Origin of the sequence: Legionella sp. PATHC032 (assembly GCF_026191185.1) — a bacterium.
Lineage (GTDB): Bacteria > Pseudomonadota > Gammaproteobacteria > Legionellales > Legionellaceae > Legionella.
Genome location: NZ_JAPHOV010000002.1, coordinates 1 through 57,671, shown reverse-complemented (window position 1 = coordinate 57,671; position 57,671 = coordinate 1). Strand labels below are relative to the sequence as shown.

Here is a 57,671-nt window from a genome sequence, read left to right as displayed (position 1 = left end):
GCCGTTTAACGATTTGTGGACGAGTAAAAGATTTAATTATTATTAATGGGCGCAATATTTATCCTCAGGATATAGAGGCCGTGTGTTATCAAAGTGATCGCGACGTGATTCCTCATTGTGCTGCTGCTTTTTCAATAACGCACGATTCAGGTGAAGTTTGCATCTTGGTCGCTGAAGTTAAAGCGGCCCTTGACGATACACGATATCGAGAAATTATTGCAAAAATCAAGAAATCAGTTCTTGAGGCGACAGATATTGGTTTATTCGATATTGTATTAATCCCTCCGCAAAAAATATTAAAAACCAGCAGCGGAAAGATTCAACGCAGTGCGTGCAAGCAGGCGTACCTGAATGATGAGTTTCAGCGACTCGCATGGATGGGGCAACTTACAGAAAAAGTTGAAAATACCTCGGTAATGCATACAGATGAGATGGAGAACAAGCTCATACTCTGGTTGAAGGAGTGGATTGCTACACATACGGGTACTCCTTTTGATGCAATTGAAGTGAATGGTGCTTTTTCTGAATATGGGCTTACGTCAATTCAATTAGTAACGATGATGAGTGATTTTGAAAAGGTCGTTGAGCGGCCTCTTGACCCTTGGTTAGCCTGGGAATTTCCGAATATTCATAGTTTATGCGCGCACTTAACCCAACATCAAGCTGCTGATATTCAATATGCAGAATCCCAAGAGTACGAACCTATCGCCATTATTGGGATGGATTGTCGCCTACCAGGAAAAAACTATCAAGATATTAATGGAATTGATGAGTTTTGGCAGAGTTTGTTAAAAGAAGAGGACAGTATTGAACCCATTCCTTCCTCTCGCTGGGATAACCGATTGTATTTTGATCCTAATCCCGATGCTAAAGGTAAAATGTATTCTGCTAAAGGAGGATTTTTAAATGATGTAAAACGCTTTGACTCAAAATTTTTTAACATTTCTCCTCGTGAAGCAGAATACCTTGATCCCCAACAGCGTTTGGCATTAAGCACCACTTGGCATGCACTGGAGGATGCTGGGTTAGTCGAAAGTGAATTAAAAGGTTCGCACACAGGGATTTATCTCGGTATTAGTACCCACGATTACGATCAATTAATACAAAAACAAGTACCACTGACTGAATTGGGTACGTATCAGGCTACAGGAACCAGTTTTGCTACGTCTGCCGGGAGAATTGCTTATTTCTTAGGAACAAATGGTCCTTGTATGGCCATTGATACGGCTTGTTCTTCTTCGTTAGTTTGTATCCATCAGGCAAGCCGCGCGTTACAGGCAGGCGATTGTGAATTAGCGATTGCTGGTGGGGTTAATTTAATTCTGTCACCTGAAAGCAGTATTATTTTTTGTAAAAGCGGCATGCTTTCACCTCATAATCGTTGCAGTACTTTTGATGTGAGTGCCGATGGTTATGTACGTGGTGAGGGATGCGGTATGGTTGTTCTGAAAAAACTAAGTGACGCATTGCGCGATGGGAACCGCATTCATGCGGTGATTTACGGTAGTGCAGTGAATCAGGATGGAGCTAGTAACGGTTTGACCGCTCCAAATTTGACTGCTCAAGTGGATGTGATTAATACCGCATTAAATTTGTCTCACTTAAGGCCTGAGCAAATCACCCATATTGAAGCGCATGGCACTGGAACTGAATTAGGGGATCCTATTGAATGGGAGGGAATTCGCCGCTGTTATGCTCAAGAACGTACTAATCCTTTATATATTAGCTCGGTAAAAACACGTATTGGCCATCTTGAGGCTGCTGCTGGTGTAGCCGGATTCATTAAAACGGTATTGGCAATTAAATATGGACAAATTCCTGCCCATTTAAATCTCCAGCAGTTGAATCCTAAATTGCATCTACACGACGCCATGTCTATTCCAATGCATTGTATACCGTGGGAAGATGAGTGTCGTTACGCGGGGATTAGTGCTTTTGGTTTTAGCGGCACTAATGCTCACATTATTTTAGGCAATACGCCAATGGCAGGGCTCAAACAGGAGCATATTAATCGACCTCAGCATTTATGGGTTGTTAGTGCTAAAGACCCGAAAATTTTAAAGCAATATCTACAAAACTATCGTACTTATGGAGAGCAGCATTCTGCAATTCATTTTCCTTCACTCAGCCATCAATCGTTGACTCAAAGAACACATTTTCCTTATCGGGCTTTTATTAGCGCTAAAGATCAGTCTAGTTGGTTGTCTGCTTTGCAGCAACAACAATGGAATGAAAGGAAAATTGCGAAAAGTAATCAGTTGGCTTGGTTATTTACTGGGCAAGGTTGTCTGCTACCGAATGTAGCGGCGGCTTTATATAAGACAATCCCTGAATTTGCTGCAGTTTTGGAACAATGTTGTGCTCTTGCCCAAAATTGGCTTCCTTTTGATTTGCGGGCAATGTTATTAAATACACCATCGGATGTGGATATTAATAATACGTTATACGCTCAACCAACCTTGTTTGTTTATGAATATAGTTTAGCGCAATGGTTCTTGCATTTAGGGCTAAAACCCAATTTGTTGTTAGGGCATAGCTTGGGAGAATATGTTGCAGCCTGTATCGCGGGGATATTATCTCTTCATGACGCATTATATTTGGTGTGTAAGCGTGCATTATTAATCTCTTCGTTACCTGTTTCGGGGGGAATGTTGGCTATTAATACTTCAGCGCCTGAAGTAGAGCAGTTTATTTCCCGTTTTGATGATTTGGTTGTTTCTTTAAAAAATGGCCCGGAACAAACAGTAGTTTCAGGGACAGATGAGGCAATTTTAGCCTGTCAAAATTACTGTGACCAGCATGGAATTCGATGTAAAAAAGTGGCTGTATCCCATGCATTTCATTCACCATTAATGAAACCTATTGTTGATGAGTTTGCCAAAATTGCTGCCGATGTTACGTACCACCCTGCAAAAATAGCGGTTGTTTCCAATGTGACAGGAGAACTATTAGAAGACGGGCAAATCACTACGGAATATTGGTCTGCGCACATGTTGCAACCAGTTGAGTTTTTAAAGGGAATTCATACTTTAGTGGATTATGGAGTGGAGTTGTGTCAAGAAATAGGGCCTAAACCTATTTTAGTGGCTCAAGCACAAATGGTTCATGACTTTGTCATTTTACCTTCGGTAAGTGAACCTGAAAATCCATGGCCTGGCATTATGGAAACATTAGGAACCTTCTATTTAAGAGGGGTAGATATCAAATGGCACAATCTTAATAAGCATGCATCTTTTGTCCATGAGGAATTACTTAAATATCCCTTTGGCGGGAAAGAATATTGGCTTCCAAAAAATGGAGATAATAATTCTCAAACCAATGAGATGTGGAGAACTTATTTATATCATCAGCAATGGGTGAAAGCAGATCCTCATTTACCATTAATTAGCTTAAAAAACGAGCATGTTCTTTTGAGCGGCACAACATTAGTCGAGCCCAACTCTCTATTTTTATCTAAAGCGATGGACTTTCTCCCTGCGAATAAAGTAGCGGATCACTCTCATGAGAATATCTTACAAAAATCAAATTGGATTGTTTATTTTTGCGAGGCTAAGCCTGAGCAGCTTATCGCAGAGATCACTTCATTTACTCATTTTATTCAATATTTAGTGCAGCACCACCCGAAAAAACCAGTTTTATTGCTTACTGAATATGATTCTTTGGTGGCTCCTTCTTTATTGGCTTTACTGAAATCAGTAAAACAAGAATACCCACTATGGCCTGTTCATTATTTGGAGTTCAACTTAAATGATGTAGATAATAATCCAATGCAATTTATTGGCAGTAAGGACGAAAATTATTGGGCTTTGCGTAGGGATCAAGAAGTGTTTTATCGTCAGGATATTAGTCCTGTTGTAGCGGAAAATATTGGCGGTGAGCGAAAGATTAGTGCTGATTTTACATGTTTGGTTACCGGAGCAGGTGGTGATGTGGGGCAGGCTCTCATTGAATCATTATCCACGTTGGGAGCGCGTTATATTATTGCGGTTGGGCGCAAAAAGGACGAGCCGGTTTGGAGTAAGGAAATAGTACAACAAAAGAATCAAGGAACTAAAATTAAGTACTATTCCTGTGATATCTCAGATTATGGCGCTCTTTCGCAATTGATCGGGAAACTTCACCATGATTTTCCACCCTTAGGCATGATTGTTCATGCCGCAGGGGTTGCTCATGACAAGCCTTGGCATGAAACTACAAAAGAGGATATTCAAGAGATACTCGGTGCCAAAGCCATTGGGGCTTGGAATTTGCATCAAGCAGCTCGGAATCATCGACTTAAGGCATTTATTACCATATCTTCTCTCAGTGCGGTATTAGGCAATCAAGGGCAAGCAGCATATGCTTCAGCTAATGCATTTTTGCATGCATTGAGTATCCATCGCCACAAAAAAAATCTACCTGCTCAATCATTAATTTTAGGTCCTGTTAAAAACACAGGCTTATTTAAGCGTAATGAACAGCAATTAACTTCTTATTTAGCTGAAAAGGGTATTATCCCTTTGTTAAGATCAGAGTTACAAATGATTTTTCAACAGCAAGTTAATGAATGTAATTTAATTGTGAATCATTTCTCAAGTGACCCTTCGTTGATGGTTGCTCCTATATCTTCCTTACCTGATGCTTCTTCGAATGGTCTGGATAATCAGTTATGTACGGCAGAAAAAATCCTGTTTATTGCCGAAGAGGTTCTAAAGCTGTCTTCAGGAGAACTCTCGATCACGGATAATTGGTTTGAGTTTGGCATGGATTCCATTATGGCGACTCAACTTATATATAAAATTAATCATAGGTATCCCAATACTTGTATTTCAGTATCGGATGTATTTAAGCATGCTTCTGCACAAGAGCTCGCGCTAAAAGTGAATAAACAATCTAGAAATGCTGAGCAGGATAAAAGCGTAGTGCTAGCTCCTGTTTATAAAAACAGACGAACCTTTCCTTTGTCGTTACAACAGCAAGAAATTTGGAATTTTATTCAAAATACCCCCCGAAGTCTGGCCTACCAGATTCCTATGGAGCTTGCAATAACAGGCAAATTATCAATAGATAAATTCCAGCAAGCCTTATCTTTTGTGCTGAGGCGTCATGATATTTTACGCTGCAGTTTTCATGAAATTGCACATCAAGTCAATCAGCATGTGCATGATGACTGCTCCCTCATCTTAGAACTATTTGATAAATATGATGAGCAACAGGTGACTGATTTTTTTAATATGCCTTTTAATCTGAGTAAAGCACCTTTGCTCCGGACGTGTTTAATCCCGGATGGTGAGGAGCAGTATCGCTGGCTGCTTGTTTTCCATCATTTAATTTGTGATGGTCATACGGTAACATCCTTTATAAAAGAAGTCATTGCCTATTATGAAGATGAACATCTTGAGGATGAAGTAATAAACTACAGTGATTATGTCAGTTGGCAATGGGATCAGGTTTTAAATCGTTTTGATGGCGAAATTGAAACATTTTGGTTGCAGAAATTACAAGGAGTTTCTGTAGGCGTTCCTTTAGCGTTCGAGACCCAACTTCCGCAAGAAGCTGGTGTGATTCATACAAATATTGCACTTAAAGAGATGAATTCATCCTTGGCATTAATTAAACAGAATAAACTTTCATTGAGTAACTACATTTTAGCAAATCTGTTTACTATGTTGTTCGATCAGTTGAAGCAAGAAAGGCAAGGAATCATCGTATTTTTCTCGGGAAGAGAAAACGGGGACTTTGCTACTGTTTTTGGAGATACTTCGAATGATGTTCTGTTAGTTGGTGCTCGTGATGCGAATATCTTTAGTCTTGCTGAACAATTACAGCAACAAATATTTTTGTTACATGAAAAACAATACTTCCATATCCCTGTCTTCAAAGAGCTAGGTTTAGCTGCGCCCATGATTTCATTTGATTTTCAAAGAAGCATTGACCTAAAGATTAATACCCACTTACAAATAAGAGCTTTAAAAAATGGCAATATACAAAGCAACTTATGGGGTGATGAACCACGTTTATTGTCATTTAAAGTGTTGTTAAAAGCAGACAGCTTAGAGTTAAGTTTGAAATATCGACGCGATAGGATAGATGACTCATTAGCTAATAGCTTATTAGATGCTTGGATGAATACTTTAATGATTCATGAAAAAAATAATGCTCATTTTGTTAAAGAGAAACCCTTCGCTTTATATGACGCGTCAGTAATGCAAAGTAATTTATGGCCATTATTTAAAGGACATCCTGATAAGACTGCTTATTATGTTCCTGTATTCAAAGAAGTTGATAGGTTTTTGGAGATAGGGCGTCTTAATCAATCGATCAATAAAGTGATTCATGATACTCCCGCATTACAGGTCTATTTTATTGAGGATAATGGAACACTTAAATGGAGTTTTAATACAAAAGCAAACACACAAGTCCACGTTATCAATGATAAAAGTCTTTGTGAAACCATAGGACGGTTATTAGTCGATCCAATTGACATAACCCAAGCCCCTTTATTTCGTTGTTATTTGGTTCATTGTGATGATCATGAACAATCGATTTTATTAATCCGGTTTCATCATTTAATTGCGGATGGCTTGAGTGCAGAATTATTTTCTAAGAAGTTGGAAGAGGCATATCTTGCGAAAAAAAATACCTCGGATTTCTCTCTACAGAAGAATAATTATTTGCATGATCATCATCAAGAAGCGATGCTCTATGAGATTAATAAAGCAGAATATCATCGTTACTATAGTGAAATTAATCAACAGTTGGAACCATGGCATCTCATTAAAGCACCCCAAACAATAAATTATGTGGGTGGGGTAGTTTATCAACTGTTACCCCATGAAGATTCGGAAAGGGTACATGCTTTTTGCCGACAACATAGTATTTCCCTTTATACTTTTTATTTCCATCTTTTTTGTCTTACTTTGGCTGAGGTAAATAAGCAAAATAAGATTTATATTAGTATGGTGAAATCAAATCGAGGTCGATTAAATGATCCGGAAATGATTGGATACTATGCAGATAGTATTCCTTTTCTTTTTGAATTCAAAACAAACAGTGAATCAACTCAAGCGCTTAAAAATACTCAGATGCAGGTGCTTCAGTTAATTGAGCGTTTTCAATATCCTTTACGTAGCGAAGATGCTGCACATTTGGAGTATGTACAGCCACGATTCATTTTTAATCAATACAATCAGGAGTCCTCAGGCGGTTTACTTTCTTGTGCCAACTATTTAATTGAGAACTTAATTAGTCTCAGCGGAAATAAGGTGGGACTCTGGAATTATACTTGTCCTGAACAGTTTAATTTATTGATTCTCAGCAGTCATCTAAATCACATGATGGGGTTGGTGTATGACCAGTCCTTATCAACGGAAGCTGAGGCTGAATTATTACTACAATATTTTAGAGAAAAAATATTAAGTTTTCTTGTAACCATTCACCCCAATTAAGGAAAAGTCATATTTGGGGTTCTGTCGCAAAAATATTTTTAGATGACGAACGGAGTGGTTCTGTCGCAAAAAGTTATGCGCCAAGGTAAAATCCTGGAATTTTGCACAGGAATGGTTAACGATGGTTAGTTTTAAGTGGCGTCATTTTAAGCAGGATATAATATTAATGCTGGTCAGATGGTACTTGTCCTATTCATTGAGTTATCGTGACGTTGAGGATCTGGCACTGGAACGGGGCCTGAAAGTAGATCATTCGACGATTAATAGGTGGGTTATCCGCTATGCCCCGCAGCTGGAAGAGGTTTTTCGCAAACGCTACAAACGCCCTGTAGGGATTTCCTGGAGGATGGACGAGACCTATATTAAGGTAAAAGGCCAGTGGGTCTATCTGTACAGGGCCGTTGACAAAGAAGGTCAAACCGTTGATTTCATGCTATCAGAAAAACGAGATGAGCCTGCTGCACGAGCATTTTTTGAGAAAGCGATTGGGTCAAGCGGCATTCCAGATAAAGTAACCATGGATAAAAGTGGCGCCAATAAAGCAGGTATCAATACCATCAACCTGCTTCTGGCGCTTTTATTTATGTTGGGCGGCGTGTTCACACAAATCAGCGTTCGCCAAATCAAATATCTGAATAATATTGTAGAGCAAGACCATCGATTTGTTAAAAAAATCACTAATCCTATGCGGGGATTTAAAGCGTTTCACTCTGCAGAGGCGACATTAGCTGGAATTGAACTGCACCATATGCTCCGGAAAGAGCAACATAAAAAATCTGCTAATCAAACTATTTTTGAGCAGTTCTATGGGCTTGCGGCGTAAACTCGCCCAAAATTCCTGCGCTTTTCATACACAATAATTTTTGCGATAGAACCATTGCACAAACGTTCGTTTTTGAGCAAGAAAAATCAATCGTACTAAATTGCCTTGTTTACTGGAGTCTCATATTCTCAATAACCATTCTTGATATTGATTTCTCATTACAGTATACTTCATATGAGTTTTGAGAATACAGGATAATAAGTTGATGCCCACGATTAGTGCATTTTACGGTATTTTGATTCAAATGTTTTGGAATGATCATGCGCCGCCCCATTTTCATGCTGTTTATGGAGAATATCAGGGAATTATTGATATTAAGTCACTAACGATGTTGGAAGGTAACTTGCCAAGGCGGGCTTTAAACCTGATTTTAGATTGGGCTGAATTACACCAGGCAGAATTAATAACAGATTGGGAACTATGTACCCAAAAGAAAATGCCTAATAAAATTGAACCGCTACGCTAGGAGAAACCGATGTACTGGAATGTAACCAAAGTAGAACCACAGCAACACCTTTTGCTGAAGGTGAAATTTGAAGATGGCCTGGAGGGAACCGTTCGATTCAAGCCATCCCATTTAACTGGCGTGTTTGAAGTATTAAAAGATGAGGTTTATTTCAAGCAAGCTTTTATCAACTATGGTGCTGTTAGCTGGCCTGGCGAGCTCGATCTTGCGCCTGATGCGATGCATAAAGAAATTAAAGATCATGGTGAATGGATTTTGGAGTAGACTATGCTTGTAGGCTATGCACGTGTTTCAACAGTTGATCAAAATTTGGATCTCCAACTTTCAGCGTTGAAAGATGTTGGTTGTGAAAAGCTTTATCAAGATCAAATATCAGGAACTAAAGCAAATCGCCCAGGACTTGCTATGGCTCTTGAGGTATTGAGAAAAAATGACACCCTGGTTGTTTGGAAGCTAGACCGATTAGGCCGCACAGTTAAGGGATTAATTGATTTGGTTAATCAATTAGAAAAGAAAGGAATCCATTTTAAAAGCATTACCGATAATGTTGATACATCTACCCCTGCAGGTCGTTTCTTTTTCCACGTTATGGCAAGCCTTGCACAAATGGAACGAGAGTTAATGGCTGAGAGAACGAAAGCGGGCTTAGCAGCAGCAAAAGCAAAAGGACGAGTTGGTGGTCGCAAACGAAAAATGACCCAAAGTAAGATTGAATCGGCTAAACAGTTACTAGCTTCTGGTACGCTCCCTAAAGATGTTGCACAAAATCTTGGTATCTCGGTGCCGACTTTATATCGTTGGGTTCCTGCATCAAATAATTAAGTTTGCCTGCTTGATAGATAACAAATCACATGACAACAACTTTCTACTGACATTCACTTTGACAATCTACTGACATCGACTTAGAAAAGTCACAAGAGGGGTTCAAGATGGGGTAAAAATTATCACAAGGGTGTACCATAATGATAGTACACGATTTGGTTCTGTCGCAAAAATTATTGTGTATGAAAAGCGCAGGAATTTTGGGCGAGTTTACGCCGCAAGCCCATAGAACTGCTCAAAAATAGTTTGATTAGCAGATTTTTTATGTTGCTCTTTCCGGAGCATATGGTGCAGTTCAATTCCAGCTAATGTCGCCTCTGCAGAGTGAAACGCTTTAAATCCCCGCATAGGATTAGTGATTTTTTTAACAAATCGATGGTCTTGCTCTACAATATTATTCAGATATTTGATTTGGCGAACGCTGATTTGTGTGAACACGCCGCCCAACATAAATAAAAGCGCCAGAAGCAGGTTGATGGTATTGATACCTGCTTTATTGGCGCCACTTTTATCCATGGTTACTTTATCTGGAATGCCGCTTGACCCAATCGCTTTCTCAAAAAATGCTCGTGCAGCAGGCTCATCTCGTTTTTCTGATAGCATGAAATCAACGGTTTGACCTTCTTTGTCAACGGCCCTGTACAGATAGACCCACTGGCCTTTTACCTTAATATAGGTCTCGTCCATCCTCCAGGAAATCCCTACAGGGCGTTTGTAGCGTTTGCGAAAAACCTCTTCCAGCTGCGGGGCATAGCGGATAACCCACCTATTAATCGTCGAATGATCTACTTTCAGGCCCCGTTCCAGTGCCAGATCCTCAACGTCACGATAACTCAATGAATAGGACAAGTACCATCTGACCAGCATTAATATTATATCCTGCTTAAAATGACGCCACTTAAAACTAACCATCGTTAACCATTCCTGTGCAAAATTCCAGGATTTTACCTTGGCGCATAACTTTTTGCGACAGAACCAAAAATCTGCTAATCAAACTATTTTTGAGTAGTTCTATGGGCTTGCGGCGTAAACTCGCCCAAAATTCCTGCGCTTTTCATACACAATAATTTTTGCGACAGAACCACATTTTTTATGAGGCAATTCGGGTGTCTAAATCTATTAGACCACCTCACATAATGATCTATAATTAGACATTATAATTTAATTTCAACTAAAACTTATGATACATGTTGAACTTCTGGCTATGGGCGATCATCACTTTAATGGTCTAACAGTTTGTTTAAAGCCACTTACGCCTTATGTTATTACACATTCTTTGGTTAAGGAAATCCGTAAATTACAAAATAAAGTAGCAGAAAACTATTACAAACAACCATGGGATGATATTTACTATATTTTTTGGTACCTGCATGAAGGAAAAATCCCCTGGAAGGGCCTTGATTTTAACTTTATTCATGATTGTTTTAAAAGTAATAAGGAATCTAAATTTGAGGAATATATAGAACATATATTTTCATTATTATTTCTAAACTATGTGGGACTTGATTTACCACTCGTAAATTGTTCAATAGTGAATAGAAATACGGTCGGAATATCCAGTGAGATATTCTTTTTAAATAGAATCAATTTTATAAAGTGTTTACATAATCAACAAGTAGTTGAGTTAAAAAACTCTGTTAATGAGCAAATTACACAAATTAACCCGATGAAAAAAGTAAAAATGACTTTTCCAGAAGAGGTATACGCGCGTAACAAATTTTATAAAATCAATTGTTTTAAATTAAGTTGTATGAGAGACATTCTACTTGAAAATGGGTTTACTGCTTTTTCTCCGATCGAAAAGAATCATATCAAATGTCTTTTTGAGCAAAAGAAAGAGGAAACACTGAATCGCTTTTATGCATTGGCTAGCAAATACCACAATGTGTTTGAACGACTGGCTCAAGTACAAGCTAATGAACATAATTTATACTTAAAAAAAGGTTCTGTCGCAAAAATATTTTTAGATGACGAACGGAGTTATTTTGGGCGAGTTTATACCGCGAGACCATAGAACTGTTCAAAAATAGTCAATTCATTTGACTGGAGTGGTCGACTTTTAAACCTCGCTCTGCTGCCAGCTCCTCAATGTCAAGATAGCTCAATGCATAAGCCACATACCAACGAACCAACATTAAAATGACATTATCTTTGAAATGCCGCCGCTTAAAACTGACCATGAAATAACCATTGATAATTGCAATAGCGTTAGTCTATGTCAATGCCGATTGAAAATTGATCCTTTTGCCAGATGAAAATTGATCCCCCCTGGTAAAAAAATTAATCAGTTATATTATTTTGCTCCTCCTTCTGATTTTGAATTAAACCGGCCTTAAATTTGTCTTTTAATCTATAACTGTCGCCTCTGCATTGAATGACATGAGCATGATGGAGCAACCTGTCGAGCATAGCTGCTGTTAATACTTTATCGCCGGCGAAAGTATTGTCCCATTGACCAAAAGCGAGATTGGAGGTGGCAATAATAGAACCTTTTTCATAGCGATTTGCAATAACTTGGAAGAAATGATTTGCCTGATCTCGGTTCATTGGTAAATATCCAATTTCATCAATAATGAGCAGTCGAGCATTATTAATAACCCGTCGCATAATATCTTTATATCGCCCTTGGCGATGAGCTGTTTCAAGCAATAACATCAAATCTGCTGCGCTAATAAATTTTGTTTTAATGTTTGCTTGAACTGCTAAATAACCCAGAGCAATCGCTAAATGAGTCTTGCCTAATCCACTAGGACCAAGTAATAAAATATTTTCCTGTCGTTCAATGAAAGCCAAAGAAGTCAGTTCTCGGATTTTATTTTTTGGTACACCAGAAGCAAATTTAAAATCAAAATCATCTATTGTTTTAATCATTGGAAAACCAGCCATTTTAGTGAGCAGGGTTCGACTTCGATATTGTTTTTCCTGTAACTCCACAGTCAATACACTTTCTAAAAAATCACTAAATCCTTGATTATGAGTTGCTGCCTCTTGAGCTAAATAAGAGTAATTTGTCGCTATCCCTGATAAATTCAAGCGTTCACATAGTGATAAAATACGCTCATGTTGAATATTCATGCAGCCTCCTCTGTGCGCTCGAGTAGTTTCTGATAAATTGACAATTCATGTTGCATTGCAGTGTTGTCTAATAATTGAAAGGCAAAATAGTGAACCTCCTTATTTTCCAAATGAGAAAATAATTTACCAGAATAGGTAGATGACAATGGTTGTAGTTTTGCTTGTTCATCAAGAAGTCGTTCGAATGGAATTGCTCCTGTTGTAGCATGTACTCGTTGATTAGCAATTTCATTTAGCCATTTTAAAACATGCATATTGGCTGTCTCTTTATCTAAACTTAAGCCAAGTGCCTTCAATTGCCCAACTAAAGGAAAATAAAAACTGTATTTTAAATAATGAATAAAGCGTTCAACTTTACCTTTTGTTTGTGCCCTATAAGGTTGACACACTTTAGGACGAAATCCAGTATGTTTTGCAAAATCCCAAAAACCAGCTTGAAATCGATGTTGGCTTGGGCCATATCCATTTCGTTCAATAATGACTGTTTTCATATTGTCATATAGGATCGTATAAGGAACTCCACCAAAATATTCGAATGCATTTTTATGGCATGCAATAAGCGTTTCCAAGGTTTCATCGCTGACAAACTCTACATAAGATGCTCTGGAATATCCCATGGTTGCAATAAAAGCACTTAATCTATCCTTTCCTCTTCGGAATTGAGCCCAATCCACCTGCATCTGCTGTCCAGGCTCTGTTTCAAACCGAACAATAACCTCTTCTTTTTTTGACCTTAAAGTATGCATATATGCTCTTAATTGGGAGCTGCATCCATCATAACCAAACAATTTAATCTCTCGATAAATCACAGTAGCTGGTACCCAATGAGGTGTTGCATCTTTTAATCTTTTTTGAATATATGCTTTATAGGGGTCAAGCTTTAATGGCTTTTTATCACGTCTTTTGTAATAAGGCTCTGAACCACTTTTAAGATATTTTCGAACAGTATTTATCGACATACCCAATTTTCTAGCAATCGCTTTTTTACTGTATCCCTGCTTATACAAAATATGAATCATTTTTGACTCCTCTAATTGAATCATTCCCTCCTCCAGAATTCATTCTCCTGAAGAAAACTATAGTAGGGGGATCAATTTTCAGTCGGCAAAGGGGATCAGTTTATATTCAGCAACGACAAAAAGAGCTATATATATATAGTTCACTGCCGTACAGGCAGCTTAGAAGTTATTATGTTAAAGGTGTTAGCACGCTACGCAGCAAGGTCAGGCCTTGGTCCGACCTTGTTTTGATTAGGAAAGTCTAATCATGACTATAATCTCCATTTCTCTTTATGGAGTACAGCAACCGTTAGTCAAATCTATAAATAACCTAAACAAATAAAAATAAACTCTCTAATTCCATGGAAATGAGTGTAATTGGATCGAAGTCAAAATAAATTGTGAAGTCTGATTACTGAGAAAATTAAATTTAGTTGATGAGTATCTATTGAATCATGAGAATAATCTAATGGTGTACGTTAATTATACACGTATGCTAAAAATTACTACCTGATGAGCTAGGATATTCTCTACCGCGTTGTTTGAATCACACTGAGTCAATAGTAAATTTATTTAGCATTACTGAGAATTATTTAATCCTCAAAAACTCAATAATAAATTTAGATATTTCACAAAATCATACGGTGAATGCTCTCCTGGTTTCGTCAGTTACTGAAATAGTGGTTAGTTCTGATTAGTTACTTATTGATTGTTTTTTAAGTATTGATAGAGCGTTTCTCTGCTGATTCCAAATTCTTTGGCTAAGCTAGTCTTTTGTTCGCCAGCCTTTGCTCGCTCTTGAAGAATTGCAGCCTGATCCTTATTTAAAGAGGGCTTCCTACCTCTGTATTTCCCTTTTTGTTTAGCAATGGCAATACCTTCAAGCTGTCTCTCTCTAATTAATGCACGTTCAAACTCAGCAAAGGCACCCATAATAGATAAAAGCAAGTTGGACATGGGTGAGTCATCACCTTTAAATACCAAATTTTCTTTAATAAAACGCAGAGTCACATCTCGTTGTGTTAAGCTTTTTACGAGTTGCCTCAAATCATCCAGGTTTCTGGCTAATCGGTCCATGCTGTGAACGACCACTTCATCGCCATCACGGACATAGTCGAGAAGTTTTTCCAGTTGCGGTCGTTTAATACTTTTCCCGGAAATGTGATCGATAAATTTTTTATCTAGAATAATTCCCTCCAGCTGGCGATCTGGGTTTTGGTCAAAAGAGCTTACTCGAACATATCCGATGGTTTTACCTGATGAAGACATAAAAACTCCATTTCTATAAAATCGTCAGGATAAAGTTTAAGATTTTAAATTGATTATGTCAATTTATTAAAAATCAAGCTCTATTCTGACATAATTTTTCACTTTGCCCAGTGTCAATTTAGCGTATACCACAAGATGACACCAATAAAATCCCAATAATCTAGCAATTCGAATAATACAGGCAATGAAAAACATTTTTTGTGATGAAATGATTCTTATAGCTGACCATCATTTTTGATCATATTTAAAAGCTGGCTGTAGACCTAACACAGATCCAAAACGTTGTGATGCGGTAATAAAAGAACAATAAGATATTAATTCACTGATTTCGTTAGTCAAGAAACATTGCTTTAACTCATCAATATCTTGTTCATTGATTATTTTATGATCGATAGCAAATTTATTTGCAAATTTTAATGCGGCCGTAAGCAGAATATCTTCTGGTAGTTGGTCAGGAGGTTCTGCCTTAGCTATATAATAGTAGCAAAGATTATCAAATACTAAAGCGCGTCTTATCTGCTCTAAAAAATTAGGTTCAAAAGTTTTGCTCTGCAAAAAGGCATTTTCTAAATTAGACCAATTATTTAAGATCTCCGGAACATAGCCAAGCAGTTTTTCAAAAGGAGAGGTACCATAGTTTGATAGTGGGATATGGGACATTTCAATAGATGGTTAAAATTATCCTTTGGTCTTTTTATCACTATAACTATATACGGTGCAAGACAACTATTTTAAAAATGACAAATATACTTTAATTGCCGTCCGCTTTACTAATTAGTTATTCGCAAAAGTGGGCGGCTTGTAATGACGAAAACGAGTATTGATAGAAACTAATTTTTAAGTTTTTCACATTCAAACGAATCAATACACTTACCAAAAATTTCTCATTTAGTTAGCATCAGTCATTGGCATAATGTCTTTATTGAAAAAATAAAAATGGAGAACTGGTGTAGAAGTATTAAAAGCATTTTCAACTATATAATATTGTGAAACATCAGCGCCTTCTCCAGATTCTGATAATTCAACATCAATACAAAGATACTCATTATTATCGAATACTATCTTTGACCAATCTGATAATTGTGTTATACGGTTTCCAGGAGTTATCGAAGGATTGACTGAATGATTTTGAGCTGTATTTAAATTGATGCGATCTGACTTAAGAATCAGATAATTTTCATGATTACATGTTATTGCACCGTAATTAAAAGATCCTTCTGTGGATTCTATGTGATTGGTACATCCGGGGGAATCATCAACTCCTGCTGGCGGAATTATTTTGGTATAAGTAACTGAAGCGTTAACTGCTCTAGAATTTTTACAAGATCCAATCACTTCAACAGGTACATCTGCCAATACGAATTGAGAAATTAGCATTCCAAATAAAATAATATGTAATTGATTTAGTGACATTGTTTACCCCTTTGCGCCGTTAAGAATTCTTGTGTTAACTTCCAAAATACAGTCTGACCATATCCTGCAGTTGATTCAAAAGTGTAATTATAGGTACCAAATTTACCAGTTAAATTTGCTGGGGCGCTATCTCCAACTGACAATACATCATGTGTAGGATCTGTAAATTTATACCCTTTGCGATAATGTCTATGTTTTGCCCCTTTAGTTACTAAATCATTACCATCCCAAAAGCATCCACCATTTGCATAGTCGACACCCTCAGGATCAAGAGCATTCATTGCAGCATTATATAGATCTGGATATTCGATAGCTACATCAGAACACATCACTTGACGATATCTTACTACTTTATTAGAGGCTGCAGCTGAATAAGCTGGGTTATCCAGAATTAATTGATTCACAGTAGGATAGCCATTAGAATTTTTATATCTAACTACAGCATTTGCAATTGCAGCTTTTTCCTCATAGGTGCTATTAGTAGCAGATGCTTCCCCATAAACTATAGCTGCGAGTAATTTTACTTCAGAAACCGTAGCTGGAGTTTCAGTACAAGTTGAATTTGGTCTTGAGCAGCTTAATCCATCGTTAGAACGAGTCCAGGTAGGATTAGGGCAAGTGGTAAAAGATTCACTGCAGAGCCACCAAGGTGTATTGTAGTATGCTAATGTTGAATCGGCGCAGTACCAAGTATTAGCTCCCATAAGTACGTTATCTGTTGGGGAGTAACATGCAGGGTCGGCGCTTTTGTGTGGAACAATTTTCCATGTATATCCGTATGATGCTAATTTACTACAGGCCTCTTCATAATTAGAACCGTGCACAACCTCAGGACCTGCCGTAATAATATAAGCCAAGTCATTTTTATAATTTATAACCTGTATTGACGGGATAGTTTCAGCAGGTTTTGCAAATGCTATTGAGCTGATAATAAATAAACCTAAGCATAATATTTTTGATATCCTCATAAACATCCTTGTTAATGAATTTTTCCCATTAGCATAAAGGATCTAGTATTGGTATTACAATTCTTAGCTTAAGAAATAGGGAAGGGAATTAATTTATTTGGTTATCCTAACAACTCATGTAATTATAATATCAAATGAAATGATATCATTAATTAAACAGATAAAATTTCCAAAAATATTAAACAGGAATCTGAATTATTTGGATTTGTTGAATTTAATTTTATCGCCAGATACAAATGTAAACATCCCATAATTTGTGGCAACCTAAATTAGAGTTCATTCACAATACCTTCTAATTCCCCCATTCACTGATGCAATTTACTTTGCAATATTGTTGTTCCATCTCATCTTTCATTTGGTTATAAAGTACAGATTAATTTCTCCGTCCAAAATATAAGTTGACATAAATTCATAATTAGTAGCAAAATTCAATTCGGTTTGAAACTGACCTATCCGCCTACACCCTTTAAAGGGACGGTAAATAGTTTCTACGCTATCCTAAATCATAATTAGATCTTTAATGGTTAGCTTCCAAAATGTAGGCATTGGCAACAGCAAATAACTATTGAGGAATTAAATATGACTTCTCTTATTGAATTTAAAAAACAAGCAAAAATCTTACGCGATTTTCTTGGCCAAAAAAATCATGATATTACACATTCTTCTTGTTTAGAGGCTATTGCAATAATGAATGGCTTTAAGAATTGGAATACTATGTCAGGGATTTTTGCAAAAAATGGTAATGCATTAGAAAAAAGATCGAAAACTTGGATTTGTGACACGTGTGGTGGATTGATTCAGAAACCAGAAGAGGGATGGGTAGAATGGATTGTATCTGTACCTAAAAACGAGGCATACGGTCTTCGCTTGGCGCATCGTGCTGGCTATGGCTCAAATGGAAGTTCTTGTCAATATAATGAGGAATTAGTGTATAAACAATATGGTGGTATAATAAATGATGGAGAGCTGTCTTGGTATCTCGGAGATGGCGGGCTAATGTTATTACTCACCTTGCTTGAAGAACAACAGATACCACAAGACCAAGTACTGGAAATGATCAAACGACTTCATATTCCTGAGTATGAACATGCTCGTCGTCACTTTAATGAGTAGGATCCTTAAAGTATAAATTTTTAAATTTTTAAGAAAAATCGAGTTTTTGCTTAATAAATTTGAGCCTTACAATAAAGTTGGTCGAGGGGGAATTGAACGCCACAATCCATGTGGCTTCCATCTTGCCTGATGCTCCAATTCCGCCTCCTCGTTTTTTTATCATAACAAATTCCAGAATGGAGTCACGGATATAAATTCTGAATGGTGTGTAAGATATTTCTCATTCTTAAAAATATTAATAATAACATTGATACCAAATCATAAATTTGTATAATCTTGCTTAACAAGCGAGGTTGGACTTGCTTTGTGTCAATCCAATGGGTGTGGTCGCGACACACGACCAGCCCTTTCTACTTTGAATAATCTACTTGTAAAAAGACACTCTAACACCATTTTAAATGGTAATCTTCGTCATCTATCCTCCTATTCGCTATGAATATTGACTACATAAAAAAACAATACAAGGTCTACTCTTCATTTTACTACTGTGTTCCACCTTGTATTGTCTTTTTATTCCATTAAAACAATAAATTGCGAATGGGGGATGGATGACGAAGCAACAACAGTACTAAATGTTTGTTTTGCATTTTAACAAGGAATTCGCTTCGCTCATTGATTTGGTTTTGAAAGCGATGGGTTTAGGAATCAGAAGCATCAACAAAATAATAGAAAACGCAAGAAATGCAAAGAAAAAAAATGAGAAAAAACAACGTGCAAAAAGAAAAATTTATTGAAAAATCATAATCTTAGCGTTAAAATAAAGGGGTATTTAAGTCGTGATATCAAGCTGTTGGAGCAGCTCAATATCACTCATCATCAACACTATTGGAGTAGTGAAAATGACTAATGTGAATCTATCAAAACCTTTCCATTGTATCAAATCTTTTTTTATCGCTCTAAAAATAAACAAGTCTATTTCAAATCATTTAAAACTGCTTATATCCAGAAATCAGCTGGATTCCATCGTCTACAGTAACCTTTAACGCATTGCTCAATTTAGCCAAGGACACGTTAAAGAACAAATAGATAAAGGATGAGATATCATGAAATCATATCAGGAATTTTGTGCACTCAATGCTCGCCGTTTGTTTGCAATTATTGAGAAACATGGGGGTTTATTGCAATGGAAAAAAGAGTGGAGTGGTGAGGGATTAAATGCGTTACCTCAAGGCATCAATGGTATTTATCGGGGTGGCAACTTGTTTTCTTTATTTTTTGCGCAAATGGAAAAGGGGTTTAAATCCAACCAATGGCTGACGTTCAACCAAATTAAAAAGGGAGGTGGACAAGTTCTTAATGGATCAAAAGCAGAAGAAATTTATTTTTGGTCTTTAAAGGATCAGATAGAACTTAATCAAAAAACTAATGAGTCTGAAAAAAAATCATCCTTTATTTTTAAAACCTATTATGTTTTTAATCTGGAACAAACTACCTTGTTTAAAAAGGAGGGGGGTCAAAACGAGCAGTTCCAATGCAATCAGTTGCTGAATTATATTAAGCCATCTATTAGCCACTTTGGGAATCATGCTTTTTATACACCAGTAAATGATACTATTGTGTTGCCTCACAGAGAGCAATTCACTGATAAGGCTGCCTATGAGGCGACTCTATTACATGAATTAACGCACTGGACTGGTGTGGAATATCGCTTAAATAGAGAAAGTTTGAAAGCCTATGGAACTGAAAAGGGTAGGGCGGAAGAAGAGTTAGTTGCTGAATTTGGCGCATTTTTCCTTTGTGCATTTTTTAAAATTAAAAGTGATATTGAAAATCATGCCTCCTATGTTAACTCATGGAAAACTCTATTAAATGAAAAGGAAATTATGCGAGCTACTAATATGGCAGCAAAAGCATTTCATTATCTTGTTGAGCCTTTGCAAAAAGAGCAGGCTCAAATTGCAGCGTAGTCTAGTGCCCCGAAGAGGGGCTTCAAAATTGAGACCTGGTTGAGCAAAAGATCTTGATTTTGTGTTGGTTAAAGCTTGGCTTCTGTTGTTATTGAATAATATATTTTTAAGTTCGAAAGGGGATTAAGGATAAAAAAATAACTCTCTTTTAATACTTAAGTGGGATCTATTTTAACTCTAATTCTCATGCTTTTTTATTGCGCTTTGCTAAAAGAACAAGCATCTCTCTAAGTACTGGATTTTAGAGTATAAGCCCAGTGTATTCACAGACTTATCCACAGAAAATGGGGATAAGTAATCAATGCAAAATATTTTGATAAGTCCTTACAGGACAAGGGGTTTAATAAAAAAATTATGCTATCAATTTGTAATAAGGCTGAAAAATGGGTGTGGTTATCCACAGAGGAAAATATGCTGGTCACTGTTTGTGAGCACCTCATTATGATAACAAAAAAAATTAAAAAAAACAGTCTTGACTGATACAATTTTTATTCGAAAAGGAATTAGGTAGTTTTAATTAAGAGTTAATTTGTATTATTTAAAGTTTGCTTGTAGGAAATTTTTGATTTGTTCAGTGAATATTGGTCACCTAAAATAGTTGGTGAGGCGAATGATTTGCAAATTAAACAAGTAAAATTTAAAGGCGAGCTTAAATGGCATAAGCACGATAATCAAGATGAGTTATTTCAAGTTGTAAATGGTAATCTATTAATAAGATCGAGGGATAAGGGTATTAACCTCATAGTAGATGAAATTCTATCAAGTTATTTCCCAGTATTCTTTTGATGCTTAATTAGATATCACAAGGTCTCATTTAGTGATATGAAAGCCTTTTCTTGCAAATGTGTGTATAGTGTGTATAATATAAAATATGAAAAGCGCAGAAATAATAAAAATAATTGAACGCGATGGTTGGGTGCAATGTCATCAGAAAGGAAGTCATTGCCAATTTAAACATCCCACCAAAAAGGGTAGGGTGACAGTACCTCATCCTAAAAAAGATTTACCTATAAAAACAGTGGCCAGTATCTTTAAACAAGCTGGTATTAATAAGGAGGATATAAAATGAGATATCCTGTAGTAATACATAAAGACGAACATAGTGATTTTGGTGTAATTGTCCCTGATATTCCTGGATGCTATTCTTCTGGTAGCACTTATGATGAAGCTTTAACTAACGTAATTGAGGCAATTGAATGCCATTTGGAAGGATTATTAATAGATAATGAGCCTCTTCCAGTTGGTACAACAATTGACCGATGGATTAATGATGAAGAGTTTCAGGGCGGGGTATGGGCATTTGTTGACATTGATTTAAGCCAAATATCGGGTAAAGCAAAACGCATTAATATCACTATGCCAGAGCGCATTTTAAGCCTCATCGATCTGTATGCCAAAAACCATGCGATAAAAAATCGTTCCTCCTTTTTGGCCGATGCAGCTCTGAGTTATATGGAAAGTCATAAGTAATGAAAAGTGTGCTGTATAGGCTTCGTTTCAATTAATTGGGTTAAATTACAGAAACATCAATTCAGTTTATGTTTATCCCATATCTATAATTTAACCCAAAAATCATGGTCGATGACTCTTCCAAAGATGGTTAACATCATCAATACCTGTTCATGAGCTATAATCCTTTATTTCTGCATTGGAAGTCTTTGCATTTAAAACTTCTTTTTAAACTATTAAGTAGCATGCTATACAACATCACTAATTGAATCAATCACAAACGCGCAATCGTAATGCGCTACTTAAGCAGTGAATAAAAGAGTAAAAACCAAACGCCCAATAAATAAACAAAACATCCAGTTCTAAAAGCAGAGACACACCTTTCGCATCATTAAAATATGCGTTATAAGTCCTTTATTTATAGGTAATTTTGGTTATTTTTATTCATTTTTTTACCTAAAAAGATGGTGAATAGCTGGTGAAGGGTAATGGTGAAGTAAAATAATTGAAAGTTCTTTATTTTTCATGGCCTCTAACATCAACTTGTATAATCTTCACCATCTCTTGCACCATAGGTTCACCATTTTATCTTGGGGTGTGACAATCATTGGAACGAAAAGGTACTCTAAGCAAAAATCATTAAGCCAGCTCTAGCTTTTCAGCAACATTTAATGATCTCAATTGACCTTCTGCCACAACTTTAGGCAACATAAATGAAAAATGTCCCAAGAAATTAATATGTTTCCGCCCTAATGGCGATAACCTTGCTTCATCTTCTTCATTTATCACTTCACCCTGTGCGCGCAAATAATCTAATGCAGCCTGCATATAAACCGTATTCCATAATACAATAGCGTTGGTTGCCAATCCTAATGCATTGAGTTGGTCTTCCTGCCCCTCGCGATATTTTTCGTGAATTTCACCACGTTTTCCATGATACACGGTGCGTGCCAAGCTGTGGCGACTTTCACCTTTATTGAGTTGTATCAAAATATGACGTCGGTACCCTTCGCTATCAATATAATTGAGCAGATATAACGTCTTAATAATACGACCTAAGTTCATTAAGGCTTTGGCTAGTCCAGATGGTCTATTCTTTCGAAATAAGGAACGTATTAAATCTGAAGCACTGACATGACCTAATTTCAAGGAAACAGCGACTCGTAGAATATCCTCCCAATGCTTGCGTATTGATGCTTCGTTAATTTTGTGATTTGAAATATCATTAAGCACCCCATAATCCGCTTTAGAATCAACTCTCCAAAACCGTGCACCACCAACATCAGCAAGCCTTGGGCTAAATTGGTATCCCAACAACCAAAATAACGCAAAGATTATTTCGCTAGCACCAGCCGTATCAGTCATTATTTCTTTTATATCGAGACTTGTTTGTTGATCCTGCATGCCATCCAATAAATAAAGAGAATCACGAAGAGTACCAGTAATTACAATTCCATGAAATCCTGCATTTTGATCCGATACAAAATTGTAATAAGTTAGCCCGCGTTTTGGCCCATAGTATTTTTTATTCGGCCCAGAATTTACTGTTTTTACAGCGCAGGTAAATCTTACGCCATCAGCAGAAGCAATATTACCAGTACCCATCTTTTTCGCAAGTGGTTGTTGGGAGTGCAGGTCTACCAATTTCGCATTAGATCTAGCAATTGTTTCAGCACGGATGCAATTTTGCTGAATCCAACTTAATCGATTGCGTGTCAATTCTGGGCTGTCTTCATTAATCAATGGTTCAATACCAATGTTGCATGCTTCCGCCATAATGACTGCACATAATGAAACTTCAATTCCAGATATGCGTGAATTATTATCGCTAATATGAGTGCACTCATCTGTAAAATCAGACATACGGTTGGCTTCGAGCAATAATTCTGGAAAATCAATGCGAGGCATCAGCTTGTCGATTTTACTTTTCAATATTTTTAGGCTTTCTGGTTCCTCAATTTTTTCTAATCTGGATAATTTGATTCTATCTTTTCCCTTACTGTTTTTCACAATCTCAATCGCATCATTTTGGGGTAATCTTTGCAGCACATTCTGGTATTTATCTTCTAATATTGAAGACAGGTAACCAAACTCCTCATCAAAATCAATACTTAAATTGAGTGATCGGCATACTGGAATTTTATGTTCATCCCAGGCAGCACCTCTTAACAATTTAGCGCGAGGGTCACACCATCGTTCACTAAATACTACGTGCATATCTCGGCTGCGCATATTAGTTTGTAGATGATCCATGACACATAAGGTATAACCTGGTCTATCAATTTCCTTGGTCTTAGGGTTGATAACAATATTTCGCCAACCAGTATTAATAATATCAAGTGGCGCATTTTGAAATGAAGGTTTTCTCTTCCCTTCTATAGACGCTAAAAATTCTATTGCTGCTTGTACCGATTTGCCTTCTTTAGTTGTTTGGAATTTAACCGTGCTAAGTAATGTTGGCAGGAATCGACGTACGGTTTTATATTGCTCAAGCAGCTCATCGTAGTATTTGTCATGATGGGGTTTGGCAATTTGCCTAATAATCTCTACCGCATTGGATATTGTATCTTTAGAAATAGCTTTGTAAATTACAGCTGGCAAGTTTTGTTCCCCATCATGTTGTAAAAACAAGTCACCAAAATCAGACAGCTTTAATGCAGCTTTATCCAAATCACCCAAGCTACGAATACGTTTTCTCTCACCTAATCGTTTTGCTGCAGCAGTAATTTCTGTGATCAACATGTCCAACAGATCTAATGCATCATCAAGCGCCGTGATTTCATAAACATATGCAAATGAAAACAGCACTGCAATGCGTCTATCATCAGGCATTCGTGCAATCGATGGTGCCCATGAGACAGTGACATATCTGGCCAAGTGATTAATTTTTGCTTTGGGTATATTGCCAATGTTTGTTTGACCTAAGCCTAAGTCACGTATGTATTGATAACGTTTTAGTGCCTGCACTAATCCAGCACTGCTGATATGTGTTGGTCCATTTTTTAATTCATCAAGTTTACTATAACGTTTACCGTCAGGTACCAACAATAAGTTTTCGAGTTGCTGCCTCTGGTTGATATCTACCAACAAAGTCAGTCGCTGCCATAGCCGTTTTGAAACCCGGTCTCGAACTTTTGCTATTAAAACGGTCAATGTACTTATGCCTGGTAATAGAACTTTTCTACTGATGAGCCACAGCGTGCAACGTTCAAACAAAATGCTTGGTCTTTCATTGCCATACCATGCTTGATCATACAGCCAGTGAGTTAATCGATAGCCCCAGATGCCGCCAAGATCTTTATAATCAAATACAGTCTTTATTTCACCACAATGATCTAATCGCGTTGCTTTACGATCCATATAAGATGCGAGTACTACTGGAAGTTCAATCGCTAATTGTTTTGCAATGTAGTGGACAACTTGATTGGGCACATCAATTGGGTTCGCAAGAAAAGTACCAAGGAATCTAACCGTAGTTAATTGTATTGCATATCCCAGTTTATTGTAATCACGGCGACATGCCTTGATTAATTCTTTGTCCTTATCATCCAAGTAAAAATATTTATCAAGTTGATCTTGTGTCAGAGTTTCAGGATATTTTGCATAGGACTGATATTGCTCATCGGTTAAAAAATCAACAGGCATGAATGTCTCATAAAACGTTCGTTTGTTAAGAGTGAAAAATTAATTGGATATAAAGGCTAGCAAGTGTATCATCTATCCATCTTAGGAAACAAAATATTATTTTCCCGATTTATCATTTAATTATGAGAAAATAACATGCCAAAATTAGTAGGATACGCTCGTGTTAGTAAGAATGATCAGGATGTTCAATTGCAACTCAATGCACTTGAAGCAGCCGGATGTGCAAAAAATAAAATCTTTATCGATAAAATTTCTGGTGTACGAACTGAACGACCTGGATTAGATAAATGTATAGCGGAGTTAGAAGCAGGTGACACACTATTGGTATGGCGATTAGACCGATTGGGTCGCTCAATGGCGCATTTAGTTACTTTAGTTGAAGATTTAGGAAAAAAAGGCATTGGATTTCGATCGCTCTGCGATGGTGCGATTGATACAACTACCGCTTCGGGAGAGCTAATTTTTAATATTTTTTCTTCTCTAGCTCAATTTGAACGCCGCTTAATTCAGGAAAGAACAAAGGCTGGATTAGAAGCTGCACGTGCCAGGGGTAAAAGTGGCGGAAGAAAGAAAATTGCATCGAATAACCCAAAGGTACTTACTGCTAAGAGCATGCATAAAAATCATGGGATGAGTATCGGCGATATCTGTAAAACACTTAAAATTTCACGTGCTAGTTTTTATAGATATCTTTCTTTGAGTGAATAGTTTTATTACTTTGGCGATTAACTAATCCTCAACCTTAAATATACAGCGATCTTTCAATGTCTTATTATTCAATAAACAAAAATTGGAGTTGACAAGATATTTGCCAAGATAAGGTTTCTATGAAAAAAATTAATATTTTATTATTATTTATATAATAATTATTGAAAAACAATAATAAATGACTTATTATCCTCCGCTAACAACCTAGATGTTCGGAGTAGTTATTTATGAATAAAATTCAACGCATAAGTTCAGTTTTCAAAACTATTTTTATAATCAGTTTTTTGTTACTAGCTGGAGGATTTGTCGTTAGTTGGTTAGCCGTTTGCATGGGCATTACTCAATTAGATAAGCCTTGGACTAATTTTTCTATGGCGTTAATTTCCACTTTGGCAAATTTATTGATTTTATTTTTTCTTATTCGGTTATTTGATTCATATAAGAAAAACAGTTTTTTTACCCTTTCTAACGTGAAGTTTATTCGCAATATTGGCTACATTTTGTTAGCCGAGCAAATACTTATTCCTTTATGTAAATATATTACTTCTTCTTTTACATGGATTGGAATTAGTATCGACAGCATTGAAATGATCTTCTTAGCGTTCTTAATTATAATTAACTCTTGGATTATGATGGAAGCCTATCGAATTCGAGAAGAACAACAACTTACTGTATGATTAAAAAGTATGTCAATCGTTATCAATTTAGATGTGATGCTTGCTAAGCGCAAAATTCGCTCTAAAGAATTAGCAGAGTTTATCGGTATTACAGAACAAAACCTATCCTTATTAAAAACAGGTAAAGCGAAAGCCATTCGTTTTTCAACTCTAAACGCAATATGTAAATACTTAAGTTGCGAACCAGGTGATATTTTAGCGTTTCGAGATGAAAAAAATGAATGAATTTTATGCTGGTAAATTTAGAAACTAAACTAACTTAGGAAGTATATTATGAAAATTAACTACTTAATTCCAGGACTACTATTTTCATGTTTAAGTCACGCAGATATTTCCGTGTTAAATGCTGAAAATTCAAGCAATGATCATCAAAGTTATGTTCGCATTAGTTTAAATAATCAAGCGAATATGGAGATAACAACTGATTCAAATTTAATTCCAGAAGAGGCCCGGTTTATACCAGCATATGGCTCAGTCGTATTTAGTGTTCCAACACCTAATGATACAGGTATACAGCACTTTCGTTACATTAATGGTAATTCTGGTTGTGATTTTTATCTTGATACCAAACGTAGTATGAAATCAACAGGCCCCTTTGACACAATTACTTTTATAACCGGTGTTCCAATAAATAGCACAAGTGGGTGTTATGTTGAAACAATTTATGGCGTGAATCACTTAGCAGTTAATTTTTCAGAGAACAATAGGAATAGATGATCCGAGAATTACACCTCTAGGATGAAAACATATTAATTTTCTGGGCAACTTTTCATCTATGTTGCCTAAGTCGCAGCAAAAAGAACAATTAAGAGAGCTTAATACCACTGAAATACTAGAACTGGCTTAGTGATTTTTCCTTAGAGTACCTTTTCGTTCCATTGCTTGTCACACCCCATCTTCTAAAGATTTTCATGCGCACTGTTTTTAAGTTCGCTATATTTAATAGCCGCAGCCTGCTGTAGCTTCTCAAAATCCTCTCTATCCAATTTCAACAACTCAATTGACATATTTTTAATAAGCGCATTCATCTGAATAATTAGTTGATGGCAGTACTTTTCGACAGCTGGATTTGCTTTGAAGTTTCCGTCATTTTTAAACCAGTGATGTAATCCAACTTGAATTAATTGATTGATCATATTGGACATAGAATCATTATTTTTTATAGCTAATGCTGATATGTGTTGATGCAAATTATCTGGCAATGAAATGGTTAAACGTGACATATAAACTCCTCCTATCTTATAGTTCTAATTCTTTACTTAATTGCTTGGTTAAATGAGGTCCTTTCTTCTCAATAATGAGATCATCTTGATTCATTGATTTAGATATTTCTTGAATTTCAAGGGATTTTTTCTTATCAATTACTGATTGTATGGATAATTGATTTTGCGCCCCGAATCGACGCTCATGATGAATTAATTGTGCGCTTGAGGTAATATCCATTGAGGCTGGTTTTTCGTTCGAATTTCTTCGAATAGCATGAACTAATTCTTCTTTATTATCCGTTACCAAAGTCATACCATGAATTGCTCTGGAAATTTGGACGTAAAAATTGTTTAAGGTACTGCCAAATCGGTGAAATGATTCCATTAAACCAATGCCATAGGGTGCATCTTTCCCTTGAACCTTGTAGTTAGTAAGAACATAGCTATAATCAAGATGTTTTAAGGCGGGATGGGATTTTTCGAGTGTTAATAAACGCCCTTCTTTCGTGATAAACATAAAAGAGTTGTTTTTTATTTCATGAAGAGTCGCACATTGACCATTTCGTATATCGTTAGCTTTAAAATTTCGCGTCCACATGACCTTATCACCAACCAAAAGCTCCAAGGATTTTGTTTCATATACTTCAATGGTTCGTTCAAAAGGGGCTGTATGAGTTTTGTAGTTTGGCAGATTGTTTAGATTAAATTTGATTAAATTACCACTCTCATCAATCAGTGGTAACACATTATCTTGACGATGCTTTTTACTAATTTCTCCTACCGTGTAATAACTACCAGCGTGAATTTTATTCCTTTTAAAACTTTGGTTAAAACGCACCATATCGCCTTTCTGGTAATAGGCCACAAATCGGCTCTGGATAGGTTCCATCATTTTTGTTTTAAGAATAATTTGACTAAACTGCTCGCCTTTTAAGGTCCCCTCTTGTTTTAATCCACTGCGAATAAATGTGGTAATTTCTTCTCTATTGGCGTGTGTTGGCGCAAATAGCAACGTTTCATCTCGCGCGGATGCGGATAAAGAAAGCCAATGATTGGCAATCCAAGCAATACGCTCTTTATGAGTCGCAAGCGTTTTAACATCCAAATTATCTAATGCTTCTTGCACAAAACCTTTCGTGGTTGCTATTACAGCTTGCCTTAAGATCTCGTTTTTTTGCCGAACAACTTCATCCATGACAGCGGTTTCAATACCATATTCTTGGGTTAACCCAAAGATTCGCCCTGCATTCACACTGGGTAGCTGAGCTCTATCCCCAACTAATACGAGCCGTGCACCAACACGCTCAATTTGCTTCATCAACTCATGGCCTTGGTGAGAAGAAAGCATGGATGCTTCATCGATAATAAATAGTGTTTTAGTTAAGGAAGCTGTTTGTGCTTCTTTCAATTCCTGATGCACCAAGGGGAATACATCAGCTTTAATCCCTGCTTTTTCTTGCAACTCATGTGCTGCAGAGCTTGCAACCGTAATCCCACGGAGCTTATGCCCTTGAGCTTCGATAAAAATTCTCGCCTCTGAAAGCATAGAAGTTTTGGCAACTCCTGCATAACCTTGAATAGCCAAATATCGATCTTTGCTCGTTAACAACACCTTCATGGATTCTTTTTGTGAATTGGTCATGGGGTAAGGTAACAAAGAGCTGCGCATTTTCTGGAAAGCTGTAACTGCATTAAGGTGGGCAATAGCGGGAACTGCACCTTTATTGCGATCAATTCTGGCTATAGTTTCTGTTTCCAAAGTTAAAAGCCAAGGTGTTGTGAGCAAGCGTTCTCCACGATCGAAGCATCTTGCTTCATATAGCGTTTGACTTTTTATTTCTTGTTGGATAGATTCAATAATTGATTGCCTTGAAACCGCTTTTGGATAAATAAGACTATGTTTCATCGCTTCTTGAGTTAACATTCTTTCTGAAAAAATTGAAGTTCGCTGACTTAACGTTTCTATTGCGACGACAACACAAGCGTGTGCTGCTTCTATCTCTGATGGGCTAGAATCTTTTTTATATTTGTTTACTAAAGCCAATAATCTATCTTTAACCCCTGAGAGCCAAGAAATAGATTGCGATTTATCTCGATGTTGCATAAACGCTTGAGCATCAAACCCTATATCTTTTGCGCGTTGTTTCCAATCTTCTGTAAGGAGATTGATATCATGTTCTTCTTTATTCTTGCGAGTCAGTACAGTAGCAGTGGATGCACTTTTTGCACCATTCCAACCCTTCTCATCCATATACCCCAAAATATCCATTCGCCTTGTTGAAAATTCATGTAAAACCTCATCAGGAACACCATCAATTTCAAACAAACCTTTTCCTGTTAATCGCAAATGAAAGCCCGTTTCCTTAAGCTTATTGGCCAAATGTTGACGATAAATTAAACCACAATAGTGAGCATTATTTTGAATCTGCTCGATTACCCCATGTTCTCTTGAAGGATCACTTGACAATGATCGCGCTTTACCTTCATGAAATGTAATATTCATGGTGACACAGTGGGTATGTAATGCTGGATCATTAGCACGAGAACTTGGCTGTCTGAATGCTGCAACCAATAAGTTATTGGTCTTCTCAAAAGAAATTTCACCCCTACGGGAAACCCTGGTTTCTGCAAATTCCTTTTCAATTTGTCGGATAGTCAATTGCACCGCCTCATCATGAAACCGTACTAATTCAGGTGCTAAACCTAATCCTACTAAAACTGACACTGATTTAGGAGCAGAAAAGGTCATATCAAAACCAGGCCGATGTTCTCCTTCAAGATTTTGTAAAACTTGGCCATCTGGCAATCTACCTTCTAATAAAGCCAGCATCTGTTCTTTTTGCACAACACCAGAGAGCTTCAATTTTTGACTACCCTGCCCTAGCCACTGCATGGCTGTGGCATCGCCTGAATAATAATTGAATGCTTTAGAGTAATAATCAGCAGCACCTTGAGCTGATTTAAGCGGTTCTACACTGAGCATGCCTATTCCTTATTCTAAACTTCAAATTCTATTTCCACGGATTTTTTGTTATGGCATTTGCGCTTCGCAATAGCTTCATCCTCTGTGCTCTCAGTTTCTTTAACGAGCTTTTGTAGCATTTCATCAATAATGAATTGGCGCTCAACAAACCCTTTCAAATATTTAGGCCGATTCTCAAGTTCAAGCGTGAGTTGAGTAATGGGATAACTTCCTGGAAGACGCACAAAACATCTTAGATCTTCCAGTTCCAAAATTTGTGGATAGGATACAATGGGACGTGTCACACGCTGGCTACCAAGAGATATTCCATCTCGAATACTATTAGCTCCATAGGAATAATTTTCTCGTGATTCTTCAATTTCTTCTTCTCCCAGCTCGCTGGCAACCAAACGAGCCATATCAGCGCTTGGGCTTCTAAAGAAAAAACGGGTGTTCAGCAAGTCAAACAATTCCTTAGCACCGCCTGATTGACCATACACTTTGGTGAGCTGAGAGAAACTTTGCATTCCTAATAAAAAGCAACCACCAAATTTTCGGACTTCTGCAATGGTCTCACCTAAAAGCGGTAATTTATGAAGACTTGGCAATTCATCACAAATGAACCAAATCCGGCGATCTGGATTAGGCGTAAGACTTAACAATGTGAGGGAAGCCATGGCTAACCACATAGACATTAAAGGCTTTAATGATTTGTGTTGTTCGCCATTGGATGAAATAAAAAGCCAACCACTGTGCTGTTCATTTAAAATGTAGTCACGAATAGAAAATGGGCTTGCCCCTTCTGAATCAAGTCCTGATAAGGTAGAAAGCGATTTTAAATAAGTGGTAATAACTGAACGAATGGAAATAGCCGTTTTTTCAATTTTACCGCTAACTAGAGTTGCAGCAGCTGTTCCTTTAAGATAATCCTCTAAATGAGAAAACTCACCGGTCAACAGCAACTTAAGCAATTTTTCAACGGATCGATCTTTATCTTTTCGCATTTTAGCAGCAACCGAAGAAAATACAGTTCTCGCGGCATTCACCCAGAAGGGCTCAGAATCGCCATGCATCGGAATAAGGCTTTCTGCCATGTTTTCGAAATCAGAATCCCGAGGTGCTTCAAGCCACATATCCCAATTAGGACACCTCGCATCAAAGGGATTTAGAATGACATCCTGATTTGAATCAAAATAATGCGGAATAAAGGCACATCCCTTATCATAGACAATAACTCTATCTCCCCTCTTGCGTAAGGCATCCATGATTTTCATAATGAGCTGACTTTTTCCAGTACCTACAGTTCCATGCACCAACAGATGTTGAACTTCGCTGTTCGCTTTGAGGGGAAACCCGTCAATAGTGATATCAGAGTTTTCTTTTTTGTCCAGGATTTGTTGGATTACATTTTCCTTTGTATCAATACGGCTGCCACGAATAAACTGATTAGCACGCTGCGCTTTTCCCCTGTGGATAAAATAAAAGGCAAAGCAAAGTCCCAAAACAAATGAAAATACGAAAGCTGCCAATGAAGATTTTCCTAATAGATCTACCATATGATCGGCATTCTCTTTGTAATAAGGATAATGCAGAATTGTCTCCACGTTTTGTTGATAGTTTTTTCCGTGAAAGGGAAGCGTGAAGGTATGCTTTTGCCCAACGAGATTTAAGAAACTTGCATAGTAATAAGCAATGGCTTGGTGGAATTTTTCGGGAGATATAACCAACCAGGTAATTAAGCCGGTTAATACGACCCAAAGAAAAAGACAAACCCATACCAACGTTTTAGTAATTTGATCCCACATCCGCAGATTGTGAAAACTGATTTGCCCGCCACGAGTATAGTGTTTGAAATTCGGCTCTTCACGCACAATATTTACTCCTTATCCTCTTTTTTAGGCAAAGCAGTAGCTACCATTGCCTGTAAAATGGTTAAAATTTATTCTTTTTGCGTTTTATTTTTTATTTCTGGGCTTCTTCTATTGAGACAGTTTTTCCTTTAGAAAAGAATTCATTACATAGAGTAAATAGGCTGCTAAAGCCAATTCGGCTTAATTCCATATGGACCGCAATATGAGTCGCTCCTAAACTCAGGAAGAATGACACTACCAACATAAAAAAAATCTGCTGTCCAGAAGCATAACTGCCAAACAAAATACACAAGAATGCAAACATGCCAAAAAACACCATTGAAATGTGGTTACATTTTTTTCTTATTAATGCACTAGTCTTTAATTTTTTCTCCAGATGAAACTGAAATTGAACAAAAAAACTAATGGGAGTTAGCAAGATAAGCATCGCAACGATGCTTAAGAATAGAGCGGTAATGCCTGAATCAATAAACAAGGAGGAAAAAGAGATCGGCTCCTTGTCATCACTCATAACATAGCATAGCGTTAAAAAAAGGATTATAGACATCCGCCATACCCCATTAAAAACTCCTTTTAAGAGCCCTCCGTAATAAAAACGGGCAGGAATAATCTCTGGGTTTAGCATTTTAATAGTTTTCATGTCCTCTGCTATGGCTTGCTTTAATTGTTTTGGATCCACTCTACTCTCCTTTTTTATGTAATTTCTTGTCCTCAAAAGGCAGGTGCATATTCTCTGGCACTACTACATTTTTTTGAGCATTCATCATGCCTTCTTGTAACCTCAAATCTTTTTCATTCATTAGATCACGGCTCCCTGACTTAATCAATTGCTCTCCTTGTTTTAGATTTTGAGGCAAAGTACTCTTTTGTTGATGCACCTCTTGATGAAATACTCCAAGCTCTTTATCATTTATGCCAACCTTCATTGATTGTGCCTGATGAAGAAACTCTTCGCTGTTTTTTTGATAATGGGATCCTAATTGGTTTTCTTTGGCAATAAAGCCGCTTTTTTCTTTTTGATAAAACGATTCTATCTGTGATTTATGTTCTGTATTACCGAATTGGGCAATTAACTCGTCTCGTTTGGATGCAATAAAGTCATGGCCTAATGCCTGAAGTTTATTAAGCGCTCGCAGATCCCCTGGGTGACTATACAATTCATCGCGCTCTGACTCATTAAGCCTAGCAGCTACATAAGCTTGAAATGCTTGATTTAAATCAGTGGTAATTTGAGATGAATGAGATTCCACGAAGTTTTTGGCATTCTGAATGCGTGTGGCTTTGGCAAGGGAAGCGTCCACATTACGGCTGGCTGTTTCTGCCTCTCTCAGATCAGCACCCAATTGATTAGACAATGAAGCCGCTTGTGAATGACTATCATCAAAATGATGATTTTGAGAAAACTGTTTCACATAACTTATCGCGTCATTAAAATCACGCGATTCACGAGACGAAAGGGAACCGTCCATACCGGTGTGATATTTATCTTGACTTGTAGAATTACGATCGAATTTAAGATGCGCATCAGCGCTTGCATGAAAACCAGTTCCCCATTGTGCAAGCTTACCCCATATACTACCCTGGCTTTTAAAACCAACTTGCGCACTTAAACCACCGCTTGTCAAATGTGTTAGTGCGTCTTCTTTACTAACACCTAAGCGTCGCGCCACATCCTCTGCAATATGGCTAATGGTTGATAAGGCTTTGGAGTATTGACCTGTCTCACTTTCCGATATGCTATCTCCCAAACGCATGTCATGCCCTGCCAATTGTGATAATTGCAGGGCTCGATGGGCAAAATTTGATAATGAATTCTGATAGTGTGCAGATTCGTTTCGAGCAGCTTGTGTCGATTGCTCATAAGCCTGGTTCAGTGATGCGCTTAAACCTTCCAGTGCATTTATAGATACAGCACTTCTCGTCATTCCTGGACTGACATCAAACACTCTATCACCGCTGCCCGTAATGGTTTTTAACACACCACTTCCCAATTGGGAAGTCCGCATGCCGTGCAGGTGAGTCCAATTGGAATCGTGTTTATTGGCTGAGAAATTATTAGCAGTAGTGTTATAGAAACTGGTTTGACCAAGACCAAAAGAGGCGCTGGCTGCCTCCGCTGCCACTGACATGCTGGAGCCTTGCATATGACTCATCATGCTGGTTGCGAGATTACTGAATGCGCCGCCTAGATTAGAAACCAAACCATGCGAGAGAAAAGGAATAAGCATCATCAAATAGCCACATGCTCCTGAGATATCCGCATGCAACTCATCAATCTTATCAAGATTCACCATCGTAAATTGACCATATTCACCCGATGAGGAAGCGCCATAAATGGTCATTCCTGCGTTGAGTATTGCAAAGAGCACTGGCCAAAATTGCAGCGACATAAAAAACTGCATATAGCCATAAAGAATTCGTATCCCGCCAGGTAATGTGGTTAATGCAATAATCAACGGAAATACACCAAATAATATAAGTGTTAAGCAGGTGTGGGTAATCGGCAAAATCCATAAGGCTTTTTGCCCTAATACTTCCCAGCTCCAGCGGTGTTGTACCTGGGATTTTGTAAATTGTTGGTTCACAATTCCTGCGGTTGCATCGGTAAACGCCTGATAATGCGCCACGCCATCGCCTATGGCGTTAATCATCATGCTTTGTAAAAAAATGTTACTGGATGAGTCGGTTAATCCCTGGTAATACTCAAAGGCTGATTTAAGATGAGTAGCAAATAACGCTTCATAAGTGGTATTCTTAGGCTTTCCAAACAAATTCACGCCAAAAAATGTGTAGGCTTTTTTAATTTCAGCATCCAGCTTTTTGCGCAAACTGTACTGCCCATCAGGTTTTGAGGCCTCCAAGCATGAAACTAATTTGCCATTCACAGAGAGCATACGAAGCGGTGAAGCTTTCACAGTAATAAGATTCCAAATGTCCGTGGAATGCGCTAAATCACTGACACTGTACTTTCGATTTAATCGAATGTCTCCTACGACACAGATACGGAAATACTCATTCATTTCTTCTTTAAGCACGGGATCTTTAATACGAAATGAGGTTGATGCTGAAACCAGACGGGAACCAAAAAGAGCTCCTGTTTTGGTGTATTGCAAATCATTGGGCATGGTAAGTAATGCATCGTAGGATTGAGCCAAACCATAGCCAATGGTTGTGACTAAACTGGAGCTTAACGCAAATACCACGGGTACATTATCTACGAGTTTTGGTGTTTGAGAAGAAATATCGTCAATCATTACGGAGGTTTTAGGTAATATCACCAAATTCACAAACAGCACATAACCTAAAAACCACCGAGCAAATGCCATCGGATCACGGGTTTTAATAAAACCGATGGTGGCCATGACGATTCCAATTAATGCGGTAATTCGTAAAAGCCCTAAAAAACTGTCCTGCTTCATAAAGGCGCTAATGGCATTTAGTACGTGTTGGAATAATTCACCTCCAGCCAAGACATGAATTGTTATCATCTATTGTCTCCTTAACCCGCAGTACTGTTCATTTGAGAAGAGACCTGTTTTTCAATTTGCGCCATACGCTCAATCAGGTTGAGTTTTTCTTGTAGTTTGCGACCTACCTTTGGATCAAGTGATTCCACGTGTGTGGTTGCTTCATTAATGCGCTTTTGAATTTCTTTGACCAAATCGGTATTTAATTCAGACCCTGCTGTGGCTACACTGACCTCACGCAGTAATTCGATTAGGTAATTAGTTAACAAGTCCTGGGCTATCAGCATTGAATACTCTTCTATGTCTACCGCACTACTGCCATAGTGCATGCTGTTTAATACCGACAAAAACTTCATCACAGGCAGCGATGTCATACTTAAAAAATTAAGCTCACGATTACCAGGTTTTTCGTCATTAATGAGTTTGGTATTGATGGTGCGAATAATCTCGCGTACTTTATAGGTAAGCGTTGAAGTTTCTTGAATGGTGATATCTTGCAAACTCACCTGCATACATTGGCTATTGCTGCCCGCATCCTTGCAACGCCATATCTTTGCAGATCTCGGGCCATTTCCAGTACCAATTAGCGCATTCACTAAATCAGCATTTCCAGCAAGGGAAGGTACGTTGGTTACCTTACCTTCTTTGTCAATAATCAGTGTCCCAGTTAAACTCATCACCATTTCAGCCAACTCTCTGTCACTGTTTAAGAATGATTTGGCTTGCAACAGTGACCATACAAGATTTTTATTTAAAACCACCTGCTTTTTACGCTCAGGATCTTGAGATGCTTTGCTCATCACATTATCAAAGCCAGTACCTGCGCAAACCATTCGCGCCTTCACATAATCACTGAACAATCCCTCTTTTCCCATGGCCGCCTGGTCTTTACAGATTTTTTGTTGACTTTCTGCGGTTTTTGGCCAAATGCCTCCCACCATGTTTTGTGAGAGCTGACAGGAGTTAATGCTGGCCTGGTTAGCCATTTGTTCCAATTGCTGCAAATAATCCCTTACCTGTTTCAGTTCAGGAACCGTAGAGGCAAGCATCACATCCACTGCATAAGCACCAGCATTGGTCATCACCGATTTTCCCAAATCAACAAGCTTTTGCTCACTTAAAAAACTCATACTGCCAGTATATAAATCAATGCCTCCACATCCAGCACGGTAACTGGGCAAATCCAATTGCACCAACTGATACTGACGTACCTGATTACGAGCATAGAGTGAACCCCCACCAAAAAATCCTGCAGCTTGAGATTCAAAGGCATCGGGCGAAGTCACATTAGACGCATAGCCCATCCCGTTAAAGAAATTATCGAGATCTTGACTTACATTAGCCTGAACAACAGGGAAAAAAGCCCATAAAAACAGAGTTATAACGGCTTTTTTCATTACAGTCTCCCCTTGATTTCATACGCTTTGATTTTTGAAATGAGTACAGCCATTCGGTCGTTCAGTTCAGCGTTCGTCATGGAACCAAAACCCACTGGATATAATGTTTTTGTTTTAGGGTTAACCACAAAAAGTGCCGGATAATTAATGGAATTACCACCAAATGCCGCATTAATCCACTCTGTAGTTGCCGGTAAAAATTTTGGAAATTCAGGCAATGGTTGATTATCCAACGACAAAGGCAAGACTTCTGCTTTGTTGCGATTTGCCCACCCTTTTAATATCGGTGCAAACCGCTTGCAATGTGGGCATTGGCTTCCATAAAACAAAATCAATCCATGGGTGCTAAAAAATCCCTTTCTTTTTGTATTTTGTGGCTCTTCTCGTTGGTGCGTTACTAAACCTTCTTGTTCGGCAATCAGGTTAGTTAGCCATTGAGATCCTTCGGCCTTAGCACCCAAGCCAATAAAAGCGAACATCACAATCAAAAATACACGGGCAAACATTATTCCTCTCCTTTAAATTGGTTGACCACTTGTTTTATACGTTCCATCAAGACATCCTGCGTAGTTAAGCCATATGCCACAGGTGAAACCTGTTGGCTTGCAGGATTCACCAACAGCAGTGCTGGAAAATAACGAACACCCAATCGATTAGCTTGCCCTTGATCCATTCGAGAATTCAGCAGTTCGGGAGAGGTTGCGCCATCAACACTAACTGGGATCAGTTGAATGCGAAATCGCTTGCAAAAATCAACAATAATGGGTATTTGCTTTAAGTCATAAGGGCTTTTTCCACGATAAAAAAACAACAAGCCATGTGATTTGGACAAGCGGTTTATAACTTCTATGGTTTGGGATTCGCGCACCTCATCGGTGATTTTTGCGCCCAGATTAGAAGTCGGATGAGTCACTGCATAATCATATTCTGGATGTGCCAACATCGTTTTCTGAAACAATGACTTAAATCGGGAGGACTCTTTAAGCCAGTAATCTTGCAGACTTAAAAATACGCGCATGTCCTCCATCTTTTTGGTGTACCGTGCTTTATGAAGCGCTTCCATGGTGTAGAAGCGCAGAACAGCATCGCGCTCTGTATAGCTTAGACTCTTAAAAGGAATACCCGAGGTTTTTTTCTCGACTCTTTTTGTTTCCCTTTCTTTTGTATACCATAGAAAACCCACCGGTTTATCAGCAAACGCAACCCCACTAAGTAGCAAAAAAACAATTAGCATCCTATTAATCATGAGCACGCCCCTGTTGCTTTAATCGTTCAATATGGGATTGGTTGGTCTGTTTAAGAGAATCATTCTTAGGCAAGACCATGCGAGCCACCAGCTCTTCCTGGATGGGTGATAAATCCAATGAGGCGAAATTAATGCGTTCGAGTTCTTCAGGGGTAAGTCCTCGACAATCAGGATACTGTGCTGTTCCATACGGAATACCTAATTGCCCCCCACGCCCCTGAATTTGAACAATTGATGCTAATTTAGTAGGAAATATGCAAAAGGTATAATGTCGAGCACCTAATTTATGGTTTTTATAAGAGCCTAAATACACCACACGGTTTTCATGTTTTGCACGTTGAAGCACCTGCAGTGCTTCCGGACAATGTTTTACCCAATCACCCCATCCTGAATCAGTACAACAATCGCGAAAACCCAGAGGATATTTTTTACATTCTTGCGCACTTCCGTTAAAAATTGCAGGAGTTCCGCTCCTAACCTGGTTTGCAGTCACGTCTCCAGCCACGCCGGCGAGTAGCCCAAGCCTTGATATACCTTCTGCCATGTCATCACTGGTTTCATCTCTTGAGGTGTCGCACTGTCCATCGATGCAATACATTTTTCCCGGGCATGCAGTTTTTTCTGGCATACAAAATTGCTGCATACATTGGAATGTTTGGGAATAACGCTCACAGCGATTAGCTTTTGACTTTACACAGGTGGATGCAGTTTGCGAGCAACCCTGATTAATGTACTCAGTACAAGTGGTGGATTGAACTGATCCACATTGATACTGTAATGCCCTACCCCAACAAGGTCGTTTAATAGCAACTCCTCCAATCACTTTCACCTGATTAGGCTCTAAACACGCTTGACTCTCTTCCAAAAAACAATAGCCATTCAGGTTCTCTGATTGAATAGGTTCACAAACCTGTGTTTGCCATTGGTCATCGCTCACGTATTCTGTGACTGTTACCTGCAATGGAACAGACAGCCTTCCATTGCCTGAAAGTTGCACTGTAACAGTTGTGTCGGTACAAGTCGGTTGTTTAGTCACACGCAAAGGTTGGCCGTGGTGTGTGACATGAACAGAAATCTCTTCACAAGGCTGTGTCAGAATAACGGTATTAGCCGGTGAGCACTGCCTATCAGCTGGGGAACAAGCTGTTAAATCAAATGTTGTCACTGACTTATATCGTTGTGGCACCACAGTTCGAGAAAAGCTCATACTGAGTGATTTTACTGTCACACTCAATGTCATCTCTTTGCAAGAAACCATGGAGTACTGCAGGGATTCTTCGCAGGATTTAACTGTTGATTCGATTTTGCAGTGGCTTGCCTCTTTATAGCAGGTACCTTCCAAGACGCCATCTGGATCACCAAGAATTGTTTCAGCATACTGCATTTCAGGAGTGTTGGGATTCGCACGCACTCGAGATCTGTTTAAGGCCTTATTATAAACCTCATGGGCAGTCGAGTTGTTTTTAAGTGCATTTAATCCAAGAGAAGCAAAAGGATTGCTTCCTTCTTGCGGTTGAAGCGAAGTTTCTTGAGGATTTATTGTGTAGCCTTTTAATGCAGTTGCTGGATTAAATCCTTTTAAGTTTTGCAAGGCTTCATCACGTGCATGAAGTGCATCAACCTGGTTTTGAGAAAAAGAAGAGAAAGATAGGATGCAGAAGAAAATTAGTCCGACTTTACTCACCGATTACCCTCCTGATATCCCTTGGTGTAAAATCAACATCCCCTCTTCCTGCCATACGAGCTAATCCTTCTTGAATGCTCAAATGGCCATAAATCACATCAAAGGTCTGACCATCATCAACAATTACAGCAGGTACTTGCTGAATTCCGAAACGCTCAAACAGAGTGGGGTCAATTGCCAAGTTCAAATTAGGAATATGCTTGCTTAATGCCATCACCTTCAGTGCCGTCTCACTCATCGAGTCACGATAAAGTCCGTTTAAATAGGCTGGAATGTTTAATTGAGCGCTCTCTTTTAATGTCTCTTGCAAAAGAGTTTCCGGTATGGAAAAGCTAACCAATACAGATATTTGTGCTGCAAAGGATGAGGTCATGATTACAGACCCAATCAATACCAAAATTCCTTTTCTTAACATAACAAACTCCTGCTTAAAGAAACGTACAGTTTCGTTTTCGCCACACCAAAAACCCATATTGGTCAGGTGTATGCGGCTTGATTTTTCCGGCTTCCCAGGCTAGAGTGCTTGAACCCCCTGGATAACAACGCTTGCCATCAGCCACCTGATTCACCAGCTCATAGCGATAACGTGATTTAGGGGTTACGGTGTAATAATGCTCTTTGCAAATTGCATCAGATTTAGGGCTTGAGTCAGACACTAAAAACTCACGGTGCATTTTGTAATTCATGCGCTCAGTCAGAAGCCACGCTGTTTGCACGGGTGATACAGACGCATTAACGTGTCCTGTCATCGGATAATGCGTTCCCTGACTGCCAGCACACCAAAAAAGGCTATCCAGTGGTTTACTAGCGATGGTAGATGAGAGTGCATCCGCAGCACACGCACTTGCGGCCACAGGGTTGCCAAACAATACTGACTCAGGACTTAACACAAAGCTCATCTCTGAATCAGACCATGTCGGGTCAAGTTCGGTCAGATAAGCAATGTCAAAATCACCTTTTTGCAGGCAACCTGAAGAGGTAATCAAATTAAGCCAGTTAATGAGCGGATATTTATACCAATGCACATGAAAAAATGCTCTCTGCTGCCCATTACCAACCACATGGCGTCCACCTCTTCCCTGCTTTAATCCCAGATTTAATTGAGTGCCACCAAGATTCACCAGACAATAAGGTGTATCCGTGACATCGGTAAGCGCCATCGGCTCCCAAAATCCGATATTCAAGCCCAAGCGAACACCGGTGCTGGCTGGACAAACGCCTATAGGGCTGGATGCATTTTCAGTATCAGGAAGTGATGAATTCACAACCTTTGCGTTGCCAATAGATAAGGGGAATAAACATCGCCAGCATACATCAGTAATAGGGTTCACAAAATGTCCTGTACAAAGCTTCGCAGAAGATTGATAGGACACAAGGTACAAAACAGTTAGAAGCAGTACTCTAAAGTACATCGCCATTCTCCTTGATTGCTTGTTCATGAATGACAAGGCTGTTTTGATGACGTATCACCTTTGCTGGAACGTGACCAATGTGCAGTTTGCTGGTAATTTTCCCTGCCTGGTCGAAATAAATCACCGAGTCCAACCTTTTTTCAGCTTTATTGACGGCACCGCCAGTCAGAATCAATTTAGGGTTTGCACACTGAGTTTTTTGATGATCTGCCCAATTTAACTGAGCATCATCATCAGCATTAAAGAATAACCAACACGGTGTATAGGAAGGCATATGTTGTAACGCATTCACATGAGTTCCTTTTGAATACAGAATCTGGCCTTTTTCATTGGTTATGTCTTGGCTTAAGGTAATCTCAGGAACGTACTCGTGTTTAATTGAATGGTGTGTGCGCACAATGTTCAATGCTGGTGGCCTATTCGCATGCTCGGCTGCCGTTTGAATCCAGCGCTGATTCAAAGACTTAAGCTCACCACTTGCCTTCAATGAGGCTAACCGTTCTTCAATGAGCCTTAAAAAGCTCTTTTCAGCAATAGGAAACACTTCACCGACTACACCAAAGGATTTGGCGTGAACTTGCCCCATTGAAATCATAAGAAGAAACAAGTAAAAAATAATGTTCACAATTTGTTCCTCATGGCGTGGCTCATCTTAATTCGCATCTCATCCGTAATATCAACACCTCCGGCAAGAACATCAGACGCCCTTAAAATGATGACTTTCTTTTGCTGTGCTGTATCAACCAATACCTTATTCAGTAATGCATTAAATCTTCTTGTTGATTGCTCCACTTGGGACTCTGTCGCTTTTGCTTCGGCCAATTGGCGAATGAATTGACTTAAGACTTCCTTTTTATCAAAAATAACAATCGATTTTTGAGGTGATACACCATAAAAACCCAAAACCACACCAAAAACCGCTAATGCACAACCTAAAAATAGAGGAGTTAATCGCATAATTCCTCCCTATAATATTTGTTTGCAACGCGTTTTATTGCCTCACTTAAGCTGACCCCTTGTTTGGTTAACGACTCAATGAGACTTACTTCATCCCCTGAGGTTGAAAACAGCACGCGGGAAAAGGGATCGCAAAAATAACGATGAAACGTGGTGACATTTCCAAACTGAATCATCAGATTGGAAAACCCTTGAGTTTTTGCCTCACCAAAAGATTCGATGACACGTGCTTCAAGCGGACTAAAATGCTTTGGATGTTCCTCTAGGTATTGCTTAAACGAACCCTGGCGCATAATGATTTTAGTATCACTACTTGCCGCAATAGCACGTCCCTGAATAGTGTTCATGGTGTCTAAAAGGTTTTGTGTGATGACTGCAAAACCACCCATATGCTTTCTTGCAGTACGAAAGCCCTGCTCGATAAAGCTGGCACACACTGGATTAGAACCACGAGCCAAAAAACGCCAGGCTTCATCAATGATACATCGTTTTTCGCGCCTTCTATCCGAGTGATAAAATTGCCCCTGGATAATCACGATCATGACAAACATGACAATGGTGAGCAGTTCAGGGTTAGATTCCAGCTCACCCATTTCAAGAACCACCAAATTGGAACCATTGAGTAGAGGTGTATCGCTGTTAAAGAGGTGGCCGTAAATGCCCTGACTTCCATATTTACTCATCAAAATCAGCAAATCCTTAAGCCGTTGGTCACCTTGGGATTGAGGTTTTTCTAGCATCCTTTGAAGTGAGGTTAAAACATCATCCATTTTTGCGTGACGGCCCCGCGCTTTCCAGCATTCAGTCACAGCATCTAAAAGCCATGCTTTTTGAACTTCCCCTAATGCCTCTGACGGGCTTGCCATGATTGCTAACAAATCTCTGATTTGAATGTAATCGTTGACTTGTTCCCCTTTAATCTCGGTGACCCCATCAAAATCAAACAGCGTAAATGGATTAAGCGTCAAAGTGGAGGCATCAATGTAGCTGCCACCAACCATCTCGCATAAATGCTTGTAAGAGCCGCCTAAATCAATGACGAAAATTTGTTGGCCTCGCGATAAACCATCCAAAATTTGTGCTTGCTCAAAGAAAGATTTACCAGCTCCTGTGGAAGCCACTGTGAGTCGATTAAAATTAGTTATGGGCAAAACCCTGTCATCAAAGGTATTTAAATAAAACAGTTGATGGCGATACGTAGGTACAATGAGCCCCTGTCTTGCTCCTTTAAAATCAGCAATGACCGGCAGAAGATTAGCAACATTGGCGTGACTCAGTTTTTTGGTCATGCCCAAGAGCTCAAGACTCGAAAAAAGGCCGGAAGTACATATAAAAGGAAGGGAACCTAAAAATCTTAACCATTGTTTGCAACGGCTCTGAGTTAATGTAAAACCCATTTGCCTAAAACTTGCAATTGCCTTGGCAACATGCTCACGTTCGTGGTCGCTAGTTGTATAAAGAATGACATTATAAAAGGTAGGTAAAAGGTGCAATTCGCCTTTTGATGCATGATCGTGCACAAATTGCCACTCGGCTGCTTCCTCACGAATGGATGGGTTAATAAAGGATTGAACGGGATTATTATTCGCGTTTAAGGATTTGGCACGAGCACGTGCTTTCGCCTTCATCTTTTCCTGATTCATACCTCGAATGGTGAATGAAATTAAAAAAGGACATTGGATCCCCTGCTCAGTATCAAGCAAGTTGGCAAATAAATCCGGTGTTTGCCATAAAGCAAATGGCTTGGCTGGGTAGTGACTCACCTCACAATTAACCAGTCGAGTTCGCACTGTTTGTGCTTGAGAGTCAGTAATTGATACCTCGATAGCCTCATCTCCAATTTCAATCACGGTTGAGGGACAGGGTATAGCTTCTGCAATAAACCCATCTGATTCATTAATGATTGGCCAGGACAACTCATTGAAATCAGGCGAAATTAATGCGCGCATCAGCACCTTAAATTCATCTTCCCCACACCGCCTAATTCCAAAACCCGCGACTTTAAGTTCGGATTCAAAGTCGGCTAGCAACAGTTGGAGCTGCCCTTCCACATCAGATTGCATCGGTCTTGAAACAAAAAGATAACCACAATAATCACTTAAGCCCGCCGGCACATTACGGCCATTTTTATATCCTTTTTTAATGGCATTCAGATGGTATTTCAGCGTCTCCCGTGCAAGCTCAGCATAAATACCACCTTGTTTTAAAATAGGCTCATAGTTTTGCGCAAGTTGTTCTCCAATCCATGGGTGTTTATACAACAACACCGTGCAATCCGTCCCTACAGTTAATTTATTTTTAAACAGTTGCGACAGGCTGTTCATTAAGGACTCATCCGCACCCGACATGGGCATTAACAACAAGCCAAAGCCCATTGAGTTGCGATTCACAAAAAAACCGGCTTCATTCACCGTTTCATAGGGTAAAAGGCTTTTGATAGAGGGCAAATCTAAAGTACACGACTCATATGCTTTATCATAGGAGCAAAGAGAATCAGGTTTCACTCCTGAAGTTTCTCCAAGTAGATGACTTGTACGATGCAATAAATCTCGCGCTTTATCGCGCCAAAGAGAGAAATTTACGCCCATGATTTCTCCTCCATGTTTCGTGCAACCCATAAAGATTGCCCGTTATTTTGTTTGATTATTTTCCCTTGGCGATTTGGGATATTATTTTCCGCTTTCATCATGCCCAAAGACTGCTTTGTTGGCTTTATATCATCAGCAAAACGAGTCATAGCATCGACCTGCTCAATCGTCAAACAACTGTCACCTGCCGTGGCATTGCAGCTGAAATTAGAATTCATTGGGCCACAGCCAGTTAAAAGAACTGAGATAATCGGCATTAGGACAACAATAGAGTGTCTCATTGTAAACCTCCTGTTTCATTGCGGCTTAAGGTATTCACACGGTTAATTTTTCCCAAGACTTCTGGAGGGACTGTAAAATTCATTTCCGAGTTCTTCTCTTCCTCACCTCTAGAAATCAATTCCTGTGTTTCCTCCTGCGCTTTATACCTCTGCATCGCATGTTGGCTCTTGTCTTCATCGGGCTCCAAGTAAAAGCCATCTTTAAAGACGATGGTAACCACATTGCCAGAACCTACCTGAATCACCGGATGGTATTGTTCTGCTCGTTTGACATAGTACTGAGATAAGGTGTCAGCTGCTTTGGAAGCACCACCATAAGCTGCAAAGGGTGCAATTTGACTGCTTGGCACAACGGATGTTGCGCCATATGGTCCAATGGCTTGTACGCTTTGCGCGTATTGTGCAGCACTTGCAATACCAGACAAGGCACCACTCACACCAGCCCAAGTCATCACTTTGTTATCTCGCATCAATGGTTTCCCTTTAATACCCACCTTGCCATTGAAAAACACCCAGCCTGTAACTTCCTTGTCAATAATGGGTTCGCCTGGATGAGCGCAAGACAAACGATAGAGTGTGGCAAAAGCACGCTCGCTGGAAATATCACCGTAGGAATTGGCACTGACTCGGCACCCTCTTAAGCGTGAGCGCTGACCATTCGGTAGCGTACCGTCTTCTAGAAACTTAAAGAGCATCACGCCATTATTTTTCGATTGGCCATTCACTGAAGCATCTGCATCCGCACCACCTAAAATGACGGCACGTACTGATGTATTAGAAGGCACATAATGAGCAGGATTAAGATAGAAATTGTGGTGCTTCTTTGTAATGTGTCGTTTTGGACGAAAAGAGACGGTGTGGATACGTGGAATGGCATCAGACAAAACCGTACCTCTATTCATCGTATTATTCATGGAATACACGTTGGGGTTATGCCATAGCTGAGGGTTTTGAACTTCCTTTAATTCGGAAGGGTTATCTTGTTGTTCCGAATTACTTTGTTTTTCCTGATTAGCTAAAACCAATTCTTGTACTTGAGAGGTCAATTCTTCTTTTTGCGCTTGCAATTCTTTTTGATGTGCCTCGGCCATTGATTTAATGTTAAGGGTCAATTCACTAACTTGCTTTTTTAATGATTCAAGCTCTGTTTGTTGTGCTGTGAGTGCATTGTCAGCCACCGCATCAGTAAACGATTCCTCTATGATTCCTGTTAAATTCACTGATTTTTTAGCCTCAAGATTCTTTTTGGGACGATCATCGGCCAATAGCACAATCATCATAGCAAAGAGAAAAAACAGACCACATCCTACGACAATCAAGGTGCGCACTTGACGCCCTTTAACCATTTTATTCCACTGCCAGTTAGCCATGATGACTCGCTTCCACACGATACAGCATGGCACGCTCTCCAGGTTTAATGGAAGGTTTGGAAAACTTAATCGCAAGCGTACCTTCTTTAGCAAACCAATCTTGCGCTAATTCCAGGGGTTCTTTACCGCCATTGTACAATTCGATGGTTTCGCCCTTTAACAACTTGCTGTCCCACGACTCTTTGGGTAAAAGCGTTAATCCTTTTGACCAGTGCTCCGCGCGGCCAAATTGACGTCTTACTTTCACATCGGCAAATGGCTTTTGTTGTTCCATGTGGGTTAGCATGGCAATAATAGCTTCAGGGACTGCTTCCTGAGTGATTTTTTTAGGGTTTGTTATTGGGGCGTGAGTCTTGGATGCAGCAACCACTGGCAGCACGGGAACCAGTTCAATGGTCTTGCCCAGTGACTCTTCTCCATTTACGGTCACTGAAAAATGTCGGCCTGACTCAGTGGTTAAAAATAAAGTAAAGGGATTGGCGGCTGCGAGCATAACATACACCGAGCCATCCTGCTCATCACGCTTAATGGCCATAGCGTTTGGTGGGAATACAGCTTCCATAATTTTATCGTTCTTGACTACAAGACGGTTGTAGTTACCCTGACTTAAAGTTAATGCAATATCACTGTTGTCTTTCACGGGGATGCTGTTAGCTCCCATTGCAACCGTTGATAATAAGGCCAGCGCAATACTGAATGGTTTATGCATCTTGTTTCTCCTTTAAAGGCGCAAACTGAACTATGGATAGACGGCTGTCTTTGTATTGGAACTGCAAAACATAAGTTTTACGCTCGTCATTTACTGCTTGAAGCCCTACAAACCGCTTCAAAATCCCTGAAACAACGACAGTCAGTTCGTGTGGGTTGGCTTTATTTTTATCAATATAAAAAATGGACGACATTTTTTTATCTTTGATGACCTTGGCCTCATTAGTTAGTAGCCGTAGCATTTGGTTGTAGTTTTGATGCCCAACATAAGAAAGAAGGCGTTGATGGCTGGCATCTACCGTTTCTGGTGTGACGCTTAAACGTTCATTAACAAAGTTTTCTGCCATCAGGCTTAAATAGTGGCCATCAACACTGGAAGCTGATTTCAAATAAGAAGGCGCACCACTAAAAGGAGTGACCTCAATCGTATGTTGATTCCATGCTTTAAATAAAAAGCAAGACAGCAAAACGTTCGATATCAAAAGGCCAAATACTAAAACAACCATCAGATTAAACCGTGCTGACAGCTGACTTAAGCGGCTTTGATAACTTTTAAAATCCATGCTCTCTCCTTAAGCCACATACACACGGTGGTGTGATAAAGGTAATTTGGGCAGAAAAAACTGAGTGATATAACTGGGTAAATACCAATAAGCCAACACTAAAAGCACCTTTGGACCCTCCCCTTTCTTCAAATGCCGCAACCCACTTAACAAACCCAATCCCAACATTGATACCAATACTTTTTGATTGGAGAGGATGAGCAAGATAAAGCTTAAGGCCGTCACTACCAGCTCATCCATGGTTAGCGTTAAGACCCTCTTGGGCGCATCAATGTGGTTTAAGAATTGATAGTTCATGTTACTCATCTCCTTCCTCCATCAAAAAACAAAGGTTTTCAGTAAAAAGGCTGGAATAAAGGCAACCGCAGTCACGCCAATAAACACCATGGGATTCTTGCTTTTGACGGCCATTGCGGTTGCAAGAATGATGTCCACCAAAATAAAGATTTTCCAAAACATCGAACCACTTCCCAGCGAATCTTTGACATCTCCTTCTAATGCACGAGCCAATAAGTCATTGGCAAAGACACTTTTTGAAAGCATTGCAAACATGAACGCCGAGCCTGCTTTTTGCATCAAACTGACTATCTTTTTACCCATTTTCATTACTTTCTCCGTTTTTAGGTTATAAAAATCCCTTAAGCACCTAAATTGCTTAATTTTTAAGCAAAAATCACAATGTTTTTATTACGAGAATAAAATCTCTTTTTAAGTTCTTTGACTCATTAGAAGATTCCTGAAATCACTTTGACTAATCCCTGTTCTAATGAAGGACGAGCCTCTTGAAATTTTAAATTGACTTTGTCTGCGTTAGATACCACGCGGGTTCTATAGCGCTGATATTGACTATCGCGCGATGATGTTTGGGAAGTAACCGTGCTGCTACCGTTTTTTAAATGAGATTGGAACTGCTCATTGATTTTAATGCCCTTACCGACTCTCTCACTGATTTGGACATCGGTTATCATGGTGTAATTCACATCTTTGACTAAAGAATCAGTAGCCATCCCAATGACCCCGCCAGCAAGGCCACCCACTATCATACCAGTGCTTGATTGAGTCAAACTTCCTGCAGCACTACCTGCTGCTGCGCCCGCAATGGCAGAACCATAACCCCCACCCAACGCAGATTGACTTGCAGCAACGCTCATTTTACCCACCTTGAGTACGTTGGCTTGTAACAGATAGTGAGCTGAACTTGGACTATTAACAACCTTATAGCCATGCGCGCTTAAGACTGTTTTTAATTGAGGAGCAATATCCACGTCTTCATCCGATGTGTTTTTTACTGAAACATAAACTGTCTTCTGAGTGTTTGGGACTGGATCCAAAAAAATCGTTTCACTTTGTTTGGTGCTGACTTGTAAAGAACCGTGCTCTATAGCAGTATGAGTTGCTGCACATCCCGTAAGCACTATTACAACACTAGCCAGTAGGGTTTTAGTAAGTCCTGATTTCATAGTTTCAATCATTGTATTATCCTTATTTGTCCTAACAATTAGTCATGAATTCCAGTAAAACACTTCCTAAACTTTTTTATTAATCGATTAATCATAGTTCCATCCCAACTGATTTCTCGTCTATAAGCTCCATCCTGAATTTTTTTCATGAACCCTCTTGAATTTCAAAACGATGGAATGGAACACATTCTGGCGCATCAAACGCTAACTTCAACTGACCATCCCGTTGATGATCCAGTACCATACAAAACACTTTGTTTTCTATCGCTACTGTCTCCCCTACCCTGCGTTTTAATATCAACATATTCCCCTTCCTCTTCTATTGATTATTTAGAAAAAGTAATTTATTGATAGCATCGTTTAATGCACTGTCTCATTCTCAAATGGATAAATTAAAAACAATTGCTGCCGCTTTAATAAAGAATATGCAAACACTGCTGCTTGTGCGTGTTTATCAAAATCAAAGCCACCGATTTCTGTAGCTGCTTTTTGCAAGCACAAAATACAACCTTCTAAAATATCGAACACCTCTTGTTCTGCATTCATAATGAATTTCTTTGATAAGCGATAATGCCATTGAATCATCATTTAAGATCAGGTGCATTCACCTAGGTGCAAGGATAATAAAAAAGTGGAAAAAATTTTTAGGGTGTGGAATTTAATTGAAATAGCTATTGTAATCGTAGGTAATCGCAAAGTATTTAGATAATTTTACATAGTCGTAAAAGAGTTGCTCTAGATTGGAGTCATACAAACCTCTATCCTTTAACCAATTAACAAACTCATCTCCCTTCAACAGATTACGCTCCTCTCTAAATAGTTCTACCTGGTAGATAAGCTCGCATTCGGTTATTTCGTATTCTTGTTTATCTAGCATTGCTATTATAGATTGATAATGAAGCATATTAGCTTTTGTTTTAGGAATGGATAGTAATTTAACAATATTTTCAGCTCGCTGAAGATGAGCCACTTCTCCTATTTGCTCTAGTTCATGAGAATTCAACCAAACAGGCGATAAAGTAGCTTCAATTAATTTTTTTTCAAAAAGGGTAAAATTTCTTTTTTTCTTACCAAAGGCTAAAGTCATTGGAAGGATTTGCTGGTGATTTAAATAAAACAATAAGGATTTTGCATCCTCTTTTTTCACGTCCGCATAATTGGACTTAATTAAATGATAAAGTTCCTCTGAAACCTGTTGGGCAATCCTACCCCATGTTCTCTCAGCATAAAATATTGATCGAATAGAATCTAAAATCGTTTCCTTATTAGTTATATTTATTCTTTCAAGCGTCAGACGAATATTGATCAAAGGAATGGTTTGCTCATTGTTGTATTTAGAATAAGCAATGGCAACTTCATCATCACCATCAATTTCTTCATTCTTATACATCTCATAAATACGCCCATACCCTTTCATACCAAAAGCATCCAGCTCTGCTGCTCTCAAAGCCCCCATTGAAGCAGCTCCGAATACCTCTAAACCATAGTCTAGGGCAGTTAATATTTCTTTATGCCAAACAGAAGGAACACAAGAAAAATTTCCATCAATGATGACAATTCGTTTATATCCATCATTTATTGATTTAAGCACATCACCCTTTTTAATTGATGGTAGATACTTTGCATCTGGCAATAGATGCATCGCTTCTTGATGGGATAAAGAGGTTTCTAAAAAAACGACTGTTTCATACATGGCTTATCAAGTCCATAGAAATTAGTTTAACCTTCACAATACAAATTTCTTTGTCATAATACGTGTACACTAAAATATCCTGATTATTTTCTTTAATCTTTTCATAGAGTACAGAAAGTGCATCCTCTATTGTCCCTACAGAATAATCCTGTACTTCATCGAAGTTCTTTTTATTCATAACAACAGGAAACTCACTGGCCTTAGAATCATATTTAGTATTAATTAGATCATCTCGAGAACCTGCTATAGTAGTTACTCGCGATTGAATGGCTTCAGTGAGTGCACGATTTAAGGCTATTTTTTTATTTAAATGGCTTCCACTACCCTTAAATAGGATTTGATTTTCAAAAGGATTTTTTGATTTAAGCAACACTTCAAATGAAGGAACTCTATAATAATTTTCTTGATAAGTAATGAAACAATCAAACCTTATTGATAAATTTTCAACTAAATTGCTATTAACAAAAGCAATCTCGGTTATCTGTTGCGCGTCTTGCCTCTCAATTACTTCCAAAATTCCGTGTAACAGAGCTTCTTTATAGTTATTTCCTCCTGCGAGTCCTGTTGTATCAGGAGAATAAATTAAAACTTCCGGTAAATAAGAATTTAATGAATATTCTGCAAAAGGTACAAGAATGGTCTTCCCTGAGAATACTAAATCAGCATATACCCAATTTATTGGCTGTGAGGGATTGGTAAACCGCACTGAGTTTGCAAGTTGATTTATTGGTATAAAAAGGTTATTACTTTGTGTTAATTCAAGCTCTGATTTATTAGTCACTTGTGGAATTATTTCTTCAGCAAAATACACCTCAATCGACTCCATCAAGGCCGAACATTTAGCTGCTTCCTTTGTTAATCCTTTTCCTTGACTCGTTGTTAATGATTTTGCTCTAGGCCTTATTGCAGTATAGACGGGTAGGCTGGTGTAATCTAAATGTGTTAAGTCTGCTAATCGAGTAATTCCCGCTAGTTTCTTAAACTGATTCAATAAGTTTAGTGTTTCACTGAAATGACGTGCTCTAAAAGAAGTTTCTGCATGCCTAATAATCATTTAGACAGACTCGTTTTGAGGTAATAAGCATCAACGCCTAACGTTCTAAGCTCTGAAGCAAACAATTTACTTCGATACCCTGAAGCACAATAAAATACTAATTTTTTATCTTTATAAGATAAAAAAAACGCATAATTATTATTATCCTTAATAGGAAAAAATAAATCATCATCTAACTTTATAATCTCTCTCTCCTCTTTTTGCCTTATATCAACCAGAAAATGCTTGTTTCTATCAAGATCTTCTATGGAGATCCCATAATCAGCACTACTGGTTTGCAAATAATCAAAGTTGATTTTCTTTTGTTTGCATGCAATGCATTCATTATTTTGCTTTATAGTCAAAGAGGAGATACTAAAGTTTTTTGCATCTACTATTCGTACTTGTGGTGCTTCCCCATCCTCTACCTTAAGTAAATAATTTAGAGCAAGGTTAGCGGCCATGGTTCCGGCTATTCCTGTTACTGTGCCTAAAACACCCGCTTCGGAACAGTTAGGAATTGCACCTGTAGGAGGCGGGTTAGGATATAAACAACGATAACAGCAATGTTTCGTATCAAATAAAACAAGCTGAATGACATTTACAAAAATACTACAGCTTATAAATACTTTTTCTTGTAAGACACAAATATCGTTAATAAGGTATCTCGTTTCAAAATTGTCTGTTCCATCGATGATCAGATCGACATCTGAGACTGATGAGTAACCGAAATCTACATCAAATTTATTGGTGTATGCTTCAAGAACTATATTGCAATTAACTTGACTTAGAGCAACTTTCGCTTTCTCAGCTTTATAATCTCCGACATCTGCCTCATTAAATAAAATCTGTCTATGTAAATTAGAAAGATCTACTTTATCATTATCGACTAGGATTAACTTTCCAACACCAGCAGCGGCAAGATATTGAGCAACAGGACATCCGATACCGCCTAGACCAACGATCATAATTCTTGCATTACTTAGTATTTTTTGACTTTGCTCTCCGATCACTGCGATCTGGCGTTTATACCGTTCCATTCCTCTACCCCCCTGATATCGAAGTTACAATACAGATTTCATCATTAGGGTTAAGTGCAATTTCTTTAACTGATGTAATTTGTTTTGAGTTAACAAATACAGAAATGTATCCCTTTGAACAACCGTCTTCATCAAACATCTTTTCAAACTTCTCTTTATAAAATTCTAATAATACTTGTTGCAAGTTTGATTGATTAGAAACCAATTGGATTTCTTTTTTGGACGAACTAAACTCTATTAATTGGTATTCATGCATTCTTATAACCTGTAGATTTTTATATAAACGATATATATAATTTATTTATATTTTTAACAATTGTGGTGAAATATGAACGAACAACTGTTTAAAGATCTTACTAAAAACTCATCAGCAGCCAAAATGAGGCTATAATCTATTTTTAATTCAATAAACCTCTACAATATCTTGCTCTGCAAGAAAGTTACCAGTCTTATTTATTTCAGTTACAGAGTCATCCCAACAAAGAACCATCGCTGACTTAGACATATGTGCCATTTGTTCGCTTGTATCATCAGGCTTAACAAAAAAAGTCCATTCATTTTGAACATGAAGTTCAGGTTTGTTTATCTTTTTTATAACCCCCATCTTTGTAGGAAAGTAACCACATACGAAGTGACTTTTATTTTCTACCATGCTAGGAGGTTCAACTCCACAAACAATACAACATAAAATTGTTTCAAGGCTTATGGAATATTTTCTCTGGTACAACTTATTTAAACCAATACCTGGTGGTCTAGCATTGGTTTCGATAAATTGAATATAACCATCCTCATTCATGAAGAATTCAGTATGAAGTACCCCATTATGGAATCCCAATAACTGGCTCACCTTAACTGAAGCATCAATAATTGATTGTCGTTGAGGCGCTTCTAAAATATTCAAACTAAATATAGGAAAATTTTTACTAACCATTAAATGGTTTGGATGGGTATATTTCCTGGCTTCTACAAACAAAATGTTCCCATCAAAAACTACCAACTCCGAATGATATAAATCATCTGCCACATAAGCTTGAGCGATATAGTTTTCCTCATCCTCTTTCTTATTGGCTAAAAAATTAGAAAACTCTCTCTCAGTCTTAATATGATAGGTCTCATAGGAACCAGAGGAATTAATAGGTTTAACAAAAATCTCTTGAACACCTATCTTTTCTTGAATTGATTTTAAATTTGGAGATTCAATCAATGTGGTTGTTTTAGGAAATGGAAATGAACCATCCAACTTTTGATACATAAGATCCTTGTGGCTTAATAGCATTGCCGTATTCGAACTCATACCAGCAATCTTTAGATGTTCTCGGATTTTTGCTATATCCACGAACATATCCTCAGAAAAACACACGATATACTTTGGACGAATTGAATCACAAATTGCTAGGATATCTTCATATGAAAATGAGTTTACTAATACATTTTCCCGATCCTTAACAGCCTTAGATGCATCTTTAATCAAAAAAAAGGGAGTAATGCCCAATTGAAGAAGCATCTCACAATCGATTAATTCATAGTCCTGAAGAGGATCAATGCATAACAGTGTCGTTATTCTCATTATATTTAATACCAAAACATCCTACTAAAAACGTTGTTTTCGAAGGGAATTGATCAACTGAATACCCAAGTTTATTTGTTACTTCCAAAAATCGAGGATCGTAAGAAAAAATCGTCTCCCTAGGTAGTTTAAATAAGTTATTAGTCACTTGATTGTTCTTTTCATGAAAAAGTGTTAAATCGAGCATTGTTGCACTTTCAAAAAATGGCGTATTCTTAAGATGGCCTAATTTCTTTATATGATCAGCGTACTGAAAATAAGTATCGTATATTAATTCACAACGCTGTGGTTTATTTGAAAATGAGGTAGGCTTAAAAGCCATCTCTTCTTTGAGGATCGAATAAAAAACAGGGTTGTTTTTATTTTTGTCAAAATGAACAGGCTCCATAACAAAAGGAGTGTATTTGGATTTATATATATCGCGATACGTCTCAACAATAAAATCTAAGGGCAATAAATCATCCCCTACGGCTAAACCGTAACCGGGAACTTGTCCCGTACCTATAGTAATCAATTGACTAATGGCGTTATTAGTAAATTCATTTTGAGATATTTCAGGATTATTGGCTCGGACGTAGGCCATTAGATAATTATAAAAAGGTAAGTTTGCATAATAACCTGTCTGATTAGAATCAAATTCCATGACTAAACTCAAAAGAGTTGGCAATTTATTCTCTTTAATTAACGTTACAATTTCAGAAGGAAACACCAATAATTTTGAACGCCACTTACAGTTGGCTGCCTCACATAAACTCTTAAAGGTTAAATAATGATTTCCAAGCTCATCTGGCACAGGAATGTCAGCCTTAAAATATTTTTCTAAACTGGCATGTGGCCTTGCGTCTGCCACAGGACAAAGTAAAAAGGTATTTCTTGCACCTGATGATATTTGCAGTATATCTGTGGGATGATGAGTATTTGAAGCATTATAAAGTGAACTAACGCTTAAAAAATCCCCTTCTTTATAGACTTGGTGTGTGCTTGACTTCCCTTTAAATTCAATAAACATTTCAAGATTTTTTTCTAAAACCATTGAAAATGGAACCGAGGATAGCTTTCCACAAGTATTTGGCAAATAAAAATAGTCCTCATCCGCAATGATTTGTCCATACTGATATTCAAGGACAGTAAAAAGCATATTTTGAATGCCATCTATGGTTTCTAATATTTCATAGAGGCGTTTATTAACACGAGCTATGTCCGTTTTTACCCTATCCCAAGATAATTCACTCATATGACATCAATCTAAAATCCTATTAATTAACCGAATCATACAAGAGAACATTAGTGTATTCAATGAACCTGTATTTCATGCAATAAAATTTATTGCTAAAAATAATAATATTTCTTGCTTAAATGCATTTCAAGTTATAAATTATATCACTTGGGATGCATTTAAATAAAAATGGAGCTTTTAATGGTAATTGACCATGTTGATAGCCAGATAATAAAAATGATAATAAACGGTAGCCAAGTTACCGAAATCGCTGAAGATACCAAAAAATCAAAAAGATACATCCTCTATAGACTTAGTGACTTAAAGACTAGCTTTAATTGCAAAACCACGCCTCAGCTAATCTATATGTTGGCCACGTCAGGGTTAATTAAGTAATTTCACCACATGGATGTTTTATGAATAATTCAATTTACTATCATAGATTTAACAAGCTTCTTTCATTAACTAACTGCCCTAAAGAAGCTCTGCTTTTAGATAAAATCATATTTCATTATCAAGGCACTCTTTTAAAACGCGAAAATAAATTATGGTTTACAAAAAAAATTCCTGATCTTGCTGCGGAACTCGGTTTTAGTGAAAGCAGGATTTATATCTACCTAAAAAATTTAGAAGAAGAAGGACTGATTATCCGAAAAAGATTTAAATATTACGGTGTACCTCGATCTTTTATAGCAATTACAGAAACACTTCAAAGCAAATTACAATTTCTCTCAAAAGAGAAAGAAAACACTATAGAAATAAAAGAAAAAAAACCTACATCTAGAAATGATATAAACGAGAGAATGGATTATCTTGTTTCAGCAGATACCAATAATAAAGAAAAAAATAGAGTAATTAATAATATTACTCTTAATCAATTAGACGATAAACTACCTATAAACGAACTCAATATCGTTAAGGGGATGTTATTGAATGTTCAAAAAAGCCATGGAGTAAAGCTATCATCCCCTCAAAAGGTTTTAGACGAAATTGTATTTTCATTAAGCAATAAAGAGCAATTTCAAAATATTGACACTTTTCAACATAAAATTAATATCATTTCTCAACTCCTTCGTAACAACCGCTGGAGAACACCGAAAGGATTTAACAAATACTCACCTGAAGCTAAACGTTATCAAGAACAATGTGATCAGGAAAATACTGCTCGATTGAAAATCAAAAAGGACGAAT

54 protein-coding genes and 1 pseudogene (1 of these 55 running past the window's edge) are annotated in these 57,671 nt (G+C 38.1%); 16 read left to right on the top strand and 39 right to left on the bottom strand.

What is annotated here, in order from left to right:
• From OQJ02_RS15355 to OQJ02_RS15335, 5 genes are all read left to right on the top strand, one after another.
• Window positions 1–7,427 carry the 3' portion of a type I polyketide synthase gene (locus tag OQJ02_RS15355; RefSeq protein ID WP_061638498.1) on the top strand. Its footprint begins 1,351 nt before the window's first position, so the window shows 7,427 of its 8,778 coding nt (coding positions 1,352–8,778); its start codon lies beyond the left edge, outside the window; the stop codon is at window positions 7,425–7,427.
• Between the two features lie 121 nt (window positions 7,428–7,548).
• A complete protein-coding gene (locus OQJ02_RS15350) occupies window positions 7,549–8,250 on the top strand; it encodes an IS6 family transposase (RefSeq protein WP_059411224.1) in 702 nt (233 codons plus the stop codon).
• A gap of 205 nt (window positions 8,251–8,455) precedes the next feature.
• Complete coding sequence (locus OQJ02_RS15345) at window positions 8,456–8,716, top strand: DUF4160 domain-containing protein (RefSeq protein WP_042238310.1); 261 nt, start codon at window positions 8,456–8,458, stop codon at window positions 8,714–8,716.
• A 9-nt stretch (window positions 8,717–8,725) separates the two neighbouring features.
• Window positions 8,726–8,980 (top strand): DUF2442 domain-containing protein, encoded by a 255-nt coding sequence (locus OQJ02_RS15340; protein WP_042238308.1) that lies wholly within the window; start codon window positions 8,726–8,728, stop codon window positions 8,978–8,980.
• A 3-nt stretch (window positions 8,981–8,983) separates the two neighbouring features.
• The gene (locus tag OQJ02_RS15335; RefSeq protein ID WP_042238305.1) at window positions 8,984–9,538 is read left to right on the top strand and encodes a recombinase family protein; all 555 of its coding nucleotides are present in this window, start codon (window positions 8,984–8,986) and stop codon (window positions 9,536–9,538) included.
• Window positions 9,539–9,748: 210 nt separating this feature from the next.
• On the opposite strand, the gene OQJ02_RS15330 is transcribed toward OQJ02_RS15335, so the two are convergent.
• The gene (locus OQJ02_RS15330) at window positions 9,749–10,450 is read right to left on the bottom strand and encodes an IS6 family transposase (protein WP_059411224.1); all 702 of its coding nucleotides are present in this window, start codon (window positions 10,448–10,450) and stop codon (window positions 9,749–9,751) included.
• 268 nt (window positions 10,451–10,718) lie between these two features.
• Between OQJ02_RS15330 and OQJ02_RS15325 the strand changes: the two genes are divergently transcribed.
• A complete protein-coding gene (locus OQJ02_RS15325) occupies window positions 10,719–11,552 on the top strand; it encodes a hypothetical protein (RefSeq protein ID WP_129902214.1) in 834 nt (277 codons plus the stop codon).
• A 28-nt stretch (window positions 11,553–11,580) separates the two neighbouring features.
• Here the strand turns inward: OQJ02_RS15325 and OQJ02_RS15320 are convergent.
• From OQJ02_RS15320 to OQJ02_RS15290, 7 genes and pseudogenes are all read right to left on the bottom strand, one after another.
• Window positions 11,581–11,718 (bottom strand): annotated as a pseudogene (locus OQJ02_RS15320) (IS6 family transposase); the annotation flags it as partial.
• 100 nt (window positions 11,719–11,818) lie between these two features.
• The gene (gene istB, locus OQJ02_RS15315) at window positions 11,819–12,613 is read right to left on the bottom strand and encodes an IS21-like element ISLpn12 family helper ATPase IstB (protein ID WP_042236028.1); all 795 of its coding nucleotides are present in this window, start codon (window positions 12,611–12,613) and stop codon (window positions 11,819–11,821) included.
• Window positions 12,610–13,632, bottom strand: coding sequence for an IS21-like element ISLpn12 family transposase (gene istA / locus OQJ02_RS15310; RefSeq protein ID WP_077383491.1), 1,023 nt, complete (start codon window positions 13,630–13,632; stop codon window positions 12,610–12,612). Before istA ends, istB begins: the two co-directional genes overlap by 4 nt.
• 681 nt (window positions 13,633–14,313) lie before the next feature.
• A complete protein-coding gene (locus tag OQJ02_RS15305; protein WP_042236031.1) occupies window positions 14,314–14,880 on the bottom strand; it encodes a recombinase family protein in 567 nt (188 codons plus the stop codon).
• Between the two features lie 228 nt (window positions 14,881–15,108).
• Window positions 15,109–15,540 carry a hypothetical protein gene (locus tag OQJ02_RS15300; protein ID WP_059411230.1) on the bottom strand — a complete coding sequence of 144 codons (432 nt, stop codon included), beginning with the start codon at window positions 15,538–15,540 and terminating at the stop codon, window positions 15,109–15,111.
• 228 nt (window positions 15,541–15,768) lie between these two features.
• Window positions 15,769–16,293, bottom strand: coding sequence for a hypothetical protein (locus OQJ02_RS15295; RefSeq protein ID WP_059411236.1), 525 nt, complete (start codon window positions 16,291–16,293; stop codon window positions 15,769–15,771).
• Window positions 16,284–17,261, bottom strand: coding sequence for a hypothetical protein (locus OQJ02_RS15290; RefSeq protein WP_230305538.1), 978 nt, complete (start codon window positions 17,259–17,261; stop codon window positions 16,284–16,286). The genes OQJ02_RS15295 and OQJ02_RS15290 overlap by 10 nt, the downstream gene beginning before the upstream one ends.
• A gap of 579 nt (window positions 17,262–17,840) precedes the next feature.
• Between OQJ02_RS15290 and OQJ02_RS15285 the strand changes: the two genes are divergently transcribed.
• Window positions 17,841–18,374, top strand: coding sequence for a glyoxalase superfamily protein (locus OQJ02_RS15285; RefSeq protein ID WP_011212629.1), 534 nt, complete (start codon window positions 17,841–17,843; stop codon window positions 18,372–18,374).
• A 28-nt stretch (window positions 18,375–18,402) separates the two neighbouring features.
• Here the strand turns inward: OQJ02_RS15285 and OQJ02_RS15280 are convergent, their stop codons facing one another.
• A complete protein-coding gene (locus OQJ02_RS15280) occupies window positions 18,403–18,537 on the bottom strand; it encodes a hypothetical protein (RefSeq protein WP_257785841.1) in 135 nt (44 codons plus the stop codon).
• Between the two features lie 409 nt (window positions 18,538–18,946).
• Between OQJ02_RS15280 and OQJ02_RS15275 the strand changes: the two genes are divergently transcribed.
• The 4 genes from OQJ02_RS15275 (at window position 18,947) to OQJ02_RS15260 (ending at window position 21,751) form a co-directional block, all read left to right on the top strand.
• Window positions 18,947–19,108 carry a hypothetical protein gene (locus OQJ02_RS15275; RefSeq protein WP_011212628.1) on the top strand — a complete coding sequence of 54 codons (162 nt, stop codon included), beginning with the start codon at window positions 18,947–18,949 and terminating at the stop codon, window positions 19,106–19,108.
• A 309-nt stretch (window positions 19,109–19,417) separates the two neighbouring features.
• Window positions 19,418–20,281: an ArdC family protein gene (locus OQJ02_RS15270; protein WP_052358007.1), complete on the top strand. Its 864-nt coding sequence runs from the start codon at window positions 19,418–19,420 to the stop codon at window positions 20,279–20,281.
• 871 nt (window positions 20,282–21,152) lie between these two features.
• Complete coding sequence (locus OQJ02_RS15265) at window positions 21,153–21,350, top strand: type II toxin-antitoxin system HicA family toxin (protein WP_011212625.1); 198 nt, start codon at window positions 21,153–21,155, stop codon at window positions 21,348–21,350.
• Entirely contained in the window at window positions 21,347–21,751 is a 405-nt protein-coding gene (locus OQJ02_RS15260; RefSeq protein WP_011212624.1) for a type II toxin-antitoxin system HicB family antitoxin, read from the top strand. Before OQJ02_RS15265 ends, OQJ02_RS15260 begins: the two co-directional genes overlap by 4 nt.
• Window positions 21,752–22,369: 618 nt before the next feature.
• Here the strand turns inward: OQJ02_RS15260 and OQJ02_RS15255 are convergent.
• The gene (locus OQJ02_RS15255; RefSeq protein ID WP_059411246.1) at window positions 22,370–25,375 is read right to left on the bottom strand and encodes a Tn3 family transposase; all 3,006 of its coding nucleotides are present in this window, start codon (window positions 25,373–25,375) and stop codon (window positions 22,370–22,372) included.
• Between the two features lie 135 nt (window positions 25,376–25,510).
• Here OQJ02_RS15255 and OQJ02_RS15250 point away from each other — a divergent pair, with 135 nt between their 5' ends.
• The 4 genes from OQJ02_RS15250 to OQJ02_RS15235 all read left to right on the top strand — a co-directional run bounded on the left by OQJ02_RS15250 (window position 25,511) and on the right by OQJ02_RS15235 (window position 27,477).
• Window positions 25,511–26,083 (top strand): recombinase family protein, encoded by a 573-nt coding sequence (locus tag OQJ02_RS15250; protein WP_059411244.1) that lies wholly within the window; start codon window positions 25,511–25,513, stop codon window positions 26,081–26,083.
• 227 nt (window positions 26,084–26,310) lie between these two features.
• A complete protein-coding gene (locus OQJ02_RS15245) occupies window positions 26,311–26,760 on the top strand; it encodes a DUF2975 domain-containing protein (protein WP_080333372.1) in 450 nt (149 codons plus the stop codon).
• Between the two features lie 9 nt (window positions 26,761–26,769).
• A complete protein-coding gene (locus OQJ02_RS15240) occupies window positions 26,770–26,985 on the top strand; it encodes a helix-turn-helix domain-containing protein (protein ID WP_059411242.1) in 216 nt (71 codons plus the stop codon).
• 48 nt (window positions 26,986–27,033) lie between these two features.
• Window positions 27,034–27,477: a hypothetical protein gene (locus tag OQJ02_RS15235; RefSeq protein ID WP_059411240.1), complete on the top strand. Its 444-nt coding sequence runs from the start codon at window positions 27,034–27,036 to the stop codon at window positions 27,475–27,477.
• A 182-nt stretch (window positions 27,478–27,659) separates the two neighbouring features.
• Here the strand turns inward: OQJ02_RS15235 and OQJ02_RS15230 are convergent, their stop codons facing one another.
• From OQJ02_RS15230 to OQJ02_RS15090, 29 genes are all read right to left on the bottom strand, one after another.
• Window positions 27,660–27,983, bottom strand: coding sequence for a hypothetical protein (locus tag OQJ02_RS15230; protein WP_011212623.1), 324 nt, complete (start codon window positions 27,981–27,983; stop codon window positions 27,660–27,662).
• Window positions 27,984–27,999: 16 nt separating this feature from the next.
• Window positions 28,000–30,948 carry a MobF family relaxase gene (gene mobF, locus OQJ02_RS15225; protein WP_011212622.1) on the bottom strand — a complete coding sequence of 983 codons (2,949 nt, stop codon included), beginning with the start codon at window positions 30,946–30,948 and terminating at the stop codon, window positions 28,000–28,002.
• A 14-nt stretch (window positions 30,949–30,962) separates the two neighbouring features.
• A complete protein-coding gene (traD, locus tag OQJ02_RS15220) occupies window positions 30,963–32,798 on the bottom strand; it encodes a type IV conjugative transfer system coupling protein TraD (protein WP_011212621.1) in 1,836 nt (611 codons plus the stop codon).
• 91 nt (window positions 32,799–32,889) lie between these two features.
• A complete protein-coding gene (locus tag OQJ02_RS15215; protein WP_011212620.1) occupies window positions 32,890–33,477 on the bottom strand; it encodes a hypothetical protein in 588 nt (195 codons plus the stop codon).
• A gap of 1 nt (window position 33,478) precedes the next feature.
• On the bottom strand, window positions 33,479–36,286 hold the full coding sequence (gene traG / locus OQJ02_RS15210) for a conjugal transfer mating-pair stabilization protein TraG (RefSeq protein ID WP_011212619.1): 2,808 nt from the start codon (window positions 36,284–36,286) through the stop codon (window positions 33,479–33,481).
• A gap of 11 nt (window positions 36,287–36,297) precedes the next feature.
• Window positions 36,298–37,662 (bottom strand): conjugal transfer protein TraH, encoded by a 1,365-nt coding sequence (locus tag OQJ02_RS15205; protein WP_011212618.1) that lies wholly within the window; start codon window positions 37,660–37,662, stop codon window positions 36,298–36,300.
• Window positions 37,662–38,168, bottom strand: a complete 507-nt coding sequence (gene trbB / locus OQJ02_RS15200; RefSeq protein WP_042236047.1) for a type-F conjugative transfer system pilin assembly thiol-disulfide isomerase TrbB — start codon at window positions 38,166–38,168, stop codon at window positions 37,662–37,664. Before trbB ends, OQJ02_RS15205 begins: the two co-directional genes overlap by 1 nt.
• On the bottom strand, window positions 38,168–38,908 hold the full coding sequence (gene traF, locus OQJ02_RS15195; protein ID WP_011212616.1) for a type-F conjugative transfer system pilin assembly protein TraF: 741 nt from the start codon (window positions 38,906–38,908) through the stop codon (window positions 38,168–38,170). The genes trbB and traF overlap by 1 nt, the downstream gene beginning before the upstream one ends.
• Entirely contained in the window at window positions 38,901–40,592 is a 1,692-nt protein-coding gene (traN, locus tag OQJ02_RS15190) for a type-F conjugative transfer system mating-pair stabilization protein TraN (RefSeq protein WP_011212615.1), read from the bottom strand. The genes traF and traN overlap by 8 nt, the downstream gene beginning before the upstream one ends.
• Window positions 40,585–41,007 (bottom strand): type-F conjugative transfer system pilin assembly protein TrbC, encoded by a 423-nt coding sequence (gene trbC / locus OQJ02_RS15185; RefSeq protein WP_041173938.1) that lies wholly within the window; start codon window positions 41,005–41,007, stop codon window positions 40,585–40,587. Before trbC ends, traN begins: the two co-directional genes overlap by 8 nt.
• Window positions 41,008–41,020: 13 nt before the next feature.
• Window positions 41,021–42,004, bottom strand: a complete 984-nt coding sequence (traU, locus tag OQJ02_RS15180; RefSeq protein WP_011212613.1) for a conjugal transfer pilus assembly protein TraU — start codon at window positions 42,002–42,004, stop codon at window positions 41,021–41,023.
• On the bottom strand, window positions 41,994–42,629 hold the full coding sequence (traW, locus tag OQJ02_RS15175; protein ID WP_011212612.1) for a type-F conjugative transfer system protein TraW: 636 nt from the start codon (window positions 42,627–42,629) through the stop codon (window positions 41,994–41,996). The genes traU and traW overlap by 11 nt, the downstream gene beginning before the upstream one ends.
• Entirely contained in the window at window positions 42,626–42,961 is a 336-nt protein-coding gene (gene trbI, locus OQJ02_RS15170; protein ID WP_011212611.1) for a type-F conjugative transfer system protein TrbI, read from the bottom strand. Before trbI ends, traW begins: the two co-directional genes overlap by 4 nt.
• Entirely contained in the window at window positions 42,952–45,549 is a 2,598-nt protein-coding gene (traC, locus tag OQJ02_RS15165; RefSeq protein WP_042236049.1) for a type IV secretion system protein TraC, read from the bottom strand. The genes trbI and traC overlap by 10 nt, the downstream gene beginning before the upstream one ends.
• Entirely contained in the window at window positions 45,540–45,830 is a 291-nt protein-coding gene (locus tag OQJ02_RS15160) for a TraV family lipoprotein (RefSeq protein ID WP_041173936.1), read from the bottom strand. The genes traC and OQJ02_RS15160 overlap by 10 nt, the downstream gene beginning before the upstream one ends.
• Window positions 45,827–47,200: a TrbI/VirB10 family protein gene (locus OQJ02_RS15155; RefSeq protein WP_011212609.1), complete on the bottom strand. Its 1,374-nt coding sequence runs from the start codon at window positions 47,198–47,200 to the stop codon at window positions 45,827–45,829. The genes OQJ02_RS15160 and OQJ02_RS15155 overlap by 4 nt, the downstream gene beginning before the upstream one ends.
• The gene (gene traK / locus OQJ02_RS15150; protein WP_011212608.1) at window positions 47,193–47,909 is read right to left on the bottom strand and encodes a type-F conjugative transfer system secretin TraK; all 717 of its coding nucleotides are present in this window, start codon (window positions 47,907–47,909) and stop codon (window positions 47,193–47,195) included. Before traK ends, OQJ02_RS15155 begins: the two co-directional genes overlap by 8 nt.
• Window positions 47,902–48,471 (bottom strand): type IV conjugative transfer system protein TraE, encoded by a 570-nt coding sequence (traE, locus tag OQJ02_RS15145; RefSeq protein ID WP_042236052.1) that lies wholly within the window; start codon window positions 48,469–48,471, stop codon window positions 47,902–47,904. Before traE ends, traK begins: the two co-directional genes overlap by 8 nt.
• A 9-nt stretch (window positions 48,472–48,480) precedes the next feature.
• The gene (gene traL, locus OQJ02_RS15140) at window positions 48,481–48,768 is read right to left on the bottom strand and encodes a type IV conjugative transfer system protein TraL (protein WP_227000277.1); all 288 of its coding nucleotides are present in this window, start codon (window positions 48,766–48,768) and stop codon (window positions 48,481–48,483) included.
• 21 nt (window positions 48,769–48,789) lie between these two features.
• Window positions 48,790–49,077 (bottom strand): hypothetical protein, encoded by a 288-nt coding sequence (locus OQJ02_RS15135; protein ID WP_011212605.1) that lies wholly within the window; start codon window positions 49,075–49,077, stop codon window positions 48,790–48,792.
• A 119-nt stretch (window positions 49,078–49,196) separates the two neighbouring features.
• On the bottom strand, window positions 49,197–49,943 hold the full coding sequence (locus OQJ02_RS15130; protein WP_011212604.1) for a complement resistance protein TraT: 747 nt from the start codon (window positions 49,941–49,943) through the stop codon (window positions 49,197–49,199).
• Between the two features lie 133 nt (window positions 49,944–50,076).
• Complete coding sequence (locus OQJ02_RS15125) at window positions 50,077–50,235, bottom strand: carbon storage regulator (RefSeq protein ID WP_080282142.1); 159 nt, start codon at window positions 50,233–50,235, stop codon at window positions 50,077–50,079.
• Window positions 50,236–50,291: 56 nt separating this feature from the next.
• On the bottom strand, window positions 50,292–50,477 hold the full coding sequence (locus OQJ02_RS15120; protein ID WP_011212602.1) for a hypothetical protein: 186 nt from the start codon (window positions 50,475–50,477) through the stop codon (window positions 50,292–50,294).
• 112 nt (window positions 50,478–50,589) lie between these two features.
• Window positions 50,590–51,624 (bottom strand): TfuA-like protein, encoded by a 1,035-nt coding sequence (locus OQJ02_RS15115; RefSeq protein ID WP_042236054.1) that lies wholly within the window; start codon window positions 51,622–51,624, stop codon window positions 50,590–50,592.
• Entirely contained in the window at window positions 51,617–52,678 is a 1,062-nt protein-coding gene (locus OQJ02_RS15110) for a YcaO-like family protein (RefSeq protein WP_011212600.1), read from the bottom strand. The genes OQJ02_RS15115 and OQJ02_RS15110 overlap by 8 nt, the downstream gene beginning before the upstream one ends.
• Window positions 52,675–53,697, bottom strand: a complete 1,023-nt coding sequence (locus tag OQJ02_RS15105; protein WP_011212599.1) for a MoeB/ThiF family adenylyltransferase — start codon at window positions 53,695–53,697, stop codon at window positions 52,675–52,677. Before OQJ02_RS15105 ends, OQJ02_RS15110 begins: the two co-directional genes overlap by 4 nt.
• Before the next feature lie 4 nt (window positions 53,698–53,701).
• On the bottom strand, window positions 53,702–53,953 hold the full coding sequence (locus OQJ02_RS15100; protein WP_011212598.1) for a MoaD/ThiS family protein: 252 nt from the start codon (window positions 53,951–53,953) through the stop codon (window positions 53,702–53,704).
• A 147-nt stretch (window positions 53,954–54,100) separates the two neighbouring features.
• Window positions 54,101–55,264, bottom strand: a complete 1,164-nt coding sequence (locus OQJ02_RS15095) for an ATP-grasp domain-containing protein (protein WP_011212597.1) — start codon at window positions 55,262–55,264, stop codon at window positions 54,101–54,103.
• Window positions 55,236–56,498: a hypothetical protein gene (locus tag OQJ02_RS15090; protein WP_011212596.1), complete on the bottom strand. Its 1,263-nt coding sequence runs from the start codon at window positions 56,496–56,498 to the stop codon at window positions 55,236–55,238. Before OQJ02_RS15090 ends, OQJ02_RS15095 begins: the two co-directional genes overlap by 29 nt.
• A gap of 398 nt (window positions 56,499–56,896) precedes the next feature.
• On the opposite strand from OQJ02_RS15090, the gene OQJ02_RS15085 reads away from it, so the two are divergent.
• Window positions 56,897–57,671: hypothetical protein (locus OQJ02_RS15085; RefSeq protein WP_265719853.1), on the top strand; the 775-nt coding region annotated here is incomplete at its 3' end.

Bases quoted from the DNA above. Each gene is read 5' to 3' on its own strand.
- OQJ02_RS15295 (WP_059411236.1), bottom strand. From the start codon at position 16,293: ATGTCACTAAATCAATTACATATTATTTTATTTGGAATGCTAATTTCT.
- OQJ02_RS15285 (WP_011212629.1), top strand. From the start codon at position 17,841: ATGACTTCTCTTATTGAATTTAAAAAACAAGCAAAAATCTTACGCGAT.
- mobF (WP_011212622.1), bottom strand. From the start codon at position 30,948: ATGCTCAGTGTAGAACCGCTTAAATCAGCTCAAGGTGCTGCTGATTAT.
- istB (WP_042236028.1), bottom strand. From the start codon at position 12,613: ATGAATATTCAACATGAGCGTATTTTATCACTATGTGAACGCTTGAAT.
- OQJ02_RS15280 (WP_257785841.1), bottom strand. From the start codon at position 18,537: ATGATAAAAAAACGAGGAGGCGGAATTGGAGCATCAGGCAAGATGGAA.
- OQJ02_RS15090 (WP_011212596.1), bottom strand. From the start codon at position 56,498: ATGAGTGAATTATCTTGGGATAGGGTAAAAACGGACATAGCTCGTGTT.
- OQJ02_RS15270 (WP_052358007.1), top strand. From the start codon at position 19,418: ATGAAATCATATCAGGAATTTTGTGCACTCAATGCTCGCCGTTTGTTT.
- OQJ02_RS15300 (WP_059411230.1), bottom strand. From the start codon at position 15,540: ATGTCCCATATCCCACTATCAAACTATGGTACCTCTCCTTTTGAAAAA.
- OQJ02_RS15255 (WP_059411246.1), bottom strand. From the start codon at position 25,375: ATGCCTGTTGATTTTTTAACCGATGAGCAATATCAGTCCTATGCAAAA.
- OQJ02_RS15340 (WP_042238308.1), top strand. From the start codon at position 8,726: ATGTACTGGAATGTAACCAAAGTAGAACCACAGCAACACCTTTTGCTG.
- traL (WP_227000277.1), bottom strand. From the start codon at position 48,768: ATGAACTATCAATTCTTAAACCACATTGATGCGCCCAAGAGGGTCTTA.
- OQJ02_RS15160 (WP_041173936.1), bottom strand. From the start codon at position 45,830: ATGAGACACTCTATTGTTGTCCTAATGCCGATTATCTCAGTTCTTTTA.
- OQJ02_RS15240 (WP_059411242.1), top strand. From the start codon at position 26,770: ATGTCAATCGTTATCAATTTAGATGTGATGCTTGCTAAGCGCAAAATT.
- OQJ02_RS15105 (WP_011212599.1), bottom strand. From the start codon at position 53,697: ATGGAACGGTATAAACGCCAGATCGCAGTGATCGGAGAGCAAAGTCAA.
- traK (WP_011212608.1), bottom strand. From the start codon at position 47,909: ATGCATAAACCATTCAGTATTGCGCTGGCCTTATTATCAACGGTTGCA.
- OQJ02_RS15245 (WP_080333372.1), top strand. From the start codon at position 26,311: ATGAATAAAATTCAACGCATAAGTTCAGTTTTCAAAACTATTTTTATA.
- OQJ02_RS15325 (WP_129902214.1), top strand. From the start codon at position 10,719: ATGATACATGTTGAACTTCTGGCTATGGGCGATCATCACTTTAATGGT.
- OQJ02_RS15275 (WP_011212628.1), top strand. From the start codon at position 18,947: ATGTTTGTTTTGCATTTTAACAAGGAATTCGCTTCGCTCATTGATTTG.
- trbC (WP_041173938.1), bottom strand. From the start codon at position 41,007: ATGTTAAGAAAAGGAATTTTGGTATTGATTGGGTCTGTAATCATGACC.
- OQJ02_RS15235 (WP_059411240.1), top strand. From the start codon at position 27,034: ATGAAAATTAACTACTTAATTCCAGGACTACTATTTTCATGTTTAAGT.
- trbI (WP_011212611.1), bottom strand. From the start codon at position 42,961: ATGCGATTAACTCCTCTATTTTTAGGTTGTGCATTAGCGGTTTTTGGT.
- trbB (WP_042236047.1), bottom strand. From the start codon at position 38,168: ATGTTTGCCCGTGTATTTTTGATTGTGATGTTCGCTTTTATTGGCTTG.
- traU (WP_011212613.1), bottom strand. From the start codon at position 42,004: ATGTACTTTAGAGTACTGCTTCTAACTGTTTTGTACCTTGTGTCCTAT.
- OQJ02_RS15230 (WP_011212623.1), bottom strand. From the start codon at position 27,983: ATGTCACGTTTAACCATTTCATTGCCAGATAATTTGCATCAACACATA.
- OQJ02_RS15095 (WP_011212597.1), bottom strand. From the start codon at position 55,264: ATGAGAATAACGACACTGTTATGCATTGATCCTCTTCAGGACTATGAA.
- traE (WP_042236052.1), bottom strand. From the start codon at position 48,471: ATGGATTTTAAAAGTTATCAAAGCCGCTTAAGTCAGCTGTCAGCACGG.
- OQJ02_RS15120 (WP_011212602.1), bottom strand. From the start codon at position 50,477: ATGAATGCAGAACAAGAGGTGTTCGATATTTTAGAAGGTTGTATTTTG.
- OQJ02_RS15335 (WP_042238305.1), top strand. From the start codon at position 8,984: ATGCTTGTAGGCTATGCACGTGTTTCAACAGTTGATCAAAATTTGGAT.
- OQJ02_RS15345 (WP_042238310.1), top strand. From the start codon at position 8,456: ATGCCCACGATTAGTGCATTTTACGGTATTTTGATTCAAATGTTTTGG.
- OQJ02_RS15135 (WP_011212605.1), bottom strand. From the start codon at position 49,077: ATGAAAATGGGTAAAAAGATAGTCAGTTTGATGCAAAAAGCAGGCTCG.
- traF (WP_011212616.1), bottom strand. From the start codon at position 38,908: ATGATTAATAGGATGCTAATTGTTTTTTTGCTACTTAGTGGGGTTGCG.
- OQJ02_RS15110 (WP_011212600.1), bottom strand. From the start codon at position 52,678: ATGATTATTAGGCATGCAGAAACTTCTTTTAGAGCACGTCATTTCAGT.
- OQJ02_RS15350 (WP_059411224.1), top strand. From the start codon at position 7,549: ATGGTTAGTTTTAAGTGGCGTCATTTTAAGCAGGATATAATATTAATG.
- istA (WP_077383491.1), bottom strand. From the start codon at position 13,632: ATGATTCATATTTTGTATAAGCAGGGATACAGTAAAAAAGCGATTGCT.
- OQJ02_RS15250 (WP_059411244.1), top strand. From the start codon at position 25,511: ATGCCAAAATTAGTAGGATACGCTCGTGTTAGTAAGAATGATCAGGAT.
- OQJ02_RS15155 (WP_011212609.1), bottom strand. From the start codon at position 47,200: ATGGCTAACTGGCAGTGGAATAAAATGGTTAAAGGGCGTCAAGTGCGC.
- OQJ02_RS15100 (WP_011212598.1), bottom strand. From the start codon at position 53,953: ATGCATGAATACCAATTAATAGAGTTTAGTTCGTCCAAAAAAGAAATC.
- OQJ02_RS15205 (WP_011212618.1), bottom strand. From the start codon at position 37,662: ATGAAAAAAGCCGTTATAACTCTGTTTTTATGGGCTTTTTTCCCTGTT.
- OQJ02_RS15260 (WP_011212624.1), top strand. From the start codon at position 21,347: ATGAGATATCCTGTAGTAATACATAAAGACGAACATAGTGATTTTGGT.
- OQJ02_RS15305 (WP_042236031.1), bottom strand. From the start codon at position 14,880: ATGTCTTCATCAGGTAAAACCATCGGATATGTTCGAGTAAGCTCTTTT.
- traC (WP_042236049.1), bottom strand. From the start codon at position 45,549: ATGGGCGTAAATTTCTCTCTTTGGCGCGATAAAGCGCGAGATTTATTG.
- OQJ02_RS15115 (WP_042236054.1), bottom strand. From the start codon at position 51,624: ATGTATGAAACAGTCGTTTTTTTAGAAACCTCTTTATCCCATCAAGAA.
- OQJ02_RS15330 (WP_059411224.1), bottom strand. From the start codon at position 10,450: ATGGTTAGTTTTAAGTGGCGTCATTTTAAGCAGGATATAATATTAATG.
- traG (WP_011212619.1), bottom strand. From the start codon at position 36,286: ATGATAACAATTCATGTCTTGGCTGGAGGTGAATTATTCCAACACGTA.
- OQJ02_RS15290 (WP_230305538.1), bottom strand. From the start codon at position 17,261: ATGAGGATATCAAAAATATTATGCTTAGGTTTATTTATTATCAGCTCA.
- OQJ02_RS15130 (WP_011212604.1), bottom strand. From the start codon at position 49,943: ATGATTGAAACTATGAAATCAGGACTTACTAAAACCCTACTGGCTAGT.
- OQJ02_RS15125 (WP_080282142.1), bottom strand. From the start codon at position 50,235: ATGTTGATATTAAAACGCAGGGTAGGGGAGACAGTAGCGATAGAAAAC.
- OQJ02_RS15265 (WP_011212625.1), top strand. From the start codon at position 21,153: ATGAAAAGCGCAGAAATAATAAAAATAATTGAACGCGATGGTTGGGTG.